The following is a 57,671-nucleotide window of genomic DNA, read 5'->3' on the forward strand; positions in this document are numbered from 1 at the left end:
GATTCGCAGGCACTGGCTCTGGCGGATGTCAGTATAGCCATGGGCAAGGGAACGGATATTGCAATGGATGTGGCTATGGTTACTCTGATGACTTCTGATTTGCTGTTGCTTCCGAAAGCATTTAACTTATCCCGGCAGACTGTGAGACTTATTCATCAGAATCTGTTTTGGGCATTTATTTATAATCTCATAGGCATTCCTATTGCTGCCGGCATACTCTTTCCATTGAATGGATTATTACTGAATCCGATGCTTGCAAGTGCTGCTATGGCATTCTCAAGTGTGAGTGTAGTATTAAATTCATTGAGTTTGGGAAGGAGGAAATGATTTTAGAGTTATAATTTATGAAGTGTGATTTATTATACTGCTTTATTGGAGTTTTAATATAGTTCATGCTTCATAAATCATAATTCTCTTTTATCTTTGTCTTTATGAAAACGATTGTAATTGATTGGAATCTTATCCCGTATGCCGAAGCCTGGCAACGGCAGACTGAATATTTTGACACCCTTGTCCGGGCCAAACAAAACGGAGAAGAGTATGAGAACTGCATAATCCTGTGTGAACATCCTCCTGTTTATACTTTGGGACGTAGCGGAAAAGAAAATAATATGCTTTTGAGTGAAGCACAGTTAGAAAAGATTGGTGCTACACTTTACCATATTGATCGCGGTGGAGATATAACTTATCATGGTCCGGGACAGTTGGTTTGCTATCCTATTCTTAATCTTGAAGAGTTTGATCTCGGATTGAAAGAATACGTACATTTACTGGAAGAAGCCGTTATTCGTGTTTGTGCTTCTTATGGCATCACTGCCGGAAGGCTGGAGAAAGCAACTGGAGTGTGGTTGGAAGGAGATACTTCCCGCGCCCGTAAGATTTGTGCGATAGGAGTGAGGAGTAGCCATTATGTCACAATGCATGGACTGGCGTTGAATGTAAATACCGATTTGCGTTATTTCAGCTATATACATCCCTGTGGGTTTATAGATAAAGGCGTTACTTCACTGCGTCAGGAACTGGGATTTGAGATCCCGATGTCCGAAGTGAAGCAACGCCTTGAACTTGAAATAAAGAGCCTGCTTACGCGATCTTGAATTCGTTATTTCAGAGCTTTAGCGATAGCCTTTTCAACCATTGGCTGCATGATTTCATATCCTTTCTTATTGGGATGTACGCCATCTTTTGACAAATCAGCAGGTAATCCATTTCTCTCATTAGCCATTGCGGAGAAGTAATCCAGATAGATAAATTTATTCTTTTCTGCATAAGCTTTAATCCATTTGTTCAGTTCAGGAATCTTCACATTAGGTTCCATACCCGGACGCCAGGGATAATCAAAAGCGGGAAGTACAGAGCAGAGGATTACTTTAATGCCATTCGCTTTGGCAAGCTGGGCCATAGATGCCAGATTATCTTCTATCATTTCAAGGGTAGAAGGGCCTGTATTTCCTGCTATATCATTTGTTCCGGCAAGTATCACTACTACCTTCGGCTGTAAGGCAATCACATCCTGACGGAAGCGAATCAACATCTGCGGAGTAGTCTGTCCGCTAATACCACGATTGATATAAGGGCGGTCTTTGAAAAACTCCGGGCAGTTGTGAAGCCATCCGATTGTAATGGAATTACCCATAAATACGACGCGTTTTTCTCCTTTTGCAGGAGCACCCAGTGCTGCGTTGTCTTTCTGGAACTGTTTTAAGTTAGCCCAATCCTGTGCGACAATGTTGCCACTCATAAGGAACAGGCTGATAAGTAAAAGATAAATTGTTTTCATTTTCTTTGTCGTTTTCATCATTGTTTTTATTTTTTCATTCTGATTACGCGTATTCCTGTCCAACTGTTGTTACGGTCGAGCAGGCGACTCAGTGCAAGTTTTTCTACTAATACTTTTCCTTTTGAAGAAGAGGCATGAAGCAGACATAGATTACCTTTTATATAAATGGCAATTCCCATATGAGCCACATCCAGTCCCGGGGTGTTTGTAGTAATGGCGATGATGTCTCCGTTTTTAATCCAGGGAAGTCCCGTTACGGGTAATGCATCTTTGGGTAACCAATGAACTTCGTGTCCTGTCAACGCTTTTTCATAACCTGCCATTTTACTGACATTGGCCGGGGAATTAGCAAGTTGTTTATACTGTTGCGGATGAGTAGACATGTACGAGAGAGATAATTTCTGTGTATATGGGCTATTGGCAGCGGTTACATCTTCCATGATTCCTTCGCGTACTCCGTTGTTTATCCAGTCGGCAATGTAGTGCAAACGTGAAGTGTATCCGTCAATCTTTCCGCCGCGATACCGGATACGTTGCAGGTTCTCTGCGAAATCACCTTCACGCATATCTTTATCCTGGGTGGGGCAGAGAGACATGGCAAGCACATATTCTACAAGAGTGGTGCAGTCTACTTCGTCGCAATTGATAATAAGATCTTCTTCGTCATCCATTTCCAGCGTGTGGGCAGAGTATGGAGTATCGATGAATGTCTGGGCATTGGTTAGCATAAGATTGGTTTCCTGTTGCGCTGCAACCGGGCCACCCAATAAACAGGTGGCCAGTAAAAATGAACTGATTGTTTTCATTATTAATATTGATAAATTAAGTTTCTGAAATCGGTTTTACGACCGAAAGGAACCAGTGTAAAGCCATATTCAACAACATTCTGTACACCGGTACGAATCAGATAAGGCTCGTGTGCAAGTGCTCCCCAGCTATTATCACCACCGACACCCATCATGCGGTAATCAATAAAGAGATCTACCATCTTTTCCGGTTTCGGATCAGTGAGATGACGGTGGTTGGTTTCGGCTGTGCGCGGGGCAGCGTTGTGCAGATCGTCTCCGCTATCAAGGGTTTCGAGTGGATAGTTTGAGGCGTTCATTTCGAAAGTACGGTCGGCTACAAGGAGCAATCCTGCACCGGATTTATTGGTAAGTGCACACCAGTAAATATCTGTGCGGTGATTGTTTTCCTGTGGGCGAATGTAGGGTTCGTACATCTTTTTGATAGGAGTGGAGTATTCACCAAAGAACTGTGAGGTACGGCGGTCGCGATAGTTTTCTTCTGGTCCGCGTCCGTAGTAAGTAAGTGTGGTGAATGTTTCCGGCATTTGCATACGCAGGCCGATACGTGGAATCATCGGAGTCTTTTCATTGGCTGCCACAAAGCGGTTATCTACCTTTATTACTCCGTTTGTGTAAATTTTGTAAATAATATCCCAAGTTGCGTCAGTTTGCGGGAATTGGTAAGTACAGGTCACTTCTCCGTTACAGGCATTGAAAGAGGCAGCCGTTATATCCTGATAACTTACTTCTTTCCATACTCCCAGTTTGCGTGGCAATCCTGCACCATAATCATTGTCAATCGGTGCACGCCAGAAGTTAGGATGTAATCCTTGTCCGTTGAGAATGTACTCTGCTCCGTTGTACTGGTAAGAGACGAGCAGTCCACTCTTCTTATTGAAAACAGCCTTGAAGTTCTTTCCTGAATAGATAACCTGTGTATCTGTTTCCTTCATGGGTGCAGCTTCTTGCTGAGCCACTTTGTCTTTGTGGAAAGTATAGATGTAGTTCTGTTCACGGGCTATTACTGTACCTGCCGGAAGGAATGGTTCCGGAGTGCGGACGGTAGCATAAAATTCGATGCGTACATCGCCGGTATTGGTTTGTGTCTGCGGGATACCTTTCAATTGTACGGTTACCGTCTCGCCCGGCGCTCCACTGACCTGGAATTTATCTGTATATATCTCATTTCCGTGATCGCGAATAATGTAGTGATAATCGTATTTATTCAGATTGGTAAAGCTGAAATCATTGCGTAAATCGACTGTTCTCTTGTCTTTGTTGAAGTTGATAAACTTGATATTCTGATACACTTTACCCATTTCCGTAGTATGCGGTTTCACAGTCCGGTCCGGATAAACAACGCCATTGATACAGAAATCTCCGTCGGAAGGAGTACCAAAGGCACCGTAATCACCACCATAGGTCCAGTATTTACGTCCGTTGGCAGTTTTCTCTGCAAAGCCTTGATCTACCCAATCCCAAATGCAACCACCTTGTAAGAGCGGATATTTCTCAATGATGTCCCAGTATTCTTGGAAATTACCCAGACTGTTTCCCATAGCATGTGCGTATTCACACAAAATGAGCGGGCGGGTATGTTTCGGATCCTTTGCGTATTTCTCGATGTCGGCAGGCCGTGTGTACATCGGACAGTAGATATCCGAATTCCATTCCAGGTGTGCCTGTTCGTATTGTACCGGACGACTATCGAGTTCTTTCAGTGCACTATAAGTCTTGTAGAAGTTAACACCGTTTCCGGCCTCATTTCCCAATGACCACACAATCACCGAAGGATGGTTTTTATCACGTTCGTACATGTTGATGGTACGGTATACGTGTGCATCCATGAATAGACGGTTGTTGGCCAAAGTACCACCTACTTCGCGATTATATCCCATTCCGTGAGATTCGATATTGGCTTCATCAATCACATAGATTCCATATTCATCACATAGTTCGTAAAAACGTTCTTGTTGTGGATAGTGGCAGGTACGGACGGTGTTTACGTTGTACTTCTTCCAGAGTTCGAAGTCTTTCAACATCAGCTCTTCAGTGACGTAATGTCCGGTGTGTTCATCGTGTTCGTGTACATTTACACCTTTTACGAGAATTGGTTTACCATTGACGCAAAGCTGATTATTTTTCATTTCCACGGTACGGAAACCTACTTTCACACTGGTTGCTTCCATTACCTTACCACCTTCGGGTTTCTTCAGGCTGATAACAAGGGTGTACAGGTAGGGAGTTTCAGCTGTCCATTGTTTGGGGGTTTTGATGATATTGTCATCAAAAATAAATTCGTTCAGGCTTTGAGAGATGCCCGGAGCAGGCATTGCCTTTACAGCATAGTCTGAAGTAGCTACCTGTTGTCCGTCTTTATCAAGAAGTTTGTAAGAGATAACATATGAAGGATAAACCGGCTTGCCACTATTGGCTATTTTAATTTTGAATTTCAGGATACCGTTTTTGTAGTCAGCATCCAACGGGCTTTCCACTTTAAAGTCTGCAATACGGAGCTGGGGTTGTGCATAGAGATAGACATCTCTCTCAAAGCCACTCAATCGCCAGAAGTCCTGGCACTCCAGATAGTTGGCATCCGAAAAGCGGTGAATTTGTACGGCAAGCACATTCTTACCAGGTTTCACCTGCTTCGTGATGTTGAACCGGGCAGGAGTTTTTGCATCTTTATTCATTCCAATGAATACTCCGTTCAGGTAGTAGAATGCTGCACCTTTGGTTCCGTCGGCACTGAGGAATATTTCTTTTCCATTCCAGTTGGCAGGGAGGTTAAAGTCACGGCGATAGGTACCTGTCGGGTTCCATTCTTCCGGTACATACGGAGGATTGGGTTTATTCCAGTAGGGAGCATAGCCCGGTGAACAAAACTCATAAGTGGTATTTACGTAGATCGGAATCCCGAAACCCTGTCGTTCCCAGTTGCCGGGAACTTCAATATCTGCCCAGTCGCTTACATTTTTCTCAGGAAGCATAAAGTCTGTAGGGCGGGTGGAAAAGCTGTCTACATAGTTGAATTTCCATTTACCATTCAGCGAGAGGCGGAAAGTACCATCTTTGCGGTTGTTTACGGTTGCATCTTTTTCGTTGGTGTACGATGTGAAAGTACTGCGGGGAGTTTCACGGTTGATACTGGTTAGTTTGGGGTCGGTTATCTGCTTGTAACGATCCCCCTGGGCTGTGGAGCTCAGGGGGAGGATTACGAAACATGCAACCATTAATAGGTTTTTCATGAAAATAGTTTTTATATCGTTACTTGAGAAATATTACTTCACTTTTATCGAAGCTTTGATAAAATAAAGAATCAACAGGGCATAAGCACCTAGAGCGAGTACCTGCGACCAGGTATTATTCAGCCAGGCATCATTCACTAAATTGATACCACCAAAACGCATCGCTGCACTTACAACACCCATTAATGCACCACCGGCAATGAAACCGGAAGCAAGTAACGTACCTTTTTCGCCACGTTCAGTGTTCAGTGAAGTGTCTTTGCTGCGGCTGGTCACATACCAGTTAATGGCTCCACCTACTACCAAAGGCACATTCAGCTCCAACGGGATAAACATACCCAATGCAAAAGCAAGAGCAGGAATCTTACAGAGTGTCAGAATGATAGCTAATACCGCACCGATGCCGTAAAGCAACCAGGGTGCACCTACACCACTCATCAGTGGTTCGATAACGGCTGCCATAGCATTTGCCTGTGGTGCAGCCAGCGCTCCGCTTGTGAAACCATATGTTTTATTCAGGATAATCATGACTCCGCCTACCGTAGCAGCCGAAACAATTGTTCCTAAGAATTTCCATGCCTCCTGTTTGGCAGGAGTACTTCCCAGCCAGTAACCAATTTTCAGGTCGGTAATGAAACCACCTGCCATGGACAAGGCTGTACATACTACACCACCCATCACCAACGCAGCTACCATACCCGAAGGACCTTTCAATCCTACAGCTACCATTACAACAGAAGCCAGAATAAGCGTCATCAGTGTCATACCCGAAACAGGGTTGGTACCAACAATTGCGATTGCATTGGCGGCCACTGTAGTAAACAGGAAAGAGATACCTGCCACCAGTACGATAGCCACTATTGTATGTACCAGATTACCCTGCATCACGTCAAAGTAGAAGAACAGGAAAATAAGAATCAGTGTGATGATAGAGCCGATAGCGATAATCTTCATAGAAAGGTCACGCTGTGTACGAATAATGTTTTTCTCAACATTCCCTTTGCCGCCCATCTCTTTGGCAGCCAACCCGACAGCACTTCTGATAATGCTCCATGATTTGATAATACCGATAACGCCAGCCATAGCAATACCACCGATACCGATACTTTTTGCGTAGTATTTGAATATCTCTTCGGGAGTCATCATACTTACGGTGTTAGTGATTTCCGGGTTCCATGCATTCAGCACGCTATCTCCCCAAAACATTGATATACCTGGTACAATAACCCACCATACTACCAGTGAACCGGCACAAATGATAGATGCATATTTTAATCCGACGATGTATCCCAGACCTAATACGGCAGCACCTGTATTTACTTTGAATACCAATTTGGCTTTCTCTGCCAGCATTTCACCGACACTGCATACACGGGTGGTAAAGTTTTCATTCCACCAGCCGAAAGTAGCTACAATGAAGTCGTACAAACCACCGATCATACCTGCCATCAATAATGGTTTGGCTTGGCTGCCTCCTTTTTCACCGGATATGAGTACCTGTGTGGTTGCTGTAGCCTCTGGGAAGGGGTATTTGCCATGCATATCACTAACAAAATATTTACGGAAAGGGATAAGAAACAAAATGCCCAATACACCACCCAACAGCGAACTGATGAATACCTGCATGAAGGTAACCGTCATCTCCGGATATTTAACTTGCAGAATGTACAAAGCGGGGAGTGTAAAGATGGCTCCGGCTACGATAACACCCGAACAAGCACCGATAGACTGGATAATCACATTTTCTCCTAATGCATTTTTGCGTTTTGCCGCGCCGGAAACACCTACCGCAATGATAGCAATAGGAATGGCAGCTTCGAATACCTGACCTACTTTCAGCCCCAGGTAGGCAGCGGCTGCCGAAAAAAGGATGGCCATGGTGATACCCCAAGTGACTGACCAGAAGTTTACTTCCGGATAATTTTTACCGGGACTCATCAGAGGGTTGTATACTTCGCCCGGTTTTAATTCTCTAAACGCATTCTCGGGCAAGCCGGTGAATTTGTCTTCTTCTTGTTTCATAGTTTCTATATAAATATTTAATGTGTTTAATTATGTATTCTGTAAATATGCATCAAAGAAAGCAAAAAAAAAGGAGAATCGAAAGATTCTCCTTACTGTTGTTGTCTATTTTTTCTCATTTAGCATCTTTTGCTGTCATATTACCTTCAATGTACAAACGCATCATTTCTGTTTTTGCATTTGTGCGAAGAGTAATTGACTTCTTGAAGTGTCCGGGGTATTTACCCGTTCCGTTGTATGTCACCTTGATTGTTCCTGTTTTTCCTGGAAGAATCGGTTCTTTTGTATAGTCGGGCACTGTACATCCGCAAGATGCTACAGCTTGATGAATAACCAAAGGAGCATCGCCGATATTGGTGAAAGTAAATACACAAGATACAACCGGATTGTTTTCTGAGAATGTTCCGAAATCATGAGTGGTTTTGTCAAACTTAATGTCGGCAGTTTGAGCAGATGCATAACTGATTCCCATTACCAACATTGCAACGAATAATGCTATTTTTTTCATATTCATTTCCTTTTTATGGTTTATGAATGACAAAGGTAGAGCTTTTTTTTAAAAATAATGCCGTATCTTTGCGAAATAGTATTAAAAAAAGACGAACAATAGCTTATGAATAGTAGAAGTATCATTTTTATAGCTTTTATTTTATTGCTGTGTGCATCTTGTGGAAAAGAAAAAGAGATGACACTTTCCGGTTTGGATGTACGGGACTTTCAGACGGAAGTAGACGGACAACTGACAAATTTGTATGTGCTTAAAAATCAGAATGGAATGGAGGTTTGCATTACAAACTATGGTGGGAGGGTAGTTTCGTTAATGGTACCGGACCGTAATGGAAAAATGGAGGACATCGTATGTGGATATCCTACTATTGCTGAGTATCTCGCTAAAAAACAGAACTTTGGTGCTACCATCGGACGATATATCGGTAGAATCATGTATTCTACTTTTACGTTGGATTCTATTACATATCATCTTGTTCCTAATACCGGAGAACATTGCGCTCACGGAGGAGATCCGGGCTTTGCTTCTAAAATATGGCAGGCAGAACAGCTGGATGAAAATGCACTGAAATTAAGTTTGTTTTCTCCGGATGGGGAGAATGGATTTCCCGGTAATTTGCAGGTACATGTTATTTTTGTGGTGACCAATGACAATGAACTGGATATTCATTACGAAGCGGAAACAGATAAACCTACTGTTATTAATCTGTCACATCACTCTTTCTTTAATATCTCCGGTGATTTCGATACGACAGTTGAAGACCAGTCTCTTTATATCAATGCGGATATGTATACTCCTTATGATTCGTTGAAATGTGTTACGGGAGAGATCTTGCCGGTAGCGGGAACACCTTTTGATTTTACCACTCCTCATTTAATTGGTGAGCGTATTAATGAAAATGTAATGCAACTGAATATAGTGAAAGGATATGATCATAATTGGGTGCTGAATACGAACGGAGATGATACGAAGCTGGCGGCTCGTCTGGTAGATGCAAAAAGCGGACGTAGTATGGAGGTTTATACTACAGAACCTGGATTGCAGGTATATACGGCAAACGGATTGCGTGGTGCAATGGTAGGAAAGAAGGGGATTGCTTATCAGAAGCGTACGGCCGTTTGTCTGGAGACGCAACATTTTACGGATAGTCCTAATAAGCCACAATTCCCGTCCACAGTACTTCGTCCCGGAGAAAAATATTACAGTCATTGTGTGTATCGTTTCGGAGTAGTAGATTAAGAGTAAAAGTCTACGTTCGTCCTGTGTTTCCATTCACCAACTATCGCCTGATGCACTTCCCCGTGCGGGAAACATAACTTTCCATGAATTTTGGCTAATAAAAAAGTGCCGGTTGCATATTAACCAAATGCAATCGGCACTTTCTGTAAATCCCATTGACACTTTTTCTGTTTGTCAATGGTTTATTTCTTCAATGCAAACCCCAACATCATTCCGTCATAGCTGTCTGCCAGTGAACTGATTGTTTTAAGAGTTGTACTACTACTTTTACTTGATATAAATGCAATCAGTTTCAGTAGTTTGTCAGAGTTGAACAGCAGGTCCATATTAGTACTTGTACAGTTTACCTTTGCATTCATATTCAGCAACTTGAAGTATCTTAGATGTACAACTTTGTCTGTCGCATCATATGAATAAGTTCCGGTCATGGTACGTTTTCCTACTGTACTTGTAAAAGTACTGTCCGCATTGAAAGTAAAGCTGACCTGTCCGTCTTTGATACCGACTTTTGCCAACTGTTCGTCCAATTTCTTTTCTGCAATGGACGCCGCTGCTGCACCACCTGCCTTCTGTAATAGGTTATCTGATTCGAATTCAATAGCCGAACCACTATATATCCAGGTTCCAGTCATATCTATCGTTTGATTACCAGTTACGGCATTTACGACTTTTTCAATGTTGTCTTTGTTAAATAAATCTTTCCATGATTGTGCTTGTACATTCGTTGTAACAAGCAATAAAGCTGACACGACTGTCAGCGATAAAACATACTTTTTCATTCTACTTTGTCTATTTTGAATTAACTTCTTTATTGATACTTTCTATATAATCCAATATTTCCGTGCGTCCCATCCGGTCTTCCGAAGAGGATACAAAATAGGGGGGAAGTTCTTCCCACTGTTTGCGAAGTTCGCGTATGTATGCGTTGATATTCATCTTTAAGCGTCCACCTTTCAATTTATCTGCTTTGGTAAATATAATGGAAAATGGTATTCCGTTTTCGCCCAACCATTCCATAAATTCCATATCTATTTTCTGTGGTTCCAGACGGGAGTCTATCAGCAGAAAGAGATTTGTCATCTGTTCACGTTCCAGGATATAGTCTTCGATGATGGTACGAATCTGTTCCTGACCTTTCATTCCGCGACGAGCATAACCGTAACCCGGAAGATCGACGATGTACCAGCTATCATTGATTAGGAAGTGATTGATAAGCATTGTTTTTCCGGGAGTAGCCGATGTCATAGCCAGCCCCTTCCGGCCAGTCAGCATATTAATAAGGCTGGATTTACCCACATTGGAGCGTCCGATGAAAGCATACTCAGGAAGGCGCCCGGCCGGACATTTCTTTACGTCCGTATTACTAATGATAAATTCAGCGTTTGATATTTCCATATTCTTTATTAATTATTTCATTTGAAGATAAAGCGTACATCCCTGCAAAAGTAAGTATTCCGTTCAACATTAGCAACTCATACCCGAACTTATATCCATACCTCTGCATTGCGAAACAATCGAGAGCATAGCATATCAATGGAGAAGCTACTGCTATAAACGGCACCCACCGATCTCGGGTGGTTCTGCGTGTAAATAGTCCGAAAGCAAACATACCCAATAACGGGCCATACGTATAGGAAGCGATGATATAGATAGCATCGATTACACTTTTATTGTTGAGTGCTTCTACCAGGCAGATGAAGAAAATGAGTATCACAGATAATATGATGTGTACTCTCCCACGTTGTTGCCGAGCTACTTCTTCTGTATCTTTATTGGTGTCAAGAAGGTCTACACATACACTGGTAGTCATTGCAGTCAGTGCGGAATCGGAATTACTGAATGCCGCTGCAATGATACCGATTGTAAAGAGTATAAGTACTGTTTGCCCCAGATATCCTTGTGTGGTAAACATCGGAAGTATATCGTCATTCACTTCCGGGAGGATAAGGCTCATTTGTCCTGCCAATATCAACAGAAGTATCCCTAAACAAAGAAACAGGAGATTCAGCGGGATAAAAGAGAACCCGTAACAATACATATTCTTTTGTGCCTCGCGCAGGTTTTTACAGGAAAGATTTTTCTGCATCATGTCTTGATCCAACCCTGTCATCACAATTACAATGAAAATGCCACTCAGGAATTGCTTGAAAAAATTCTGTCGTGACATCCAGTCATCAAATACGAATATACGGCTATGTGGGTTATTACTGATAAGCTGTATTATGCTGTTTTCTCCTAAATCCAACTTTTGTATGGTAATATAGATGATGCAGATTAATGCTGCTATCAGACAGAAGGTTTGTAAAGTGTCTGTCCAGACAATTGTTTTTATACCACTTTTATGCGTATATATCCAAACCAGTGCCACTGAACCGGCAGCAATCATCCAAAAGGGTATATCCATGCTACCGAATACATATGTATGAAGAATGAGGCAAACCAGATACATTTTGGCAGCTGTACCCAGCATACGGGACAGTAAGAAAAAGAAAGAACCTGTACGGTAAGTTCGTGGTCCGATTCGTGTGCCGAGATAACTGTAGATACTTGTCAGATTGAGCCGGTAATATAAGGGAAGTAACACGTGTGCTACCACCAGATAACCGAAGAAAAAGCCGAAAACTGTTTGCATATACGTCATGTCCATACTTCGCACCATACCAGGTACAGATACAAAGGTCACTCCCGATATGCTGGCACCGATCATCCCGAAAGAGACGATATACCATGGTGACCGATTCTCTCCCCGGAAGAATGCGGCATCCGAACCGCTTCTTTTTCCCCTTCCGGTAAGGCGGGCTATCAGTAGCAGTACTGCAAAGTAGCATATAATAGTGACAAGTATTCTCATAACGGGCGCAAAGGTACGATTTATTTTGCAATTCACGTGACGGGTTTTTTCTATCTGCAAATAATAAGTATCTTTGCACTGAATAATAGATTCAGTTAGAAATATATGAACCAACAATATCCTTCTGTACTGCTTGAAAAGGCAGTCGGAGAGTTCTCCAAACTTCCCGGAATAGGACGAAAGACTGCTATGAGACTGGTGCTTCACCTGCTGCGGCAGGACAACGCTACCGTTGAAGCTTTTGGAAACTCAATCATCACACTGAAACGCGAGGTGAAGTATTGCCATGTATGTCATAATATATCCGATACAGATACCTGCCAGATTTGCGCCAATCCCGCCCGTGATGCTTCAACAATCTGTGTGGTAGAGAATATCCGGGATGTAATGGCGGTAGAGGGAACTCAGCAATTCCGTGGATTATATCATGTGCTGGGAGGTGTTATCTCACCTATGGATGGAGTAGGACCCAGTGATCTTCAGATAGATAGCCTTGTGCAACGTGTGGCAGACGGTGGAATAAAAGAAGTTATACTTGCCTTGAGCACTACCATGGAAGGAGATACGACCAATTTTTATATCTACCGTAAGCTCGAAAGAATGGGTGTTAAGTTGAGTGTACTTGCCCGTGGTGTTTCTATAGGTGATGAGTTGGAGTATACTGATGAAGTGACACTGGGACGAAGCATTGTTAACCGGACGGTATTTACAGGAACTGTATAGGAAAAAATGAAATTGAATTATGGAAGAACTAATACGAAAAACTCTTTTGAATTTAAAAATAGAATATACCCTTTTCTGGGGGCTTCCTTTGATAGTCGTTTTACTGGGTGAATGTGATCATGAGTGGGTGGGGCTTTATGCTGATAATTTCGGAGCTTCCTATCTGGCAGAAACAATCGGAATACTGTTGGCTGCAACTTGTGTACCCTTGGCATTAAAATTATTTTCATGGGTTCTGACTAAGAAAATAGATGTAGTCTCTTTTCCGGAAGCTTTGCGCCTGTATTTCAGATGGAGTAGTGTACGTTTGTTAATTTTGGAGGTTGCGGTTATCATTAATATTTTTACATATTATCTGACTTTAAGCAATACAGGACTGCTTTGCGCGTTAATAACTTTAACAGCTTCCTTATTTTGCATTCCTGGTGAGAAGCGTTTACGTGAAGAACTACATATAAATAAGGGAGATTCTATTTAAAATCAAAGAAAGATGAGAGCATGAAACTTACTTTTTTAATACCTCCTGTACTTGACAATAAGAATCCGGCTGAACGTACTGCCGGTTGTACCCGTGTGGTTTATCTTGCACCTAATATTTATGAACTGACTGTTGTCGCTTTACTTGAAAAAGAAGGCTTTGATGATATCCATTATCGTGATTTTGTCTACAAACGTGAGTCTCGTGAGATCTTCTCCGATTTTCTGAAAAACGATACTAGTGATATATATTATATTTGGGCTGTTAATCTCTCCATTGAAAATGATTTATTGGCATTGGAACTGATTCGAAAGAATAATCCGAAAGCCTATGTTATATTTATGGGACCGGGTCCTACTTATTTCACTTCCAAATGTTTGCTGAGTGACAAAGAGATAGTTGTGCGTGGAGAGCCGGAACTAACTGTTTTGGAATTAACCAAAGCAATAGCTGATGGTGCTGACTGGACATCTATCATAGGCATCTCTTATTTGAAAGAAGAGAAAGTGAAGCACAATCCTTCCCGTCCTTTGATGAAAGAACTGGATGATTTACCTTTCCCGGCACGCCATTTTATACAGGATAGAAGATACTTTAATCCCAAATTAAAAATAGGACCTTATACGACGATGGTAACTTCCCGGAATTGTCCGTTCCATTGCATTTATTGCGTCCCTAGTTCACTCACTTTTGCCCGTGAAATAGAATATCAGAAAGAGCATGGCAAAAAGCCATTTATCTCCTTCCGTTCTATTGAAAGTATCGAGGCAGAAGTAGAACAAATAAGTAAAGAGGGGTATAAGGCGATAGGTTTCATGGATGATAATTTCATTTGGAATGAAAAACGTATGGGGGATATTTGCCGTATTATGAAGAAATATGGTATTGTATGGGGATGTCAGGCGCGCGTGGATGCTATAACGGAAGAAATTGCACGGATGCTTGGAGAATCTGGTTGTCGTTATGTAGATTTAGGCGTCGAATCATTCAATGATGAAATTCTGGCATTTATAAAGAAGGGAATTACCAGCAAGCAGATTTATACGGCTATAGGTTGGTTGAAACAATATCATGTACCTGTGAAATTGAATATCCTTATTGGAAGCAGTCCGTTGGAAACAAAAGAGACATTGCGGCATACTCTGCGTGAAGCAAAGGCTCTGAAGGTAGATCAGGTGATGTTCAACATTGTTTCTCCTTTCCCAGGTACGGAGTTTTATGCTATGGCCAAAGAAAACGGTTGGTTGGAAACCAAAGAATACGTTCCTACTGACGTACAACGTGAATCGATATTGAGATATCCTTCACTGTCGTCAAAGGATATGGAACGTATCTTGTTCTATAATAATGTCAGTTATTTCCTTTCTCCGCATTTTGTCATAACGCAGTTGAAACGGTTCTCTAGTTTGAGTGAATTTACTCATGCATTGAAGGCTTTGAAAATCAAATTGTTCGGTTAAAAAGAATGGTTCAATTATCTATTATAATTATCACCTGGAATCAGCTTTCTTATTTACGGAACTGTTTGTACTCGCTTCAACCTGTCATGCAACGGAAGGATGTTGAAGTAATTGTAGTCGATAATGGTTCGGAAGATGGTACGTGTCAGTATCTGACTGTGAATTATCCTCAAATTCATCTGCATATAAATGATTGCAATAAAGGCGTAGCTTATGCCCGGAACAGAGGCTTGGAGCTTGCACAAGGTAATAAAGTGTTATTTCTTGATAATGACACTGTAGTAAATGAAAATGCCATATCCGGAATGGAAATTTATCTGGATGAACATCCGAAAGTGGGATTGTGTGCCTGTAGGCTGATTGATAATAATAATCAGATACAAGATAGTTTTAAATCCTTTCCCGGATTATGGCTGAAGATAAAAAATGTATTAGGTATAGCTAAAACGAATGTTCCGGATTTACAAACAGTCACTTCACCTATCGAACCTGTCTATGTAATAGGTGCTTGTCAGATGATTCGCCGGGAAGTAATAGAGCGGATCGGACTGTTAGATGAAAACATCTTTTATGGCCCCGAAGATGCTGATTATTGCATGCGTATTGTGGCGGAAGGCTGGAAAGTCGTTTATCTCCCTCAATATGCAATAGTACATCATTGGCGTCGTGCTACAAATAAGAAATTATTCTCCCGTTTGGCATGGAAGCACTTCTGTGCTTTGTGTTATTTTTATGCCAAGTACAAACGTATTAATTAAAACATGAAACAACCTTTTTTAGTAAATGACCGTATTTATCTCCGTGCTGTAGAACCGGAAGATATTGATGTGATGTACGAAATGGAAAATGATCCTTTGATGTGGGATATAAGCAGTTTTACTGTGCCTTATTCCCGTTATGTATTGCGTCAGTACATTGAGGGATCTCAAAGCGATATGTTTGCTGATAAACAATTGCGTCTGATGATTATACGTCGTGAAGACAATCGTATCCTTGGAACGATTGACATAACCGACTTTGTTCCTTTGCATTCACGTGGAGCTGTAGGTATTGCAGTACATACTGATTTTCGTAGGGAGGGTTATGCTTCTGATGCACTCAACCTATTGTGCGATTATGCATTTGATTTTCTGCAAATCCATCAGCTCTATGCACATGTCGCAATAGAGAATGAAGCCAGTATGAAGTTATTTCTTTCCTGTGGTTTTGTACAATGTGGTTTGTTGAAAGACTGGATTGTAACTTCAGAGGGCTATAAAGATGCTGCATTGATGCAACGTTTCGGATAGTGTTAATCAATTAATTTAATGAAGGAACCTGTGGAAAGCGCGACCAGGTTTCATACTTGCTACCTAGCTTTCCCAGTGTATTTTTCCACATATCTTTGGCTTCTCCATTGAGCAGATAAGAGGATTCTTCTTTGGCTATCAACCACGTATTCTCTTTGATTTCTTGTATCAGTTGTTCGTATTCCCATCCCGAATACCCCAAAAAGAAACGCACTTTTCCATTGATATTGTTCCCTTGTAAAATATGCTTTTTCAATGCATCAAAATCTCCGTTCAGGTATAATCCTTTACTTACATGAAGTGCTCCGGGAATATGCGGTAGAGTGTGCAAATAGAAAAGTGTATCTGTTCCTATAGGACCGCCTTTATAAAGAGGTATATCTTCCAGATATTTGAATTCTTTGATAACATCGTTCACCAGCAAAGGGAGTTGTTTGTTCATTATCAATCCCATACTTCCCTCGTCGGTATGGTCAACGAGTAATACTACCGAACGTCCGAATGTCGCATCACACAGGAAAGGTTCTGATATCAGAATCTTTCCCCGTGAAGGCAATACATTATTAGATTGTATCTTAAATATGTCGGAATTGATATTATTCATGCGATAAATATAAATATTTATTTCGCAGGAACAAACTATCTTCTCCTTTTTTTTACTTTTGTGTGTACTTTTTATGATATAGGATGATTTTCTTTAAAAATTTTCATTCTTTCATCCAATTGTGTATATTGATGGTCTTTTATAAAAGAGGTACATGCTCGCAGACCTTCCTGATGGCTTCCGGTAGTTACAAGAGAAATAGCACTTACGCCATAATACATCAGCTCTTTAGCTAACTCTCCGCTTGTCATTCCCGGATATCCGATTGTAAAGTAGAAACCATCGGCAATGGGTTCACCCAAATCTTTATCATATACAAGATGGAAACCATGGCGAAGGAAAATTTCTTTTAGCTTCTTTGCCCGTTCCCCATAGATTTTTACTTCATCAAGGAAATTATATTCTCCTTCATTGGCTGCTTTCAGCATTGCTACCATGGCAAATTGTGCCGAATGACTGGTGCCGGATGATAGCGCATAAAGAATACGGTGGATAAATACTGTTCCGAAAGTTCCTCCACCATAACGTTTTGTGAGTCCGGGATAGTGGCGGTGATATAGTTTATCGGAAATACAACTGACACCGATACGTTGTCCTGCATAACTGAATGCTTTAGAACCGGAGATGAGCAATATATAGTTGTCTGTATAATGTGCTACTGACGGTTGATAAGGTGGCTGGAACGGAGTACTGAGATTCTGACGGAAGTCCATGGCAAAATAGGCAAGGTCCTCCAAAACAATAACGTCATATTGAGTTGCCAGTTCGCCTATGATTCTAAGTTCTTTATCATTCAGGCAAATCCAGCTTGGGTTGTTGGGATTAGAGTAGATGATTGCAGATATATTTCCTTTTTGCAAATAACTTTCCAGTTTCTCTTTTAGTTTTTCTCCACGGAAATCATATACGTCAAAGGTTTCGTATTTTTGTCCCATAACCACAAGTTGCTGTTTTTGTACAGGAAATCCCGGATCAATAAAAAGTATGGTATCTTTCTTTTCATCACACTGACTACAAGTTAGAAATGAAGCAAAAGTACCCTGCATGGATCCTGTAACAGGTACACATCCTTCTGGTTTTAAACCTACATTTATGAATGCTTTAATAAAACGTGATGCTTCCTGTTTAAGTTCCGGAAGTCCATTAATATCCGGATACAGGCTTGCTATCCCTTTTTGCAATGCTTCCACTTCTGCCTTTACGCCCACAGCTGAGGGTGGGAGACCAGGTACGCCCATTTCCATTTTAATAAATTCTATTCCTGATTCAGCTTCAGCTTTGGCTGCAATGGCTTTTACTTCGCGAATGGTTGCTTTTGAAAAGTCTGCAATCTGAAATTCTTCGATAGTTTCGTCAATCAGATGTCGTTTGATAGGTGTATCTTTCATGTCTTTATTTTTATATTATACTTCTGAGCTACAAAGATAAAGAATAAATCCATCCATGAAATATTTTTTATTGATGAGTTACTGCAAACAAAAATATTCGCATTTTTTCTTTCTAATTGTTGCAGATATAAAAAAAATGTCTACCTTTGCATCCGCAATCGAGAGAGATAGCAAGGAAATTAAAATGAAATATTGGTGCGTTAGTTCAGTTGGTTAGAATACATGCCTGTCACGCATGGGGTCACGGGTTCGAGTCCCGTACGCACCGCTCAGTTATTGTAAAGTCTTGATTTTAACAGAATCAGGGCTTTTTTTTATTCTTACCGAATAAAAAAGAGAGGAAGGACGAACTTTGATAGTAGCTAATTCGGTGTTTTTGGGAGGGATATCAAGACTTAATTTCAAATAAATCTGTATTTAATGCTTTTCTGGTAACTATCATATCATCTACTTTTATATCACTATTTATTATGAAAGGAGCTCTATAATTGTTCATTTTATAGTTTTACTCCTGTGATGGCATAAACCATAGGCAATTTATTGTTTAAATGTTTTATTCGATATTTATCCTTGTCAATTTGGATCGTATGTTTAAAACAGTTATATGGAGAATAATCATATTCTTCAAATCCTGTGAGGTGAATACCCGATCGAATAAGGCTATTAATGACTTCACTCAAGCTGTGAGTCCATGTGATAGTAGAGTATTTGATTTTAGCATTTCGGTCGGCATAACTTCCTTCCAATTGTTCGATGATTTCTGCCCCCTTAAAATAACTATAATCAATAGAGTTAAAATCGTCATCAAACATCCACACTACAGGATGGAATTCTACCATAATAAATTGTCCACCTGGTTTTAAAAAATGGGCTACAACTTTGGCCCACTCTTTCAAATCCGATAACCATCCTATTACTCCGTAACTTGTGAAAACGATGTTAAACTTATCATCCAAGACGTTTGGAAGTTCATATATGTCCGAACAAATGAATTTGGTATCAGTCTCTAACTCCTTTGCCATATTTTGAGCATAGCTAATCGCATTATCTGATAAGTCTGCACCTGTAGCTTTTGCACCCAATCGAGATAGTGAAATGGTGTCTTGACCGAAATGGCATTGCAAGTGGAGGATAGATTTATCTTTGATCTCTCCTAATAAATCAAGTTCAATATGTTTCAATGATGAATCCCCTTTCAAAAAGAGTGCATTATTGTAAAATTCACTTTTAATGTGAATGTCGGTTTTCAAGTTCCAAGCGGCTTTATTTATCTTCTTATAATCTTCCATCCTATTCCTTTAATTTTAATGTTACTATTTATAGGCAATTTATATTCCTGAATCCATCTTTATACCTTATTTTATTCTGACTTTAACGATAAGTCTCTTTCAGCTCATATTCCAGGTATATTTTGCTGTTTTAATTGGTGGTAAAGAGATAGAATAGAATGCTTTCTTAGGATAAAGATTAAGTTTATATCGCAAATATATATAATTATTGATAATCAATAGGTTATTGTGTGATATAAATATTCTGGTGCTTTATGTTTTTTTCACCGTTCTTTGATTTAGTGGTTAGTTTTTTGTTAGAAGTAGAAGCCTTTATTTAAAGTCTCAACTACTTCAAACAGCATACGATCATTTATTGTGATCGTACCGCCTAAGCTTTGGCTGATATTTTTCAATGATAAAAGTCAATCAATAAAACCCTCACCTCTTTACTTCATTTTCTGTTTTCATAACAATTGATAATTATTTCCGTTTTCATTTTTATGCAAGTTGTTGTATCTTTTAAAATTAAATTCATTCTATCTGTTTCCGATAAAATTCAATATATGGATCAATAGTATTACTTTTACTTGAAAAAATAAAAGAAAGAAATCTTGTAGAAATATAATGTAAATTCAATAAGTAAATAATAAATTGTTTATACGATTGCAATAACTTTAGAAACCGTTTTTTGTGGGTAAAAAATAGGATGATTCGATAGTATAAAAAAGCTTATTATTTCTTCTTGTTTAAGAATATTGTGATAATAAATATTATATTTGTAAATAAAATAATGAATTTGTCGATTAAAATAATTAACAATGAAAGCACTCAAACAAAACAATGTCATTACTTCTTGTTTTTATATTGGATAGATTTCGTTTTTTAATTATGCAAAATAAACAATAGTAGTAATACTTTCATAAAATAACATTTTGATTCTTTAGAGTATAATATTCTGATAGATATAATAACAGATGAAAGAAATTAAAGTAAAATCTCAAGAGAGCGACAGTATATCTTTTGAGAAAGAAATCTCCAATTTGATGCAAGAACAACTTCTGTTCACAGAAAGTATATATGTTCATTTACCAATGGGAGTTGAAATTTATGATGTGGCGGGGCTCCTTCACAGTATAAACGACTATGCATTGAAGATGTATGGTGTTGAAGACCGGAATACAGTGATAGGTGTTGTGAATCTGTTTAATAGCCCGTATGTCGATGAAGAACTAAAGGTAAGGATACAACGTGGTGAGGATATTATATTAGAGTTTGAGTATGATTTTGATCGGATAAACAGGAATGCATATTTTTCTTCCAATAACAAGAATAGTATGATTTACGAAGTTAAGGTCGTTCCCGTACGTAATAAAAAAGAAACTATCATCGGACATATACTGCTTACTAATGATGTAACTGCAAAAAAAGAAGCGGAGTTTCACACGGAGGAAAGCAAGAAAAATCTGGAAATGGCTATGGATGCCACCAATATGTCTTCGTGGGTATATGATGTATATAAAAAAACATTCAGTTCATTATATGGATCTCCTGTAGTAAAAGCTATTTCGACGTTAGAAGAATTATTAAAAATAATGCATCCGCAGGATCAGCTTCGTTTAATTCAACTCTTTGATCAACTGGAGCAGAAAGAAATTCAACATGGACAAATCACTGTACGTATTTATAATGAAGAGGAAAAACAATACCGCTATTATGAAGGTAGAATACGTTTATCCTCTGAGCATTTCGGAAAATTACTGATTATCGGTACGGAAATGGATGTGACTGAAAAGGTACGGTTGGCAAAGAAAACAGAGGAATTAATAGCAAAGCGTGAGCTTGCTATGCAGGTTAGCAATATCGTTCATTGGGATTTTGATGTGCGAACTCAGAAATTCGAGTCTTACAATGATCCTGTTAATGATTACGCCAGCGACAAACTATTGACTATTGAAGAACAGATGAATGTGATACATCCTGAAGATCGTTCTTCCGCTTATGATGCCATACAAACCATGTTATCTGGTAAAGATCTTACCGTAGAATTTTCTTGTCGTATTAAAACAAAATATGACAAAACGTGGTCATATTACAATATAATCGGAGAGCCTTTTGAGCGAGATGAAAATGGAGATATTGTACGCTATACAGGATTCAGACAAAATATTTCGAAACAACATCAATTGGATGAAGAACTTAGAGAGAGAAACTACAAAATGGAGCTCACTTTCAAGACCGTTGGAATGTCCTATTGGGATTTTGATGTAGAGAGCGGGCAATTCCGAGCGTTTAATGATCCGGTCAATGACTTTCATTCCGAAATGCCAATTTCTCCGGAAGAATATTTGAGTACCGCCCATCCGGATGATGTGGATTGTGTTCGTGAATATATAAATCGTATACTTCAGGGAATTAATAGCGACTTTAACTTGAAATATCGTTCTAAAACTAAATGGGATGATGAATGGCAAACCTTGTTAGTTACTGGAATTCCGATTGAAAGGAACAAGAAAGGGCAAGTAACTCGTTACACTGGTATTAAAATTAATAATACTAAATGGGAAAAGATGGCACAGGAATTGAAAGATCTGAAAGAAAAAGCAGAGCTTTCTGATCGTTTGAAATCAGCTTTTCTTGCCAATATGAGCCATGAGATTCGTACTCCGTTGAATGCTATTGTAGGATTTTCCGAATTGATGATAAATTGTGATGATTCTTCTGAAAAAGAAGAATATATGGAAATTATTCAATCTAATAATGAATTATTATTACGTTTGATTAATGACATTCTTGATCTCTCTAAAATAGAGTCGGGAATTATTGAACGTAAACCGGAAAAATTTAACATGAGTAAGGTTTGTAGTGAATTGTATACTATGATTCAACCCAAGGTTACAAATCCTGATGTTGAATTTTGCCTGGATGAATCCGGTCCGGAATGCTTGGTCTTCTTGGATAGAAACAGGCTCAAGCAAGTGTGGATGAACTACCTTACTAATGCTGTGAAATGTACTCAGTCCGGATATATAAAAATGGGATATTCAATTGAGGAAGAGGGGATTCGATTTTATGTTGAAGATTCCGGAAAGGGTATTCCTGTAGAATTACAGGATAGAGTTTTTGGTCGGTTCCAAAAGCTCAATGAGTTTGCACAAGGGACGGGGCTTGGACTTGCCATTTCCAGAGCCATAATAGAAGGGGCAGGAGGTAAAGTTGGATTTATTTCTCAACCAGGCAAAGGATCTACTTTCTGGGCATGGGTTCCATGTGAGATAGAAATGCCGGAAAAAGTACCCTCGGTCAATTCTCAACCGTTAGGCCAGCTGTCTGTACTGAATGAAATTAGTAAGGAAGATTTAAAAATTTTAGTTGCTGAAGATAATGATAGTAATTATTTATTAATACGACATATTCTCAAAAACTATAATCTTACGAGAGCATTGAATGGTGCAGATGCCGTCTGGAAGGCTCGGAATGAAAACTTTGATCTTATTTTTATGGATATGAAAATGCCTGTAATGGGAGGATTGGAAGCAACTCGAAGAATTCGTGAATTCAATGCTAAGGTTCCTATTATAGCACTAACAGCCAATGCTTTTGATTCTGATAAAGGTAGTGCCATTGAGGCAGGGTGTAATGTTTTCTTGGCAAAACCTTTATCTAAAAAACAATTATTGGAAATATTTTCAACAAAGTGGTAGTAGTTATATATCTTTGTTTTAACGGTTTATTACAGTAATAGCATCAGTGCATAAAGTATTAAGAATTGAATAAACATTTTCGGTTTATCATAGTCATTCCTAACAATATGACTATGAGACCGATTAACTGAATAATGCTGACGCTTTCATTCCCTAAAAGCACTCCAAAACAGAATGGCTATAAAAGGATTGACATAAGCATGAGTTTCAACTTCTGCTGCCGGACGAACTTTTAATAACCACACATAAGCTGAATAAGCAAGCAGAGAGCCAAAAGAAATCAGATAAATCAATGAAAGCCAGCTTGTAGATGTTACTTCATTGAATTTAGTAGTAACTATATCCTCGTTCATGGCGGAGCAGAACCAAAACATTACACTGGCAAAAAGCATCTGCTATGCCGAACCACCAAAAGCATTGATTCCCTCTTCATGTGAGGAACGGTATTTTGCATATAGTGTTCCTAAAGCCCAGGAAACACATCCAAAGATAAGTAATAGAACTCCACGTTCACTATGTGCATGAATTCCTTCCATGTTGAGTTGTTCTATATAAAGCTGCACAACGCCAATGAATCCGATTGTTCCTCCAATGATGATGAAGGGATTACGGAAGTTAACTCTCCACATCGGAATATCCAATAATAGAATCCATAATGCAGTGGAAGAAGCTATAATAGCTATAAGGCTACTAGTTAAATAACGTTGTGCGAGCATAACTACCGCCATATCAACAAATAGTAGTACAATGCCACTAATAGTCGAACGTTTTATCAGGCTCTTTCTGAATGTTTCTTTTATTTGGTTATTATTTGTTTAAAGCACGTTTTATTCTGTTTAGCCCGTCAATCAATGTTTGTCGGGGGCAAGCTATATTGATACGAATAAAACCATCACCTGCTTCTCCGTACAGATTGCCTTCATTTACTCGAATCTTACCTTTCTTAAGCAGTATTTTTACAATTTCTTTAGATGACAGTTTCAATACAGAGCAGTCTATCCATACCAAATAAGTACCTTCGAGCCTTATTACGGGAAACTGTGGAAGATGTTCTTTGAAATAGTTTTTCAGATAATTGTAGTTGGCAAATAAATAGTGATTAAGTTTATCCAGCCATTCCTCACTATTATTGTATGCTGCCATCAAAGCTTCAATTCCAAATGGGTTTACGTCGCATACTTCGTTTACGTTAATTGCTTTTTCTATTCTCATACGTATATTCGTGTCGGCAGAAATAATATTTGCAATCTGAAGTCCTGCCAGATTGAAGGCTTTACTTGGCGAAGTACAGGTAACAGAGTGCATTAGAAACTCTTCCGATACAGAGGCAAAAGGAGTATATGTATGTCCGGGAAAAACCAATTCGCAATGAATTTCGTCCGCTACTATCAATATATCATTTTGAAGGCAGATCTTACCAATACGTACTAACTCCTGTTTTGTCCATACTCTGCCTGCCGGATTATGTGGATTACACAATAACAGAAGTTTTGCTTTCGGATCAGTAGCTTTTTTTTCTAAATCATCAAAGTTTATCTGGTATGTTCCGTTTATATAAATGAGAGGATTGGTAACTATCTCGCATCCGTTATTACGAATGGATGAGAAAAAGCAATTGTATACCGGAGTTTGTACCAATATCTTGTCTCCGGGAGATGTCAGGGCTTTTATTATTGCAGACAGTGCCGGTACAACTCCGGTTGTATAAATAATCCAATCTCTTTCTATTGTCCAATTGTGTTTTCGTCCAAACCAATCTACAATAGAATCATAATATTCAGAGGGAACTTTTGTATAACCGAAAATACCGTGTTCTACCCGTTTTTTCAATGCATCAACCACAGCGGGAGCTGTACGGAAATCCATATCAGCTACCCACATAGGCAAAACATCCTCTTCCGTCTCTGTATCCCATTTATAAGAGTTGGTACCACGACGGGGGATTACTTCATCAAAATCGTATCTCATGCGCTAAAGCAGGTTATATTGTCCCATAGTTGTAATTCACAGTCAGCAGGTTTTTTGATGTTTTCGTCGATGATAATTTCACCGTAACTTTCTGCCATGATACTCCCGCTACGTGGATTTTTTATACTATGTACCGGACTGTTGATAGTGGCTTGTACACTGCTATACTCAAAACAGAGATCAGCGTCATCAGCCATTATACAATTTTCCATAATAAGATTATGGGCATAACAAAGTGGTTGGGTTCCTGAAATCTTACAATTTACCAGACGTAGGTTGTGAGAATGCCAACCTAAGTATTCACCATTTAGTTCAGAGTTGTACACTGTTACATTTTCAGTATTCCAGAAAGCGTCTTTCGAATTGATTACTGCATTGCGGATTTCTACATTCTTGCAATATTGGAATGAGTAATTTCCGTTTTGACTGTAATTTTTAATACGGATATTTTCACCGTACATAAACAAGTAATCGGCCTTATCTATCTGTACATTTTTTAATTCTACATTGCGGCAATACCAAAAGGTTTCGAGTGCATTGGGGAGCTGTACATTTTCCAGTTTGACCCCATCCATTTCGCGAAACATTTTCGGAGCTTCTACCACAGTGTCGGTCATATGAAGGTTTTGAGAATACCAGAGGGCGGCACGTGCCCCTTCCGTAAAGAGACAATTTTTCACGATAAAACCATTCGTATGCCAAAAAGGATATTTACCTTCGAAACGACAGTTTACAGCTATAATATTACTGCATTCTTTCAATGCTGATTCGCCGGTATGAATGGTTACATTTTCCAGTTGTAAGTCATGTGTTGCAAATAGAGGGCGTTCGCCTTCGTATTCCTTGTTTTTAATTATTTCCATATTCCAATTGTTTTTTATTTTATAATTCTATTTATAGGCATTTTGCTGACTCTTTATTCTTCAGACGGCGTCTTATTTCCGTTATGGTAATTCAAAAGTGGCAGTTACATTGCCCGAACCAAGAGCAGATGCCAGGCCCACAGGATTGTCCACACGTCCCAGACGTGTATAACTGTAAGAAGTAGAAAATGTCTTATAAAAGAGTACTACACATGAAGAACCATAAAGCATTAAATCCCCTGTTCGGATTCTACCAGGATTGGAAGATGCCGTCGGAAGGTTTTCCGGTAAGTAATAATACTTTTCATTATTATTCATTTCTGACATATTCACTGTCATTGGCAGTAATGACTTAAACGCTGTTACTGTTGGATTGTCTTCCAGAGTTATATTGAACGAGGTGGAACCAATGTTTATTTTAAGATTATTATTCATAGAATTATCATTCTCATTATTACCTGGTTTATTGGGATCATTGTTATCATCGGACTCATTAGGGTTGACAGTGGGAGAGGGCTGTACTGTATCCAGCGGGCTTGGGAAAGGGTCATCAGTACTACATGATGTGAGACTAATCAATAATGTCAGTGTCACAAGAGGAGTTATAATATAATATTTCATATCCATTTTCATCATTTCAGATATTCTTTGAAGAAAGATTCCAATTTGTCAAATGGAATAAGGTTTACCCGGTCGTAAAGATCTACGTGTCCTGCATCGGGCACGATATACAATTCTTTCGGTTCGGCAGCTTTACTATAAGCATCTTCACTGAATTCGCGTGAGTGCGCATTTTCTCCGGCAATGAAAAGCATGGGGCGAGGAGAGATAGTCTCAATGTCAGCAAACGGATAAAAATTCATGAATTTCACGTTGCTTGTCAATGTGGGATGTGTAGTAGTCAGTGATGTTGCACCTTCGGGTGTAAACTCTCCGCGTTCTGTACGATAGAATTCGTAAAACTCGCGTTCTATCGGAGAGGAGCTTTCTGTTAGTTCGTGTACTGTACCACCGGTATATTTCGTTTCCCCACCTAAGAATTCCACATAGCGTTGTTCGGCAGCTTCGGCAATGATCTGTTTTCTTTGTTCCAGTGTTAATGCATGTTTCAGGCCATTACGACTGGCTGTCCCCATGTTGTACATACTTATGGTTGCGATGGCTTTCAACCGCGGATCGATTTTAGCTGCACTGATAGCAAAACTTCCACTACCGCAAATCCCGATCACACCAATGTGTTCACGATTAACAGAAGGATGTGTACCAAGATAATCTACTGCGGCACTGAAAGATTCTGCATAAAGTTCGGGAAGGACTGCATTACGTGGTTCTCCTTCACTCTCTCCCCAGAAAGATAAGTCGATGGACAAGGTTATAAAACCACGTTCGGCCATCTTCGTTGCATAGAGGTTGGCACTCTGCTCTTTGACGGCTCCCATAGGATGCCCTACAATAATTGCCGGATATCTTTCACTTTCTTTCATGTCTTTGGGAAGAAAGAGATTGCCTGTCACTTTCATTTTGTACTGATTGAGAAAGGTTACTTTCTCAGTGCCTACCGTACTACTTTTATAGAAGTTGTCTGCGTCGGTTTGCGCAAAAGAGAGGGTAGTACTGAGCATTGTAAGGGATGTTGCTGCTAATAATAAGTTTCGTCTCATATCTCTTAGGGTTTTAATGAATAAAGAATTGATTGTCTATTTTTTATATTGCAAATGTACGGGGAAGAAAAGAGATTCTTTGTAGACAAATTACAGACATCATAACCCGAATTACAGATTGTAATATTTACATTCACTTTTTCTTATAAAACCGGATAAAAAGAGAATCTGAAGATATGGCAAGAGGGTGCCAAAAGTGAAACTCACTATCATTAAAACGCAGATTTACGCTAATTTACGCGAAGATTAAGAGCCTGTTTAAATCTGCGATAATTTGCGTAAATCTGCGTTTCTAAAGTTAGATATTGATAGCTTCCTCAGACTTTTGATACCCTCTTACTACCGTTGATATCTGATTATAGATTACATTCCTTTTGTCTTCATATCAATCACAAAACGATATTTGACATCATTCTTTTCCAAACGTTCCATGGCTTCATTTATTTGGTCAACGCTGATTAGTTCTATCTGAGCCGTGATATGGTGTTCTGCACAGAAATCAATTACTTCTTGTGTCTCGGCAATGCCACCAATGTTGGAACCGGAAAAACTTTTGCGTCCATTTACGATATTGAATGCACCGACTTCCAACGGTTGATTAGGAAGGCCAACCAATACAAGACTACCATCTACTTTCAAAAGATTCAAATACATATTAACATCGTGTCGTGCGGAAACCGTATCCAGAATCATATCAAACTTAGAGAGGTTTCCCATTTGATTCGCGTCAGTAGACAGCACGGCTTCATCCGCACCCAACTCTTTGGCTGTTTCTATTTTGGAGGGAGACGTAGTAAAAACGGTTACATGGGCTTTCATCGCTTTTGCAATCTTTATAGCCATATGGCCCAAACCACCAATACCTATGATACCTACTTTTTTCCCAGGTCCTGCTCCCCAATGTTTCAAGGGAGAATAAACGGTGATTCCTGCACATAAGATAGGAGCTGATGCTGCAAGATCAATTGTTTCAGGCAGTTTCAATACATAATTAGCATCGGCTACAATCGTTTGCGAAAAACCACCATAAGTTTGTCCTCCAAGATATTTGTCGGGAGAATTAAAAACAACCGTCCAACCTTCTTCACAATATTGTTCTTCACCGTTGTGACAATGTTCGCAGTGTCCGCAACTATCGACGATACAACCGATGCCGGCCAAATCTCCGACTTTGAATTTAGTTACATCTCTGCCTATTCCGGTAATACGTCCTACTATTTCATGTCCGGGAACAATAGGATAAGTAGTTCCACCCCAATCATTATGGATGGAGTGAAGATCAGAGTGGCAAATACCACAATACAAAATATCAATCTCCACATCATTCGGTAGAAGCGAACGACGTTGAATTTCTAAACTGTGGAGCGGAGTTTCTGCTGATTCCGTTCCATATGCTTTTACTGTTTTTGTTTCCATATTTTTATTTTAATGTAATCAATCCATACTTTGGAAGAAGATATCACTATCAAATTAGTTTTCCCATCTCATAGGCTTCGATCAAGACTGGATTGCCTTTTATCTCACCTACATGCCAGACATCGGTAGCAAGAACTTTGCCTTTTACTACCGGATTTTCCAGACAATCTATAAAGCCCATCAGATTATCGAAAACATGTTCTAAGCTGGCAAGCCCTTCTTTTCCTTCGGCAGCGGTAGCAAGGAAATAGAATTCTTTGTTTTTCATTTCGGTATAAGGCCCGCAACAACGGTCGAGCAATGTTTTCAGTTGTGCACTCATTGCATAGAAATATACGGGAGTACCAAGAACTATGACATCAGCAGCCAGCATTTTAGCAATGATTTCCGCTGCATCATCTTTCTGAGGGCATGGTTTCTTATATTGGCTGCATACACTGCATCCCATACAATAGTGGATCGTTTTATCCCGTAGAAAAACTTTTTCCGCTTCATTTCCAGCTTCTATAGCTCCACGCATGAATTCATCACAGAGTGTGTCAGAGTTGCCTCCGCGTCGCGGACTGGATGATAAAATCAGTACTTTTTTACTCATAATGATAGGTCGTTTAATTAGTTGTTTTTTTATGTTACAAAGATACACTGTTGTGAGAAGATACTTTGTAGATAAATTACGGATAATATAACCTCAATTACAGATTGTATGAGGTTTCATCACAGAGGTAGCATAGGACATAGAGTTTAAATCTTTATTGAAACGCAGATGATCACAGATTTTCGCAAAGAGAAACAAATGTATGATAAAGAACTACAGTCTTTTAATCTGCGTTCATTTGCGATCATCCGCGTTTCATCAGAGAAAATAATATCTCTGTGCTCTCCGTGTCCTCCGTGGTGAACCGTTTCATTTCTATTCAGGTATGATAACCCTGATTACAGAAGAAAATGGCTTTCAAAATCAACTTTAGCTGTTAGCATAAAAAAAAATGTACCCAAATTACAGATAGTATAACCCAAATTACAGATTTGACTAATTCCGCTGAATCAGTGTATATTTTATTTATATCTTTGCTAAAATTCAAATACTTATGTCTATGGATAATATAGTAAACTTAGAAAGTGTAGACCGGTACAACAGCATGTATGGACTCGAAACATTGCATCCGTTAGTGAGTGTTGTAGATCTTACGAAAGCAACTAAGATAGTTAACCATACCCAAATGAATTATGGGGTTTATGCACTTTTTTTAAAGCAGACCAAGAGCTGTGATCTTAAGTATGGGCGTAGATCTTATGACTATCAGGAAGGGACTATTGTTTGTTTCGCACCTGGTCAGGCTGTACGTGTAGATATGATCGAAGATGAAATCACACCGGAAGTTTATGGTATTGTTTTCCATCCCGATTTGATTCGTGGCACTTCTTTGGGAAAGAGTATAAAAAACTATACTTTCTTCTCCTATGCTGTCAATGAAGCACTTCATCTTTCAGATCAGGAAAAGGGGATTGTTATGGATTGTCTCAAGAAAATCAGCATTGAGCTGGAACATGCTATTGATAAACATAGTAAGGCTCTGATTGCAATGAATATAGAATTACTCCTCAATTATTGCATGCGGTTCTATGAACGACAGTTTATTACCCGCAGTGATGCAAATAAAGATGCTCTTACGAAATTTGAGCAACTTTTGAATGAATATTTCCTAAGTAAACTCCCCATGCAGGAAGGATTACCTTCAGTGAAATATTTTGCAGACAAAATCTGCCTTTCCTCCAACTATTTTGGAGATATGGTAAAAAAGGAAACCGGAAAAACTCCGCAAGAGCATATTCAGGATAAGGTTATTGAAATGGCAAAGGAACATATTACCGAAACGGATGAAACTGTTAGTCAGATAGCCTATACTTTAGGCTTTCAATATCCGCAGCACCTTTGTCGGTTATTTAAGAAACGCGTAGGGTGTACTCCCAATGAATACAGAACGCAACAAGGTCAAATTATTTAATATACTTCATATTATGGATGAAATTATAAAGATTGATACTATTGATCAATACAATAAGTTATACGGGTTGGAAACCATGCATCCGCTGGTCGGAATTGTAGATTTGAAAAAGGCAACCAATCGTCCGAATCATATCCGGATCAATATGGGTTTTTATTCGCTCTTCTTGAAACATACGAAGTGTGGAGATCTTAAATACGGTAAAAAACAATATGATTATCAGGAAGGAACAATTGTTAGTTTTGCGCCGGGACAGGTTATAGGTATTGAATTGAAGGAAAACGTCCAACCGTCTTCCATAGGTATTGTGTTTCATCCTGACTTAATTCGTGGTACATCTTTGGGGCAGAACATCAATAAGTACTCTTTCTTTTCTTATGAGGTAAGTGAAGCGCTTCATGTGTCTCATGCTGAACAGCAGATAATAATGGACTGCCTTAAAAATATCACGATGGAGTTAGAACGTGCAATAGATAAGCATAGCAAAACTTTGATAGCTAAAAATATAGAACTATTGCTTGACTATTGTATGCGTTTTTATGAACGGCAATTTAACACCCGCAGTGGAGTGAATAAAGACATTATTGTACAGTTTGAACATCTCCTGGATGATTATTTCTTGGAACAAAATGCAGAAAAGAATGGTTTCCCTACTGTGAAATACTTTGCAGATAAGGTTTCTCTTTCGCCTAATTATTTTGGTGATTTAATAAAAAAAGAGACAGGGAAGAGTGCCCAGCAGCACATTGTGTTCAAAATAATCAATCATGCAAAAGACCAGATACTCAATACCAATCAGCCAATTTCTCAGATTGCATATAAGTTAGGGTTTCAGTATACGCAACATTTTTCACGTCTGTTTAAAAAGAACGTCGGATGTTCACCTAATGAGTACAGGGCACAAAACGATATAGTTCTTTGATAAACTACTTAGTGTAGTCTTTGCTAAAAACAGGCTGTTTTATGAAAAAAAACATATTGAATATAGAAACTGTACATCAATGTAATTGCTGTTTAGGGTGTAAAACGCTTCATCCATTGATAAGTGTCATTGATTTGTCGAAAGCTAATTTGGAACAACGTACCCTTAAGTTTGGCTTCTATACAGTCATATTGATAGAAGGTCATGCTGAAGATTTCCTGTACGGGCGTAAATATTACGATTATTCCAATGCATCATTGATATTTCTTACTCCGGGAGAATCCTTTAAAACGGATAAAAACAAGATACTTTCTCAGAAAGGTTGGTTGCTGGCATTTCACCCGGATTTACTTTATCACACTTCGCTGGAAGCAAATATAAAGAATTACTCATTCTTTTATTATAAACCGGAGGAAGCCTTACATCTTTCTTTGCGTGAAAAGACAAAGATAATAGAATGTTTATGCAATATCGGAGAAGAATTGCAACATGCCATCGATTGTCATACTAAAACAATTATTTCGAGATATATCGAGTTGTTTTTAGACTATTGTACGCGTTACTATGAACGGCAGTTCATCACACGCAACGAACCCAATAAACTCATAATCAATAAAACCGACTTGTTATGGGATGAATATGTTCAGTCTGGCAAACTCATGAACGGCATATTGCCATCAGCTGAGTATTGTGCAAGGAACCTTCAATTATCTCCTCATTACTTTAGCGACCTGTTAAAGTTTGAGACAGGGAAAAATATATATGAGTATTTCCAGCAAAAACGTTTTGAGACATCTAAAAGAATGTTGTCCGATAAGAACAATACGACTGCCTTGGTTGCAGATAAGTTAGGTTTCTCTAATGTACAGTATTTTAGCAGTCTGTTTAAGAAGATAACCGGAGTGGCACCGAATGAATACAGAATCTCACAAAATTAATGTTGCCGGGAATCTGTATTTATTTCACCTGTAAAATGTCGCTTTGGGCATAAAATGCTTTTATGATAGTTACTTCTATCACGTTGTAATCTTATTCTGTGTATTTATAAAATGTTGTATAGATATAAAACACTCTTGGGCAGTAGCCTTTTCTTTGCATAGCGTTTCCAACGGGCACCAGCCTGTTTGAGTGCGTTTTTTTATCAGAGGTACTTTTAGCCTGAATTCCACCTTGATAGCTGCTTCCTGTAATATTTCCCAGGCAGGTTCACTTATGACATCAGTATACAGTTGTTTTACCTGACCCATTATCATTAAGGCGGCCGCAGCTTTTCCAACTACCTTGTCTGCAATATAGGCACCTTGTAGTATCCATGGAGTCTGTTTTAGTAAGTTGTATAAATCAGCAACTCCCCGTTGTTCAAAGACATAGACTTTTTGTTTGTGGCAGATAACGCATGAACATTGCTCTTCATGTAGTAATCGGATTAATGTTTCCATGTTCATAATGTACCTTGTTTTAGCTGTTCTACAAATTGATCAATGCGATGTAGTTCTCCCGGTATATTTATATTCTGCGGACAATGATGTACACATTGGTCACATCCGATACAGTGATTGGCCTGGCGCAGGCGTGGTACACTACGATCATAGCCCACTAAAAATGCACGGCGTGCTTTACGATAATTTTCCTCCTGGCTGCTTTCCGGGACATTACCCTCATTTACACACTTATTGTAATGTATCAGAATGGCCGGAATATCGAGGCCATAGGGGCAAGGCATACAATATTTACAATCATTACAGGGGATTGTAGGATATTTCAACATCAGTTGTGCCGTTTCTTCCAGAAATTCTTTATCATTTTCAGTCAATGGCACCAAAGGTGAATAGGTACGTAAATTATCCTTCAGATGCTCCATATACGTCATTCCACTTAATACCGTAAGTACTCCTTCGGGTGAACCCGCAAAGCGGAATGCCCATGAGGCAACACTGTCTGTCGGACGACGCTGTTTTAAGCGCCCTACTATGTGGTTGGGCACATTAGACAGACGCCCTCCTAATAGAGGTTCCATGATAATTGCAGGAATGTTTCGTTTGGAAACTTCGGCATATAAGTATTCAGCATCTGTATTACGGGTATTTACTTCTTTGGCATGCTTCCAATCTACATAGTTCAGCTGGATTTGTACAAAATCCCATTTTATTTCATCGTGCCGGGAAAGTAGATAATCGAATACTTCAATATCTCCATGGTATGAGAAACCGAGGTTACGGATGCGTCCCGCCTCGCGTTCCTTGATAAGAAAATCGAGCATGCCGTTATCTAAATAACGGCCTTTCAACGCTTCCATGCCTCCCATTCCAATGCCGTGTAGCAGCATATAATCCAGGTAATCTACTTGTAGCTCTTTCAGGGAATTGTGATACATCGCTATGGAAGCCTGGCGACTCCAGGTATCCGGACTGAAATTGGATAACTTCGTAGCTATAAAATAGCTGTCGCGCGGGTGCCGGCTGAGTGCAATCCCCATAGCATGTTCGGAACGTCCTCTGCAATATGCAGGCGATGTGTCGAAGTAGTTAACGCCATGTGCAATTGCATAATCGGTCAGTTCATTGACCATATCCTGATCAATCTCATCCTGAGTGTCTCTTGCACTGGTATTATTAATAGTTGGCAGGCGCATGCAGCCATATCCCAGTATGGAAACTTTATCACCTGTGGAAGGGGAGGTGCGATAGGTCATTTCGCCTGTTTGGGTGTCGCCGGGGTTTCCATTTATTGCTGCCGAGTCACTTTGGTAACTGCAACCATACATGGCAGCTGTAGTAGTTACGGCACCTGCACCTAATACTTTCAGAAACTTCCGACGGTCTATCTCCTTTTTATTTTTCTTATTCATGGCTTCTCTTTTAAACAATTCTGTGTTTTTGATGTCCTTCTACATAAATTGCACTAAACGGACGTGCCGGACAAAGGTTTTCACAAGCTCCGCAACCAATACAACGTTCTTCGTTGATTACCGGAAGTTTAGGAGATTCCGGGTCATCGGCAATACTGGCTATCATTTGTATAGCACCTGTCGGACAGTGACGGGCACAGTTTCCACAATTTACGCCATCTGTATTGACTACGCAATTTTCATATATGTATACTGCATGACCGATTTGTATTGCAGATTTCTCTGCTGTAGTAATGGGCCGTATAGCACCTGTCGGACATACTTCGGCACATTTCGTGCATTCAGGGCGGCAATAACCACGTTCATAATACATTTCCGGTTGCATCAGTGTTTCAAGCTTAGCGGAAGGACGCAGTACCTGATTGGAACAAACGGATATACAGAGCTGACAAGCCGTACAATGATTTGCGAAATTCCGGGCACTCAATGAACCTGCCGGAGTGACGGGAGTAGTACGATTGGGAATCTTCTTTTCTTCTATTATCGCGAGTCCGCCATCTACTTTTTTCTCTTGTGCTTTCAGAAGGGTAGAAGTAGCCAACAAAGAAGTGGCAGACAAGAAATTACGGCGTGCATTGTCTATCTGTTCGTCTGTTACTTTGACTATTTTTGTGCCGGCATTGAGAGGGTGTTTGTATTGAATTGCATTTTTAGGACATTTTCCGATACAGTTCATACATGCCACACACCGGCTGTAATCAATCTTGTGTTCTTTTATATTGATACATGAAGCTTTGCAATTGCGGGCACACAACTGACAATTTACGCATTTTGAAGTGTCAATTACCGGCTTCAACCATGAATATTTAGCTACGAAACCCAAAAGTGTTCCCACCGGACAAATTGTATTGCAGTAAGTACGTCCGTTTCGCCATGCCAGCAAAGCAAGAATGATAAATGCTGCAATAGCAATACCAAAAGTTGTGACACCCTTCATCCATACATCAACTGAATAAAAAGCATAACTGTCCACACGTTCTGCCCAGTAGGCCAAAAGATTGTTTCCCCATTGGTAAAGCGGTGCAAACAGATTGGAAACGATGCGTCCGTAAGTGCTATAAGGTGCCAGTAAGGTAACAATCGTACCTATACCGGCAATAATGGCAATGATAAAGACCGCCAGTACTCCATACCGTAACCACGAAAGGCCGGGGGAATAACGAAAACGATTCTTTCTGCGTTTTCCGGCTATCCACGATACCAGGTCCTGAAACACACCGAGCGGGCAGATGACTGAACAATAGATCCGCCCCAGAATGAGAGTTAATACCATTAGTGCAATGATTACTCCTATATTCAGTGCCAATAGGGCCGGTAGGAACTGTATCTTTGCCAACCATCCAAACCAGGTATGAATAGTGCCTGTAAAATCAAGAAACAGTAAAGTGATCAGAGTGAAACATACCAGGGCGGAAATGAGTCTTACTTTTCGTAACATAATTGTGTTTTTAATGATCAATTTCGTGCAGCCATTTTTCTACCTTTGTCCGAGCTGAGTTTGCGCTTCCTCCATTGATGAGAAAGCCCTTTTTTATTGTAGCTTTCTCTGCGTGTTTTACAAAATCTTTGAAGCAATTCTGTTCACCTCCACCACCATGTGTACAGAAAGGAATGACTGTCTTGCCAGAGAAATTGTAGCTTTCCAGAAAAGTCCATATAGCCATAGGAGCAGTTCCCCACCAGTTAGGGTATCCTACAAATATGACATCGTAGGTATCTATATTGTCGACTTTGGTTTTCAGTTCCGGGCGTGCGTCTGCTTCTTTTTCTTTTTTAGCTACCTCCGTACATAAGCGATATTCTTCCGGATAAGGTGTTGTTGTTTGAATTTCGAAAAGCTTTCCGTCGGTCAATTCTGCGATCTGGTTTGCAACACTACGGGTATTTCCCGACCATGAGAAATAGGCGACTAACACCTTTTTTGCTTTAAATACTTGCTGAGCTTTTACATTTGTTCCTGACATTGTTACCATAACTATAAGCATCATTAAAATGTTTCTTGTTCTCATATCTTTTATTTTTTATCTGACTGATGCAAAATTACTCTGATATGTTTGGTTAAGAAATAGATAAATTACGGATATTGTTACCAATATTACTGATTGGAAATAAAAAGATAAGATTTAACGGTGTTTTATTGAAACGCAAATAAACGCAGATTTTCGCAGATTATAATAAGACTACATTATAGTTGAGGGATGATATTCTTTACATGACTTTGCGATAATCTGCGTTTCAAAATAGTTGGGATACAGTACTTGTACTCCCAATGAGTATGAATGCGGTATCTATTTGTCTATGTTGACAACTTCACCAATCACAGGGTTGAGAACATTTAGCGAATCCGTCTCTATCATTTTTCGTACATTCATGATCGGTTCGTCCCACCGATGTTTTGCTAAAGCAAATTTAGAGTGGTGTACCGTCAGTATCTTCCGGGCTTTCAGGTCTTTGGCAACCCGGTTTAATTCTGATGGCATTGTGTGGATGTATTTCCAATCCTCATTATATTGTCCGTTTTCCAGAATTGCCAGATCTATTCCGGGATAACGATTCCCTATCTCTTCAAAATGCGTATCATACCCACCATCTCCTCCGATAAAGATCTTCTTTGACGAGGTTTCGATAAGGAAAGAACCCCAGAGTGTCTGGTTGGCAGTAAGGCCACGGCCTGAGAAGTGCCGGGCTGGCAGACAGTGTATGGATAGCCCTGCCTCATTGTCGGAAGTGGAATTTTCATACCAATCAAGTTCTATAAGCTGATCTTCTTCAAATCCCCAATATTCAAAATGCTCGCCGACTCCCAATGGGCATATTATCTTTCTGATACGATCTTTCAGTTGCATAATCGTCTGATAGTCCAAATGATCCCAATGGTCATGCGTTATCACCAGATAATCAATATCCGGCATGTCATTGGGTTGGTAGGTATAGGTAGCCGGAAATGGCTTGTTGATGAACGAAACCGGAGAGCCCATACAAAAGACCGGATCTACCAGTATTCGTTTCCCGTCGATTTGAATAAGATAGGAAGAATGTCCAAACCAGACCAGTACATCTTTGTTGTTGCTTATTCCCTGGAGATTCGTTTTGATAACCGGTATTTCTTTTTCAGGGCGTAGTCCTTCGACTTTTCTGAATAGAAAATCCAGGATGCTTCTGAAACGGCTCTTATCGGAGGTCATCATCACTGTCTCATGCAGATTCTGGAAAGCTCCGTCTTTATAATGCGGTGACTGCCTGATTCTTTCCAGCCGTTTACCCTGAGGAAGTTTGCCAAAGCTTGACTGGTTAATGAAAACAATTCCAATCAAGGCGAAAACAGCTACAATAACTAATAGTATTCCTATAAACATACGCATTCGGATTTGTTTTAATAACTTCATATTCTTATCTATTATTTCACGTTGCAAAATTACTTGGAATATACAAAAGCCCAGGTATACAAATTACGGATAGTTATACCTTAATTACGGTTGTTATCTTTAGAGCTTACTCCAATTTTCTTCAGCATTATTTGGAAACACCCGGAAGTTCCTGTATATTTGCACAAAACTAGAAATATTTTCTCAAAATGAGGCTACACAGTTTTGAAATTCGGAATTCAAAGATGAACAATGTTATTCGATTAACGGAGTCCCGGCTGGGATTTTGTTGGTTGATACATTTTGATCTTTGACATTTTGAACAACGTTCAAGATCTGTCCGGTATAAAATTCGTGCAGATCGGGAACGAAGAAAGCTATGTAGGCCTGTACTTTTCATAATTGAACCTTTTTCCTCATTCATTTTATGATTTGCGCATAACTGTCTCTTCACTGAGGCGGTCTTTCTCATGCCCGTATATTAACTTGTGCGGGGTTTCGTGTTTCTATACATTTAAAAGTCTTATATTCTTTACTCTTAATTATTATACTACTATGAATAAGAATAAATCAAACAAAACATTTACGGATAAAAGTAATAAGTATACTATACAATCGGTACATATTGAGCATCATGGGGATTCTAAAGAAATCTGCGGAACTTCCGGACGTATGTATTTGAATATCCTTTTTGGGGAAGCAGTTACTTCCTTTCATCATTTTACAGCATTCTGTTATAATAGTTTGCTAAATCTGGTAGGTGAATCCGAAGGCAGGCCGGGAGATGCAGAGTCAGATGAGAACGTCGTGAGACTGACTTTCCATCCTAAAAGAATGTGGAAGGAAGGGCATTATTTTGTACTATTATCACACAATGATGAGCCTCTTTACAGGGTTTCTTTCTCTTTAGGAGGAAAAGGAATGATCGATTGCAGCTATGAACCTATCCATAAAAACTCAGTTGACTATATGCTTGCCCGTTATTTAGGAAAGAATCCATTGTGGTATAATGAGTTACACAAGCTTCCGGGCATGACAGCTGCGCGTTATCAACTATTGGACTTATATAAACAGAGTGAATTCGGCCGGTTGCGTAAACGTCGTAAGCTGAATATTCTCCGGTATTATTCAAATTTTGTCATTACCGGAACGGGTGGAAAGAATAAGGAGATTTTCGCAAAAAATGCGGCTTTTCTACTTACCGGTTCGGAAATTTACTTTAAACAGGTGAACGCGTATACGCTGACCGAAACACATAATGCGGTTAATCCATATGAAGCGGCAACTGAACTTTTCACCCAGTGTTTTGGAAAAGTTATTTATCTGGATCATTTATTAGCATTAACCTCTCCGGGTGCTTCGAACGTGATTGGCAAGATGATTAATGCATTGCAAAAACAAGAGGGGATGTTTATACTGTCCGGCATGGACGCTGAGATCAATCAACTGTTTGAGTTAGTCCCTGAACTTGCTGCGTATTTTCCGGAAGAGAACCGTTTTAAGACAGAAAGTTTCTCTATGCATGATATACTTAATTTAATAGAGCAACAACTGGAAAACGAATCCTTTTATCTTTCGTCGGATGCACAACAGGTTTTGTACCGGAGCATGAAGACAGAATCTGATAACGGAACATTGTTATATTGGAAAGAAGATACCGTCAGTAAGTTTATCCATAAGGCTATCTATCCCCGTATGCAGGAGCGCATTCTTCTCGAAGAGAATCAACCATCCGAAGATTTATCAGAAGCCCTTATACGTATTGAAGCACAAGATATCGATACAACTTTTTTTGAAGCTCAGGCCAACTTGTTTGATGAAAGTATGAAGCAACTGAATGCTTTGGTTGGTTTAAGTAAAGTAAAGCAGAATATGGAACAGGCTTTCAAATTTGTACGTTTCAATGAAAAACGTAAACAGTTGGGGTTACCTGTTCAAGGGCCGGGGGCACATCACATGATTTTTACCGGTAATCCGGGAACGGGAAAAACAACAGTAGCCAAGATGGTAGGAAAAATATATCATGCATTGGGGCAACTGTCCAAAGGAGAGGTTATAGTGACCGGGCGTTCGCAGTTGGTAGGGCGTTTTATCGGAGAGACGGAAAAAAATATGCAGGAGATTCTGGAACGTGCACGGGGCAATGTTCTTTTCATAGACGAAGCATATACGCTTTATGATGGAGCAAGTGACCATAAGGATTTTGGATTTCGGGTATTAGAGTCCTTATTAGCCGTACTTGCATTGGAGCATGCTGATATACTGGTTATATTTGCCGGTTATGAAAAAGAGATGAAGGCGATGATGGATGCCAACCTGGGACTGTGGGGACGTTTTCCGCATCAATTTCATTTTGAAGATTACTCTGTTGACGAGTTATTACGGATAGGATATGATCTGTTGGATAAGAAAGGGTATGTGCTGACGAATGGTGCGCGGAGTGTTCTGAAAGAAACAGTGGTTCACGTCTGTGAGCATAAAGATTCTTATTTCAGTAACGCCCGCTGGATGGGGCAATTAATAACGAACGGGGTACTTCCTGCGATGGCAGAAAGAGTATTCAGAAGTACGCCTTCAGAGGATAAGGGGCTTTATCAGACTATTGAAGAAGAAGATGTGCGTTTTGCCGTAAATCGGATGAAGATCAATGAAATGCGGCTATCTCCACGTTCTGTTATCGGTTTCAGGGCCTGATGATTAAGGGTCAGTAGATTACTGATTTACGGATAAAGACAAAAGACTTTATACTATTTACCTTTTGCCTGGATAGCTTTAAAGTCTTTTGTCTTTTTTTTACGTTCCCTTTTTCTCCCCTTATTCTCTTTTTGCTAACTTTACAAGATGATAATTAGTGCAAGTCGCAGAACTGATATACCCGCCTTTTATTCAGACTGGTTTTTTAACCGGATAAAAGAAAGGTATGTGCTTGTTCCCAATCCTTATAACTCAAAAATGATAAGTAGGATTAGTCTGGATCCTGCCGTAGTAGACTGTATTGTTTTCTGGTCAAAGAATCCGGCTCCGATGCTTGAAAAGCTGGACAAACTGAAAGATTACAATTACTATTTTCAGTTTACTCTCAACCCTTATAGACCGGATATTGAGAATCATCTCCCTGCAATAAGCAAACGTATTGATACTTTTAAGCGTCTTTCGGACCGGATAGGTAAGGAGAAAGTAATCTGGCGTTATGATCCGGTTCTTACCAATGAGACATATACTCCTGGTTTTCACAAAGAGAAATTTGCTGAAATCGCATATGAGTTAAAAGAACATACAGAGAAATGTATGCTTGGTTTTATAGATCATTATCAGCATATCCGCACTGCTGTCAGCCGATTCAACATACAACCTCTACTGAAAGCGGATATTGAGGAGATGGCGGTATCCTTTAAAAAAACGGTGGATACCTGTTCTATTCAATTGGATACATGTACAGTCAAGGTAGATTTGACTCACTTGGGCATTCCGGGTGGATTGTGCATTGATAATCAATTGGTGGAAAGAATTGCAGGTTATCCTATATCCGTCCGGAAAGATAAAAATCAGCGTGATATTTGCCGGTGTGCGGAGAGTATTGACATCGGTACTTATGAGAGTTGCCTGAATGGCTGTATTTATTGTTATGCCATCAAAGGAAACTATAACACGGTGAAGTATAATTTGAACAAGCATGATAAAAATTCTCCTATGCTTGTAGGTGAATTGCAAGAAGATGATATCGTGAAAGAGCGTTTGGTTAAAAGCCTGCGCAATGATCAGTTTTCGCTGTTTTAAAGATTGAATATCATATAAACAAGAGTACGTATTTAAAGGTGTGTTAAAATAGATTTTAACATGCTGTTAAATACGTTCTCTTATACCTATAAAGTACGTACTTTATTATCGGTTGATATACAGACTTTTATCTTTTATTTTCTCTGCGCTCCTTTTGTACACAAACGGGTTGGGTAGTTTGTCTTGCAGTAAGGACATTGGTAAGTTTATTATAACCCAACGTACCGAAGGTCGTAGGGGAATGATGTTTTAGATGTACATGTAAAGCAGTACGACATGTGCATGTGGAGCGGTACGACATGTACATGTGGAGCAGTACGACATGTACATCTAAAACATCTTCCCCCGGTGAGAGCAGGAGCATTCCCCGGTAAGTAAACTAAAGAAGAACGGTGAGGATGGAAAAGAAAACCGTTATCGTCTGGGCTATCACTGCATAAATAAGTATCTTTGTTCCCCGGAATTGTAGCCATACATCAATAATCATGAAGCAAAATACCATTCATATAAAAGATCTCTCCATCGGTTATCCTGGTAAAGGAGAGGTGAAGGTTGTTGCCGAGCATATCAATGCCGGCATCAATAGTGGTGAACTAACTTGTTTGTTGGGAGCTAATGGTATCGGTAAATCTACTTTGTTACGTACTCTTTCTGCCTTTCAGCCTAAGCTTGGCGGAGAAATTTGCATTCAGGGCAAAGAGATTGAACAATACAAGGATAAAGACCTGTCTATGGCCATCAGCGTAGTGCTGACCGAAAAATGTGAAGTGCGCAATATGACTGTAACGGAGTTGGTGGGACTTGGACGTACTCCTTATACCGGTTTTTGGGGAACACTTGACGAAGATGACAAACGAATCGTAGAACGTTCTATCTCTTTAGTGAAGATAGAGAAACTTGCTGATAGAATGGTGCATACGTTAAGTGATGGTGAACGGCAGAAAGTGATGATTGCAAAAGCATTGGCACAGGAAACGCCTATTATCTTTCTGGATGAACCGACCGCTTTTCTTGATTTTCCCAGTAAGGTAGAGATGATGCAATTACTTCATCGGTTGAGCCGTCAGACGAATAAAACTATTTTTCTTTCTACACACGACCTGGAATTGGCATTGCAGATTGCCGACAAAATATGGTTGATGGATAAAATGAACGGAGTTATAATTGGTACTCCTGAAGATCTTTCACTCAATGGTAGTTTAAGTACCTTCTTTGCTCATAAGGGGATTATTTTTGATATTGAAACCGGTCTTTTCCGGGTAGATAATGAATATATTACACAACTTCGTCTTATAGGAGAAGGGCAGGGATATGCTATGGTGCGTAAAGCTTTACAACGTAACGGTATTCTTGCTGATAAAGGTGTAGAATCAGAGTTTTGTATTGAAGTCGGTGACTTGAAAAAGGAGGGGAGTTTTACTGTTTATTCTCAGAAAGGAGAAGTTTCAAAGGCAGATACTATTGAGGAATTGCTGGAAAAGATTCTGAATAATGTGGCAATATGCTAATATGCCAATGTGCCAATTGGCTGCGCTGTCTATTCTGTAGGGTATTTCACCACAGAGGACGCAGAGGGCACGGAGTTTTAAGTCTTTGATGAAACGCAGAAACGCAGATTAAAAGACTGTGTATCTTTATTTATATTTGTTTCCCTTTGCGAAAATCTGTGTTCATCTGCGTTTCAATGAATCATCGTTTGTCGTACCTCTTCGTGCGGGAAGCACTCATTGCGCAGCCAATTGGCACATTGGCACATTAGCAAATTATTCTCTCCTTTCCAATTTCATTATCGAAGGAATAAAGAACGCCAGTGTCCCAGTCAATACAATAGCAATACCGCATATTGCAAATACATTGGCAACACCGATAGCATCTGCTATAAATCCGGTAGCCATCAATCCTAAAATAGAAGGCAGTAAACTGATACTGTCAAACAACGAGAATACACGTCCCAGGAAAGAAGCTTCGATTTTGGTTTGAAGCAACGCTGTGAAGGGACCCGAATTAAATGGAATTACAAGGCCTTGTACTACAGAAAATATGGCGTAGGCAATGAATGCCGAAGGCGGTAGAATACCTGAAATAAAAATGCTTATTCCGATGATAACATAAGATACATTCATCATCACTACCTTTCGGACACGGGGATTCCATATCCCCAGCAGAATGCCCCCAAGTAGCATACCTAAACCGAAAAGAAGTTCGATCAGGCTGACTTGATAAGCTGTTCCCGAAAAGTTTTTTAACGTCATCAGAGGTAACAGGGCTACGATAGGCATTACAAAGAAAGTGATAAGCACTTCGATTACCATTACCCAACTCAATCCACGATTCCTACTAATAACGTTGAAGCCTGCCTTCATATCCCGCAATACATTATCGGCGGTATCTGTTCCTGTTTTTTCCGGATTGGGAATGAATACAAACAGCAGAGCCGTACAAGCTATGGCAGCTCCTACCACATCGAGAAGCATCACTATGCTCATGTCCGTAGCAACAATCAATGCAGCACCCAACACCGGACCACAGATATTACACACTGCTTGTATCGCCTGGTTAATACTGGCAATACGCGTAAGCTCTTTCTCCGGAGCAAGCAACGGTATGGATGATTTCATGGCAGGTGCATGGAAAGCACTACCAATGGAACGAAGCATCAGCAACAGATAAATTTGCCATATTTCGATAATATCGAGATAGAACAACAGCGCAATAACCCCGGAACAGAGAGCAACAAAGCTATCTGCCAATATCATAGTCCACTTACGGCTCCAGCGGTCTACAAATACACCGGCAAAAGGACCTAATACTACCTGAGGTAATAATGCAGCAATAGTAGCAAATGAAAGTACTTCGGCAGAACCCGTTTCAAGACTGATCCACAGTACGATAGCAAACTGAGCAATTGAACTGCTGAGAATAGAAAATAATTGCCCTGACCATATAATAATAAACTTTTTCTTCCAATTATTCATAACCTTTCTTTCGTCGTTTCTTTCTACGCATCAGGAAGTATCCCAATGCGATAATAATTAGCAATCCTGTACCTGTTGTAGCAAGGAGTGAGACATCGGAACGGCTTTGTCCGGCTTCATAAACTTCGAGACGCTTATGCACCGTATTAATAATCCCCCTTGATGTAAAAGTAGCTCCGGATACTGCATCTACTTTCTTTGCCAGTGCTTCTTGGGGCGTAAGTCCGTTCCAGGCCTTCAGTAAGCCGCCATCTATGGCTATCTGTATGTATTTCGGAGTGTCTTTGTTGGGTAGAAGCTTCACTTCTGATATTTTTCCGGAAGCATCCAATACGATCTCCAATGGGGTAGGACCGGCGAAGCCGATTACTTTGTCTGTATAGGGTTTAGATTGTAGTATGAGGGTATCACTTTTCATGTAAACATCTCTTTTATCCCTTCTTCAAGGGTATGTGGGGTATAATTGATTTCTCGTTTTGCTTTTGCAATACTCAGGCCGCTAAAACGGGGACGGGGAGTGGCTTCCTGCATTTCTTCCGTAGTGACAGGCAAAATGAGGGAACGGTCCAACCCTAATACCTCAGCTACGCGATAGGCTATATCAGCTATAGAAACGCAATCGCTTCCGCAGATATGGTAAATTCCATTACGGGGATGATGCATTAATTGTTCTACAGCATGCGAGATGTCACCTACAAAGGTAGGAGTACGCCATTGGTCGGAAACAACACGAATTGTTTCACCGCTACGTAGTTTGTTGGCTACCAGCTGTATAATATTACCATGTTGCCCGGGCAATGCTTTCCCATAAACTACGACTACGCGGACAATGGCGTAATTGCCACAATATTCGGCAACACGCTCTTCCCCTTCAAGTTTGGTGATTCCGTAGTAATTGACCGGATTAGGTTCATCTTCTTCTGTATACAACCGGTCAGTTCTGCCATCAAACACAAAATCGGTGGAAAGGTGTATAAAACGACTTCCATACTGTTCGCAGGCACGCGCCAGATGTTCTACCGCAGTGATATTGGTAGCGCGCGCCTCATTATGATGTGTTTCGCAGAAGTCTGGTACTGACAGTGCAGAAGTATTAATAACCACATCCGGACAAACCTCCTTGAAGAGTGCCCGTACTTCTGATGCATTACGTATATCCGTGCGGATAAACTGATAGCCGTCGCCACTTTGGATGTCATTGCGTAACGAACAAGCAGTAATGTTGTATATTTCGCGTGCCACGAGGTCGTTCAGTATCCGCCGGCCGGTAAAGCCGTTGGCACCAATAATCAGTATATTCATACTTTATTATTAAGGGTAATAGGGGTTTCTTCCTTGCTGTACTTCTATGCGTATTCCAAATGAACCATTGGCCGATTTCAATTCAAAAGCTCCTTTGAAAGCATTTCTTTCCCAGGGTAGTGCACTACGGTTAGGCACCCTGTATCCATCGGCATTATATTCACCGTATGTATTGATTCGCATACCGTTTTTCAGTTTGAATGATCCCATTTGCAGGTTTTGTGCAGAGCCGAAACCAAATCCGCCGAATCCGGAGAAAGAAGGGGTAAAAACGTTTGATAATCCCTGTGAATAAGTTACATCCGGATTGAGACGGAACAATTGATTAAAATCTTTGCCGGTATCGGATAGAGAAAGATCTACTTTGGGCAAATGGGGAGGCATAACACTCATCAAACCCATATCCAGCAGAAATCCGCCAAACTCCTTATAGTTCTCTTCCGGAGCACGAGGGGTACGATCATCTGACGGTAGCTCCGATTGTGCGGACACTACAGCCGTTGCCAATAGCAATGAAAAGAATAATATCAGCTTTTTCATATCCGTAGGTTATTATTGAGGCAAAGATAGAAAATATTTGCTGATTATCTATATCGGGGAATAATCTGTTGTAGAAACTTAACTTGAATAATGGGCGGTTAATCATTGAGTGCTTCTCTTACAATCGCTCTGTTTTATTTCCCTCCGATTTTAAAAACAGGATAAGCGATTGGAACTGTTTTCCATTTCATCTTCATCGGGTCGTACACCCGTTCCATGCCTCCGTGGAGTTCAAGCCAATTGGTTACCTTCAACTCCATGATTACTCCGTAGTAACTCTGTGGAGCCATAGGAGTGAGATAACCGTGTGCTGCATTGCGTTGCCCGTTGATGGAGTATTGCCCGACTGCTCTTATTTTGAGCCAATCATTAATACGATATCCGAATGAGCCGTTGAAGCCTGCATCAAACTGAGACCCATGAACGAAGGAAGGCATTGTATATTTTGTTGTATAAATCCCTCCGGTAACATCCCATCGCTCATTGAACTGATAGGTATAGGCAGCACCGACATCTATGTGAGTACCCATAGTGGGATACGTATTGTATGTACTATAGGTGCTGATGTAACTATTGGGAGTGAGTATGAAGTTGTCATATCTGTTATAGTCGCGTGCCCAGGGGTTGGAATCCTGACCAAGACGTGGTTTGGGCCAGGGAGTCCGGATAAATTCGGGGATAGTGATACGTATCGTCATGCTGTCCGCTGCCACAGGAGAGGCGTGATGTGAGTTAGGAGTAGCATCCGGTAAAATGAAACCACTGTCGTCTGTATGTACAGGTGAACGGCTTTCCGGGACGGTGGGAACCAACAACTTTATACTATCATTGGGCGCCTCGGCCTGTGAAAAAACCGTGATTGCGAAAAGAGAGAATAGAAAGCCGATGCAGATCCTTTTGTCCATAATTTCATCCTCCGTTAGTTAACGATCATTTTATAACCAATACCACGCACATTAACGATACGTATCCGTTCATCCTGTGCTAATTTATGTCTTAACTTGGTGATAAATACATGCAGACTGCGGGAATTGAAGAAGCTGTCATCTCCCCATAGCTCCAGCAAAACGTTTTGCGTATTCACAACCTGATTACGATTCTCGCACAATCGTTTTAGTATTTCCGACTCACGGTGGGAGAGCTCCTGCTTTGTACCGGCATATATAAGTGTTTGTGCTATAGAGTCAAAAATATAGTGTCCGACCTCAAAACGTGTTTCCTTGTGTGTCTCGGTAAAAGAAAAAGCCTTTCCTGCCAATGATTTGATGCGTATAATAAGTTCTTGCATACCAAAAGGCTTCTTCAGGTAATCATTTGCACCGAGTTCAAAACCTTCTACTACGTCGTTGATTGCCGACCGGGCTGTGAGAAAGAGTACTGGCGTTTGCTTGTCTGTCTGGCGGATACGACGTACCATTTCAAATCCATCCATACGAGGCATCATTACATCAGCTACCAGAACGTCCGGACGTAAATCAAAAAACAGGCGTAATCCTTCTTCACCATTGGCAGCAGTATGGATAATAAAGTCACTTTCTTCAAGCGTGTCTTTGATGATCATGGCGAGGGTGAGTTCATCCTCTACCAGTAGTACTTTGATTTTGTCCTTACTCATACTCATAATAAAACTACTCATTAATTACTAATGTAAATGTACTTCCGTGTCCCGGTTCACTCGCTACACTTACTGTACCACCGTGTTTCTCTATCATTGTCCGGACATAATAGAGCCCCAACCCATAACCTTTAACATCGTGAAGATTACCGGTAGGAACACGATAGAACTTATCAAATATATGTTTTTGCTTCTCGGAAGCTATGCCGATACCCTGGTCGGTAACAGATATTTCAACCTGTCCGTTCGCATTACGATGGCAATGCAATTTAATCAGAACCTGCCCCGGAGAATACTTCACGGCATTATCTATCAGATTGCTGATAATATTACTGAAATGAGTACGATCTGCCGTCACAGAAAGATTGGCAGGTTCTATTTCATAAGTGATGGTAATCTCTTTTTCTGCTTTCAGTTTATGAAGTTCGATCAGAGTATCTAACATTGGTTTTAACTCCAAATGTTCGGTATGCAGACGGAAAGTTTTCCGACGCTCCATGCTCATACTTAATATCTGTTCAACCAGTCCGCTGAGCCGTTGCAACTGTTCCTGGCAGATACGGAGATATTTATCGCGCTTCACTTTCTCTTCGGCCTGGTTAAAGTTGAGTAAGGCATCATTGGCAGCATAAGCTACAGAGATAGGAGTTTTTAGTTCGTGAGTGATATTATTGGTAAAATCGCTTGTAATCTCTTCCAATGATTTCTGACGCAGGATAGTACGGATGAGATACCAGAAAGAGAAAGAAAGTATGATAAAAATAATGAATGAAGTAATAAGTATACCGATCATTTGCTTTAATACGAGCAGAGTCACAGGCTCTATCCAAAGGCGATACATAAATGAGGTATGAAGATCGAATGCATAATTGTAACATTGTGCTTTCGGTCCCGGAATATAACTGCTGTCTCCGGCAATACCGAGTGTGTCGATAAAGGTCAGTGTAGAATCGATATTACTTCCGGAATGAAGAAACTCCGTCCGGTGCGGCAGAAAAATATTATTTGCTCTGAGAGAAAGGGTTAATAAACTATCATATACTTGCAAATTGGGATCCAGAAGAATATCTAAGCCGGAATGCAGTCCGCGTTGGAAGTGAGTGGCGAGTTCCAGCATGCTGTTTTTGCCATTTAATATTATATCCAGTCCGCTGTTGGAGGTTAAGGCTGCTTCTCCTTCTTCCTGGTCTGCCATCTGAGTATCCTTCTGCCCTTTTATTGAATCATCGGGAGAGTTTACAATCTTACCATTGAATAGCATTTCTGCTTTTTTATTAGAATCTCTGGCGGAACGGGTAGTGTCATTATGTACGTATATCTCCACTACTTTTGTAGAATCTTTCAAATAGGTAATGTTACTATCGCTTTGAGAAGTAAGTTTCTCGAATTTTGTACTATCCAGCTGGCTTGCATTCTGATAAGTAGTGGTACTACTGCGAACAAAAGATTTTCCCTCGTCATTATATCCGGCAGCGACAGATACCTCACCGTGTGCATCTCCATAGTTTCTCAGATTCTCTACGCGGAGCATCATCTCATTATAATCGCTCATACGCATAGATTCCACGATACTATGTTCGAGATCATCTTTCATAGTATGGTAAAGTCCCGTAAGCCAATATGCCTGATATGCAAAGATACCTATGAGCGAAACGAGTACAAGGATGGCAATATGTTTAAAAGGTAGTTTCATGCCCGATACATCTGTTTTTTTTGTATAGGCAAAGATAAGAGGAAAATATATTAATCGCACCTAATGGTAAGACTAAATAACACTTCCCTCCATTTTCATGTTATTGGTAAGGTTACTACTACCCGTGTTCCCCGATTGTATGCCGGGTCGATATATATATCCCCAGACAAGCGACTGATAATAAGCTGGCAAAGATAAAGTCCGAGCCCGTTGCCTTGAACAAAAGTATTGAGCTTTGAAAAACGTTTAAAGACTTCTTCGTATTTGTCTTTTGGAATCCCACAACCAGTATCAGATACACTGATAGAGAGCTGTTGGCGTTCAGTATCCAGCCGACAACTAAGCGTGATGCTTCCTTTTTCTGTGAATTTATTGGCATTATTCAGCAGGTGTTCTACCACAAGGGAAAGATATTTTTCGTGGGTTGGGATATGAATTGACTCCTGGAGCAGATCCAGCTGATAACTTATATCCGGTTTAGCGAACTTCATCAATAAATCCATTTCGTACTGACAGATATTATTGATATCTGTAGGGACACATGGCAGTTTCTCTTTTGATACATCAAGACTGGAAACTTCCAGCATATTGTTTATTAATGTAATCAACATTGTCGTATTACTCTGTATCTCTTTGGGGAATTCCTGACGTATCTCTTCGTCAATCTCCTCATTGAATATCAAATCAGAAAAGCCTACAATTGCATTTAAAGGAGTACGTATCTCATGGCATATAGAATTGATGAAAGCCGTTTTCATATTCTCACTTTCCATAGCTTTCTGGTTGAGTTTTTGCAAGCTGATTTTCATGTTTCTCTCTTTTCTCAGGCTATAGAACAAATACAGGCATACAACGACAACAATGACCAATATGCTGGAGAGAAATACAAGGAGGATACGTTTGTTCTTTATTTCAAGTTGCGACTTCTCATTATTAAGTTTGTTTATGTCATATTTTACCTGAAGCTCACTGAGTTGTTTAAGCATCTCATTATTTGTAAGTGAGTCTTTGGACTGATATGAGAGTTTTAGATATTCCAACGCCTCTTTATATTTGCCCATTTTCTCATAGATGCTTGATTCAGTGTTATACAACCCTGGTATATTGTTGGGTGCAATATTGGGCGCAAATTTTATGAGACTATCATTGGCCAATAGTGCCTTTTCGTAATCTGGTTTTGGCTTCTGGCTTATGTAATAGTTGCTCATAGATAAGAAATAGTTATACCGATCACTTAAACTGGTCAATTCCTTACTGAGAGCTACAATCTGCAGCCAGTATTTATGTGCCTTTTGAGGATTATCTAATACATTGTTAGTCAATATCATAGAATATGTCTGAAGCTTGCGTGTCGCAATGTTATAATAAGGACGTTGTTTATAATATGTATCATAATATTGCAGTTGGTCATGTAGAAATTCTTCAAGAATACAAGTTGCAGAGTCACGTTTATTTATTCGACCGTAAGTGTTACTCAGGCGCCAGCTCACCATGCTTTTGAACATATATTTATTATATACATCTGATATATTCCGTGATAGTTCATAAGCTGTTTTCAAATAGGGGAGAGATTCTTTGATCATTCCATTCGAGCGGAGACTACTTCCGGTAATGTATGCTTTGGCTACTTTGTTATACACATCTTGTTTATCCTGGCTGTTATCTTTCAGATAGTCTGATTCGTTATCAATAGCTTCTGCAGCTTTACCTTCATAGCATAGCGTATCAAAATAGCGCATATGAATATAAGCAGGTAACGCAGCTATTATTTCCGGAGTACCTACCTTCTTTATTAAATTTATGTAGTAAAAAACTGAATCCATTTGAGCGTTATCGGTGGCTATATAACTAAGATCGGTCAACGCATTTACCATACTTGCTTTGTCACCAGCCTGACGAGCTTCGTGATACATTTTTAATAAGTATGTTTTTTCATCAGGTGATTCAAAACATACATCCGCCAGATTTCTATAAATTTGGATTCTTTGCGATGGTTCTGTCGTATGTGTTAATTGCTGCAGCAAACTATCTTTTATATGAGTATCAACAGCATAGGCCGAGAATACTATTCTGAAACAAAAGAGAGTGGAGATTATATATCGAATCATGTTTGTTTGGGTTGTTTGTATATGCAAATTTACAATATATTCTGTATATAACTATCTTTTTACATCCATTTTTTATTTCATAAATGGCTTTTCTTTAATTTATTACTAATGACATCAAGAAATACTTTTAAGATTAACTTTAAATAGCATATCTGATAACAGTAGATAACACTACATAAGTTTCGGATAACGCAGACTAAACTGATTTTTGGCGTATTTTGCATTATCACTAAAACCAGATACAATATGAAACGAATTTATTTACTGTTTACTATGATTGGCATGGGGTTAACACACTTGTGTGCACAGTCTCAAGATAGCTTGGATACTTATATTGATAGTATTTATCACGAATTGCCTGAAGTGATGATAAAAGGCGAACGTCCCATTGTAAAAGCCACACAAGGCAAGTTGGTATATGACATACCACGGCTCATTAATGATTTGCCTGTCGATAATGCCTATGATGCAGTCAAGGAACTTCCGGGAGTTGCAGAAATGAACGGTAGTATCACACTTGCCGGACAGAGTGTTACTGTAGTCATAGATGGTAAAGTGACTACTATGAGTACCGAACAGCTGAATGCGTTGCTAAAGAGTATTCCTTCAAGCCGTATTGAGAAAGCTGAAGTGATGTACTCCGCCCCGGCACGCTATCAGGTTCGTGGAGCCATGATAAATATTTGTCTGAAACAAGGGGGAGGAAATGCTCCTTCTTTTCAGGGAGAACTTTTTAGCGATTACAGACAGAAACATTATGAAGTATTGACCGAGCGTGCAAGCCTCCTTTATTCCGGAAATAAATTCTCTGCTGACTTTCTTTACTCTTACGGACATGGACGCAACTATTTTTTAACGGACAAGGAGGCTTTGCATACGCTGTCGGATGGTAATATATACCCTATGAATACACATGAGATACAGCGTAGCCGGCACAATACACATAGCATTCGTCTTGGTGCGGATTACATGATTGCTAATGAACATCAATTGAACTTTGTTTATAATGGTACGTTCACTAATGGGCATAACCGGACTACAGTAGAAGGAGCACAAACATCTAATACGCAAACACGTAGTACGGATCAACTCCATAATGGACGTGTGGATTATCGTACTCCATTTGGCTTGAAGGCAAGTGCAGAATTTACATTCTATGAGTCTCCTTCTACCCAATTGTTACATAGTCGTTTAAATGATGACGAACTTGATTTTCTGAGCGATGATTGTCAACGTATTAATCGTTGGAAGTTTTTCCTTTCTGAGGAACAAGATCTGGGTAAAGGTTGGGGAATCAATTACGGAGCGGTTTATACTACCAGCATAGATCATAGTTATCAGTATTATTATAATCCTGAAAGTGGTGAATTGTTGCCTGGGAACAACAACATGAAATCGCGCCGCCGTGAACAGACCTTGAACTTCTATGCCGGATTTAATAAAAGTTTCGGTGATAAATTATCACTGGATGTTTCGCTGGCTACCGAACAGTTTCATACACCTGTCTGGAATGAATGGAATTTTTATCCGACTCTGAATCTCAACTATGTTCCATCTGCCGGAAATATCTGGCAACTTTCTTTTAGCAGTGATAAAAATTATCCGGATTATTGGGCTACACAAGATGCTATTTCCTATTTAGGAGGCGGATATTCTGAGATTCATGGCAATCCGTCCTTGAAGCCGGATATTGATTACCAGGCACAACTCACATATGTTTTGAAAAGTAAGTATATGTTTACTGCCTGGTACAGCCAAACGAAGGATTACTCAACCCAAACACTGTATCAATCTCCTGATCGCTTGTTGGAAATCTATAAGTATTTAAATTTCGATAAGAAGCAACAGATAGGACTACAGGCGGTTATCCCTTTTAAAGTGAAAGAGTGGTTAAGCTCTCGCATTACTCTGATCGGAGTATATGACCGACAGAAAGACAGTGATTTCTGGGATATTCCTTTTGACCGTAAGATTTGTTATGGTATGGCTCTTATGAACAATACGTTTACACTTTCCGGTAAGCCGGATATTAAAGTTATCATCAGTGGTATGGTACGTAGTAAAGCAATACAAGGTATTTATGATTTACCGGCATCCGGCAATGTAGATGCAGCTATGAGATATACGTTTGCAAAAGGAAAAGCTTTGCTCACTTTACGCTGTAATGATATCTTTGAAACCGGACAAATTTCGCCACGTATCCACTTTGCTACACAGAATGTAACGAATAACTATTCCTGCTTCCGTGAATTCGGTGTTTCATTTACATATAAGTTTGGCGGCTATAAGGAGAAACAGCGGGAGGCAGTAGATACTTCACGATTTAAGTGATTTTTCTCTGCTTATTCCAACTTTTGTATGGAGTTAATTGTTAATTTTGCAATCTTAAATGCGAAACTAATAATTACCCGATATGAAATCAGATATAGAAATAGCCCGTGGAACGGAACTAAAGAAAATAAAGCAGGTTGCTGAAAGTATTGGCATCCCGCGTGACGAAGTGGAAAACTATGGTCGTTACATTGCAAAAATCCCCGAGCAATTGATAGACGAAGAAAAAGTAAAACAGAGTAATCTGATACTGGTAACTGCCATTACTGCCACTAAAGCCGGAATTGGTAAGACAACTGTTTCTATCGGTCTGGCTCTGGGGCTTAATAAAATAGGCAAGAAAGCGATTGTAGCTTTGCGTGAACCGTCTTTAGGTCCTTGTTTTGGCATGAAAGGTGGTGCAGCGGGAGGAGGATATGCCCAGGTACTTCCTATGGATAAGATAAACCTGCATTTCACAGGTGATTTCCATGCCATCACTTCGGCACATAATATGATCTCTGCTTTATTGGATAACTTTCTGTATCAGAACCAATCCAATGGCTTTGGACTAAAAGAAATCCTTTGGCGTCGGGTGCTCGATGTAAATGATCGCTCTTTGCGTAACATTGTTACCGGACTGGGGGCGAAGACAGATGGCATCACTATGCAATCGGGTTTCGACATTACTCCTGCTTCAGAGATTATGGCTATTCTTTGCCTGGCAAGCGATATGGAAGACCTTCGCCGCCGCATTGAGAATATACTGCTTGGTTTTACCTACGATGATAAGCCATTCACGGTAAAAGATCTTGGTGTGGCTGGTGCAATCACCGTTTTACTAAAAGATGCCATTCATCCCAATTTGGTGCAGACAACAGAGAATACAGCAGCTTTTGTACACGGTGGTCCGTTTGCTAATATTGCGCATGGTTGTAATTCTATCCTGGCAACTAAGATGGCTATGACTTTTGGTGATTATGTAATCACAGAGGCCGGTTTTGGAGCTGATCTTGGTGCAGAGAAATTCTACAATATAAAATGTCGGAAGAGTGGTGTACAGCCTCGACTGACTATTATTGTCGCCACAGCACAGGGATTGAAAATGCATGGTGGTGTTAGTCTTGACCGCATTAAAGATCCCAATATGGAAGGTTTGAAAGAAGGACTTCGTAACCTCGATAAACATGTCCGTAACCTTCGTGCTTTCGGCCAGACGGTAATTGTTGCATTCAATAAGTTTGCTAGTGATACGGATGAGGAGATGGAGTTACTTCGTCGTCATTGCGAAGAATTAGGAGTGGGCTTTGCCATTAATAATGCGTTTAGTGAAGGAGGAGAGGGAGCTGTAGATCTGGCTAATCTCGTTGTGGAAACTGTTGAGAAGAAACCATCCGCACCCTTACAATTCACTTATAAAGATGAGGATAGCGTAGAACAGAAGATAGAGAAAGTGGCCACTGGTATCTATGGCGCAAGCGTGATTACATACGGCACGATAGCCCGTAAGAAAATCAAACTTGCCGAAACGATGGGGATCACTCATTATCCGGTGTGTATTGCTAAAACGCAATATTCATTCTCTGCCGATCCGAAGATATATGGCGCAGTAAACAACTTTGAGTTCCACATTAAAGATATTGTAATAAATAACGGAGCAGAAATGATTGTTGCCATTGCTGGTGAGATCATGCGTATGCCGGGACTTCCCAAAGAGCCGCAAGCCAAACATATAGACATTATTGATGGCGAAATAGACGGGCTGAGCTGATGAATAATGTGCCAAATATGATATATCAATGTGCCAATTGTGCTACGCTGTACCGATATAGCGTAGCACAATTGGCACATTATTAAAAATTGAGTAGCTACTATGGGTTTAGTAACTACTCAATTTCTGTTTTTTTTGGAAAGAATGTGGAGATTCTTCTTTCGTAAAGAAATCCATTGTTAAATGTAACTTTTCCGTATAGAAACACCACACTCTTGGGTATATATAGAGTCCAGTGTGTTATTTCTTGATTTTTTCTAACACACTGTAAGATTGCAATTCGTTTTTCTTGTTATATTGTTCGGAGCGGACAATACCGATATTGGGAGCATACCATTCGTATCCGTAACCCTCTATCTTTCCTTTCGGTGTCCAGATGTCTATGTCATATTTAATTTTCGTACAATAAAAAGGACCTGCGGGAGTATTTACACTTTCTGTAGCAACAAACCGACGATCAGAGAGAGTTACTTCTGCACGATTGTTTTTGTTCCCTTTTTGATACAAGCGTATGGTAGCATCGTCAAATTCATCATCATCGTCCGGATTTGTCGGATCAGACATAGCATCCGGATAATTCATCAGATCGCCGATCATGTATACATCTGTATTCATCATATCCATTGCAGCAGGGAAAGTGGTGGCACCGTTCATACTCATAGAGAAATCTCCGTCGTTACAGCGTGCTACCATTTGCCCGGAGTTGATAAGTTTACCAGCAGCATTGGAGAAGGTGTAACTGGCTATTGCTTCTGTACCGGATGGATAATCATAGACCTGGTCTACACGATAAACGAGGATGTTGGAGAGCTTCCCGTTAGCTGTATAGCAATTGCGAGTTACTTGTTGTCCCTCCTGGTTGGGGAAGAAGAAGGTACAGCTCTCCTGAGCTACGGCGCTGGTTGCAATTAGCATAACGCCCATTAATAATAGATTTTTCAGCTTCATAATTAAGTATAGGTTTATTATCTTTTCTCGTTTTTATGTAGTAAGAACGCCATTTGGCACAAAAGGTTCACAAAGAAGAAAAAAAAAACGTGTATCATCTGTGAAGAAGATACACGGGTATAAGTCTAAATTATTAATTTATGTGTTCCGGTCTTTAATAAGCAAAGATCGGA

The 57,671-nt window shown here is 39.9% G+C and carries 51 protein-coding genes and 1 tRNA gene (2 of these 52 cut by a window edge); 18 read left to right on the top strand and 34 right to left on the bottom strand.

Annotated elements, in window-relative coordinates:
• Positions 1-327: the final stretch of a heavy metal translocating P-type ATPase gene (locus tag QX565_RS05755; protein WP_221649998.1), read on the top strand. It extends 1,890 nt beyond the left edge of the window; only the last 327 of its 2,217 coding nucleotides appear in the window; the start codon falls outside the window, past its left edge; its stop codon occupies positions 325-327.
• A gap of 104 nt (positions 328-431) precedes the next feature.
• Positions 432-1,097 (top strand): lipoyl(octanoyl) transferase LipB, encoded by a 666-nt coding sequence (lipB, locus tag QX565_RS05760; RefSeq protein ID WP_221649997.1) that lies wholly within the window; start codon positions 432-434, stop codon positions 1,095-1,097.
• A 5-nt stretch (positions 1,098-1,102) separates the two neighbouring features.
• On the opposite strand, the gene QX565_RS05765 is transcribed toward lipB, so the two are convergent.
• From QX565_RS05765 to QX565_RS05785, 5 genes are all read right to left on the bottom strand, one after another.
• Positions 1,103-1,798 carry an SGNH/GDSL hydrolase family protein gene (locus tag QX565_RS05765; RefSeq protein ID WP_289291914.1) on the bottom strand — a complete coding sequence of 232 codons (696 nt, stop codon included), beginning with the start codon at positions 1,796-1,798 and terminating at the stop codon, positions 1,103-1,105.
• Positions 1,799-1,806: 8 nt separating this feature from the next.
• Positions 1,807-2,586 (bottom strand): N-acetylmuramoyl-L-alanine amidase-like domain-containing protein, encoded by a 780-nt coding sequence (locus QX565_RS05770; protein WP_221649996.1) that lies wholly within the window; start codon positions 2,584-2,586, stop codon positions 1,807-1,809.
• A 2-nt stretch (positions 2,587-2,588) separates the two neighbouring features.
• Complete coding sequence (locus QX565_RS05775) at positions 2,589-5,816, bottom strand: glycoside hydrolase family 2 TIM barrel-domain containing protein (RefSeq protein WP_289291816.1); 3,228 nt, start codon at positions 5,814-5,816, stop codon at positions 2,589-2,591.
• Positions 5,817-5,849: 33 nt separating this feature from the next.
• Positions 5,850-7,838 carry an OPT family oligopeptide transporter gene (locus QX565_RS05780; RefSeq protein WP_221649994.1) on the bottom strand — a complete coding sequence of 663 codons (1,989 nt, stop codon included), beginning with the start codon at positions 7,836-7,838 and terminating at the stop codon, positions 5,850-5,852.
• A 115-nt stretch (positions 7,839-7,953) separates the two neighbouring features.
• Positions 7,954-8,346 carry a DUF1573 domain-containing protein gene (locus tag QX565_RS05785; protein ID WP_221649993.1) on the bottom strand — a complete coding sequence of 131 codons (393 nt, stop codon included), beginning with the start codon at positions 8,344-8,346 and terminating at the stop codon, positions 7,954-7,956.
• Positions 8,347-8,451: 105 nt separating this feature from the next.
• Here QX565_RS05785 and QX565_RS05790 point away from each other — a divergent pair, with 105 nt between their 5' ends.
• Complete coding sequence (locus QX565_RS05790) at positions 8,452-9,585, top strand: aldose epimerase family protein (RefSeq protein ID WP_221649992.1); 1,134 nt, start codon at positions 8,452-8,454, stop codon at positions 9,583-9,585.
• Between the two features lie 182 nt (positions 9,586-9,767).
• Here the strand turns inward: QX565_RS05790 and QX565_RS05795 are convergent, their stop codons facing one another.
• From QX565_RS05795 to QX565_RS05805, 3 genes are read right to left on the bottom strand one after another with little or no spacing between them, the layout of a single operon-like run.
• A complete protein-coding gene (locus tag QX565_RS05795; RefSeq protein WP_289291819.1) occupies positions 9,768-10,364 on the bottom strand; it encodes a DUF4923 family protein in 597 nt (198 codons plus the stop codon).
• 10 nt (positions 10,365-10,374) lie between these two features.
• Entirely contained in the window at positions 10,375-10,980 is a 606-nt protein-coding gene (gene yihA, locus QX565_RS05800) for a ribosome biogenesis GTP-binding protein YihA/YsxC (protein ID WP_221649990.1), read from the bottom strand.
• Positions 10,961-12,436, bottom strand: coding sequence for a sodium:solute symporter (locus QX565_RS05805; protein WP_289291820.1), 1,476 nt, complete (start codon positions 12,434-12,436; stop codon positions 10,961-10,963). The genes yihA and QX565_RS05805 overlap by 20 nt, the downstream gene beginning before the upstream one ends.
• A gap of 105 nt (positions 12,437-12,541) precedes the next feature.
• Between QX565_RS05805 and recR the strand changes: the two genes are divergently transcribed.
• From recR to QX565_RS05830, 5 genes are read left to right on the top strand one after another with little or no spacing between them, the layout of a single operon-like run.
• Positions 12,542-13,159 carry a recombination mediator RecR gene (recR, locus tag QX565_RS05810; protein WP_251236019.1) on the top strand — a complete coding sequence of 206 codons (618 nt, stop codon included), beginning with the start codon at positions 12,542-12,544 and terminating at the stop codon, positions 13,157-13,159.
• Between the two features lie 19 nt (positions 13,160-13,178).
• Positions 13,179-13,637, top strand: coding sequence for a hypothetical protein (locus QX565_RS05815; protein ID WP_289291823.1), 459 nt, complete (start codon positions 13,179-13,181; stop codon positions 13,635-13,637).
• Positions 13,638-13,657: 20 nt separating this feature from the next.
• A complete protein-coding gene (locus QX565_RS05820) occupies positions 13,658-15,097 on the top strand; it encodes a B12-binding domain-containing radical SAM protein (protein WP_289291824.1) in 1,440 nt (479 codons plus the stop codon).
• A 5-nt stretch (positions 15,098-15,102) separates the two neighbouring features.
• Positions 15,103-15,855 (top strand): glycosyltransferase family 2 protein, encoded by a 753-nt coding sequence (locus tag QX565_RS05825; RefSeq protein WP_289291826.1) that lies wholly within the window; start codon positions 15,103-15,105, stop codon positions 15,853-15,855.
• A 3-nt stretch (positions 15,856-15,858) separates the two neighbouring features.
• Entirely contained in the window at positions 15,859-16,386 is a 528-nt protein-coding gene (locus QX565_RS05830) for a GNAT family N-acetyltransferase (RefSeq protein WP_221649986.1), read from the top strand.
• Positions 16,387-16,396: 10 nt separating this feature from the next.
• Here the strand turns inward: QX565_RS05830 and QX565_RS05835 are convergent, their stop codons facing one another.
• Entirely contained in the window at positions 16,397-16,990 is a 594-nt protein-coding gene (locus tag QX565_RS05835) for a YqgE/AlgH family protein (RefSeq protein ID WP_221649985.1), read from the bottom strand.
• 71 nt (positions 16,991-17,061) lie between these two features.
• The gene (locus QX565_RS05840; RefSeq protein WP_289291828.1) at positions 17,062-18,378 is read right to left on the bottom strand and encodes an aminotransferase class I/II-fold pyridoxal phosphate-dependent enzyme; all 1,317 of its coding nucleotides are present in this window, start codon (positions 18,376-18,378) and stop codon (positions 17,062-17,064) included.
• A 194-nt stretch (positions 18,379-18,572) separates the two neighbouring features.
• On the opposite strand from QX565_RS05840, the gene QX565_RS05845 reads away from it, so the two are divergent.
• A tRNA-Asp gene (locus QX565_RS05845) sits at positions 18,573-18,646 on the top strand.
• Between the two features lie 229 nt (positions 18,647-18,875).
• Here the strand turns inward: QX565_RS05845 and QX565_RS05850 are convergent.
• Positions 18,876-19,667 carry a class I SAM-dependent methyltransferase gene (locus QX565_RS05850; RefSeq protein WP_289291830.1) on the bottom strand — a complete coding sequence of 264 codons (792 nt, stop codon included), beginning with the start codon at positions 19,665-19,667 and terminating at the stop codon, positions 18,876-18,878.
• A 956-nt stretch (positions 19,668-20,623) separates the two neighbouring features.
• Between QX565_RS05850 and QX565_RS05855 the strand changes: the two genes are divergently transcribed.
• A complete protein-coding gene (locus tag QX565_RS05855; RefSeq protein WP_289291831.1) occupies positions 20,624-23,350 on the top strand; it encodes a hybrid sensor histidine kinase/response regulator in 2,727 nt (908 codons plus the stop codon).
• A gap of 146 nt (positions 23,351-23,496) precedes the next feature.
• On the opposite strand, the gene QX565_RS05860 is transcribed toward QX565_RS05855, so the two are convergent.
• The 8 genes from QX565_RS05860 to QX565_RS05895 form a co-directional block, all read right to left on the bottom strand.
• Complete coding sequence (locus tag QX565_RS05860; protein WP_289291832.1) at positions 23,497-23,703, bottom strand: EamA family transporter; 207 nt, start codon at positions 23,701-23,703, stop codon at positions 23,497-23,499.
• 42 nt (positions 23,704-23,745) lie between these two features.
• Positions 23,746-24,078 (bottom strand): hypothetical protein, encoded by a 333-nt coding sequence (locus QX565_RS05865; protein WP_289291834.1) that lies wholly within the window; start codon positions 24,076-24,078, stop codon positions 23,746-23,748.
• Positions 24,079-24,157: 79 nt separating this feature from the next.
• Positions 24,158-25,318 (bottom strand): MalY/PatB family protein, encoded by a 1,161-nt coding sequence (locus tag QX565_RS05870; RefSeq protein WP_289291836.1) that lies wholly within the window; start codon positions 25,316-25,318, stop codon positions 24,158-24,160.
• A complete protein-coding gene (locus QX565_RS05875; RefSeq protein WP_289291838.1) occupies positions 25,315-26,181 on the bottom strand; it encodes a DUF3737 family protein in 867 nt (288 codons plus the stop codon). The genes QX565_RS05870 and QX565_RS05875 overlap by 4 nt, the downstream gene beginning before the upstream one ends.
• Positions 26,182-26,262: 81 nt before the next feature.
• Complete coding sequence (locus tag QX565_RS05880) at positions 26,263-26,817, bottom strand: cyclophilin-like fold protein (protein ID WP_289291841.1); 555 nt, start codon at positions 26,815-26,817, stop codon at positions 26,263-26,265.
• Entirely contained in the window at positions 26,814-27,842 is a 1,029-nt protein-coding gene (locus QX565_RS05885) for an alpha/beta hydrolase (protein WP_289291842.1), read from the bottom strand. Before QX565_RS05885 ends, QX565_RS05880 begins: the two co-directional genes overlap by 4 nt.
• 363 nt (positions 27,843-28,205) lie before the next feature.
• Positions 28,206-29,258 carry an NAD(P)-dependent alcohol dehydrogenase gene (locus QX565_RS05890; RefSeq protein WP_221649977.1) on the bottom strand — a complete coding sequence of 351 codons (1,053 nt, stop codon included), beginning with the start codon at positions 29,256-29,258 and terminating at the stop codon, positions 28,206-28,208.
• A 49-nt stretch (positions 29,259-29,307) separates the two neighbouring features.
• The gene (locus tag QX565_RS05895; protein WP_002560384.1) at positions 29,308-29,853 is read right to left on the bottom strand and encodes a flavodoxin family protein; all 546 of its coding nucleotides are present in this window, start codon (positions 29,851-29,853) and stop codon (positions 29,308-29,310) included.
• Between the two features lie 499 nt (positions 29,854-30,352).
• On the opposite strand from QX565_RS05895, the gene QX565_RS05900 reads away from it, so the two are divergent.
• From QX565_RS05900 to QX565_RS05910, 3 genes are read left to right on the top strand one after another with little or no spacing between them, the layout of a single operon-like run.
• Positions 30,353-31,264: a helix-turn-helix domain-containing protein gene (locus QX565_RS05900; protein ID WP_025866413.1), complete on the top strand. Its 912-nt coding sequence runs from the start codon at positions 30,353-30,355 to the stop codon at positions 31,262-31,264.
• A gap of 13 nt (positions 31,265-31,277) precedes the next feature.
• A complete protein-coding gene (locus QX565_RS05905; RefSeq protein WP_289291847.1) occupies positions 31,278-32,186 on the top strand; it encodes a helix-turn-helix domain-containing protein in 909 nt (302 codons plus the stop codon).
• 41 nt (positions 32,187-32,227) lie between these two features.
• Positions 32,228-33,124, top strand: coding sequence for a helix-turn-helix domain-containing protein (locus QX565_RS05910; protein WP_289291849.1), 897 nt, complete (start codon positions 32,228-32,230; stop codon positions 33,122-33,124).
• A gap of 78 nt (positions 33,125-33,202) precedes the next feature.
• Here the strand turns inward: QX565_RS05910 and QX565_RS05915 are convergent, their stop codons facing one another.
• The 5 genes from QX565_RS05915 to QX565_RS05935 form a co-directional block, all read right to left on the bottom strand.
• Complete coding sequence (locus QX565_RS05915) at positions 33,203-33,625, bottom strand: DUF1893 domain-containing protein (RefSeq protein WP_289291850.1); 423 nt, start codon at positions 33,623-33,625, stop codon at positions 33,203-33,205.
• A gap of 2 nt (positions 33,626-33,627) precedes the next feature.
• Positions 33,628-35,034 carry an aldo/keto reductase gene (locus QX565_RS05920; RefSeq protein ID WP_289291852.1) on the bottom strand — a complete coding sequence of 469 codons (1,407 nt, stop codon included), beginning with the start codon at positions 35,032-35,034 and terminating at the stop codon, positions 33,628-33,630.
• 10 nt (positions 35,035-35,044) lie between these two features.
• Entirely contained in the window at positions 35,045-36,532 is a 1,488-nt protein-coding gene (locus QX565_RS05925; RefSeq protein WP_289291854.1) for a 4Fe-4S binding protein, read from the bottom strand.
• A gap of 10 nt (positions 36,533-36,542) precedes the next feature.
• Positions 36,543-37,103 carry a flavodoxin gene (locus QX565_RS05930; RefSeq protein ID WP_289291855.1) on the bottom strand — a complete coding sequence of 187 codons (561 nt, stop codon included), beginning with the start codon at positions 37,101-37,103 and terminating at the stop codon, positions 36,543-36,545.
• Between the two features lie 279 nt (positions 37,104-37,382).
• Positions 37,383-38,480, bottom strand: coding sequence for an MBL fold metallo-hydrolase (locus QX565_RS05935; protein WP_321028730.1), 1,098 nt, complete (start codon positions 38,478-38,480; stop codon positions 37,383-37,385).
• A gap of 534 nt (positions 38,481-39,014) precedes the next feature.
• Here QX565_RS05935 and QX565_RS05940 point away from each other — a divergent pair.
• The 3 genes from QX565_RS05940 to QX565_RS05950 all read left to right on the top strand — a co-directional run bounded on the left by QX565_RS05940 (position 39,015) and on the right by QX565_RS05950 (position 43,744).
• Positions 39,015-41,153 carry an AAA family ATPase gene (locus QX565_RS05940; RefSeq protein ID WP_289291856.1) on the top strand — a complete coding sequence of 713 codons (2,139 nt, stop codon included), beginning with the start codon at positions 39,015-39,017 and terminating at the stop codon, positions 41,151-41,153.
• A gap of 147 nt (positions 41,154-41,300) precedes the next feature.
• Entirely contained in the window at positions 41,301-42,236 is a 936-nt protein-coding gene (locus QX565_RS05945; RefSeq protein ID WP_289291858.1) for a DUF1848 domain-containing protein, read from the top strand.
• 485 nt (positions 42,237-42,721) lie between these two features.
• Positions 42,722-43,744, top strand: a complete 1,023-nt coding sequence (locus QX565_RS05950) for an ABC transporter ATP-binding protein (RefSeq protein WP_289291860.1) — start codon at positions 42,722-42,724, stop codon at positions 43,742-43,744.
• 255 nt (positions 43,745-43,999) lie between these two features.
• Here QX565_RS05950 and QX565_RS05955 read toward each other — a convergent pair whose 3' ends face one another.
• The 8 genes from QX565_RS05955 to QX565_RS05990 form a co-directional block, all read right to left on the bottom strand.
• Positions 44,000-45,211, bottom strand: coding sequence for an MFS transporter (locus QX565_RS05955; RefSeq protein WP_289291862.1), 1,212 nt, complete (start codon positions 45,209-45,211; stop codon positions 44,000-44,002).
• Positions 45,204-45,629: an FMN-binding protein gene (locus QX565_RS05960; protein WP_289291864.1), complete on the bottom strand. Its 426-nt coding sequence runs from the start codon at positions 45,627-45,629 to the stop codon at positions 45,204-45,206. Before QX565_RS05960 ends, QX565_RS05955 begins: the two co-directional genes overlap by 8 nt.
• Entirely contained in the window at positions 45,626-46,513 is an 888-nt protein-coding gene (rfbD, locus tag QX565_RS05965; protein ID WP_221651074.1) for a dTDP-4-dehydrorhamnose reductase, read from the bottom strand. Before rfbD ends, QX565_RS05960 begins: the two co-directional genes overlap by 4 nt.
• Before the next feature lie 9 nt (positions 46,514-46,522).
• Entirely contained in the window at positions 46,523-47,053 is a 531-nt protein-coding gene (locus tag QX565_RS05970) for an occludin (protein ID WP_251237062.1), read from the bottom strand.
• 134 nt (positions 47,054-47,187) lie between these two features.
• Positions 47,188-47,958 (bottom strand): TonB-dependent receptor, encoded by a 771-nt coding sequence (locus QX565_RS05975; RefSeq protein ID WP_289291870.1) that lies wholly within the window; start codon positions 47,956-47,958, stop codon positions 47,188-47,190.
• A gap of 14 nt (positions 47,959-47,972) precedes the next feature.
• Positions 47,973-48,668 (bottom strand): response regulator transcription factor, encoded by a 696-nt coding sequence (locus QX565_RS05980; RefSeq protein WP_221651077.1) that lies wholly within the window; start codon positions 48,666-48,668, stop codon positions 47,973-47,975.
• A 13-nt stretch (positions 48,669-48,681) separates the two neighbouring features.
• Positions 48,682-50,361 carry a sensor histidine kinase gene (locus QX565_RS05985; protein ID WP_221651078.1) on the bottom strand — a complete coding sequence of 560 codons (1,680 nt, stop codon included), beginning with the start codon at positions 50,359-50,361 and terminating at the stop codon, positions 48,682-48,684.
• A gap of 95 nt (positions 50,362-50,456) precedes the next feature.
• Entirely contained in the window at positions 50,457-52,469 is a 2,013-nt protein-coding gene (locus QX565_RS05990; RefSeq protein ID WP_321028729.1) for an ATP-binding protein, read from the bottom strand.
• A 246-nt stretch (positions 52,470-52,715) separates the two neighbouring features.
• Between QX565_RS05990 and QX565_RS05995 the strand changes: the two genes are divergently transcribed.
• Together QX565_RS05995 and QX565_RS06000 are read left to right on the top strand one after the other, a co-directional pair.
• Entirely contained in the window at positions 52,716-54,800 is a 2,085-nt protein-coding gene (locus tag QX565_RS05995) for an outer membrane beta-barrel family protein (protein WP_414429683.1), read from the top strand.
• Between the two features lie 82 nt (positions 54,801-54,882).
• Entirely contained in the window at positions 54,883-56,550 is a 1,668-nt protein-coding gene (locus QX565_RS06000; protein WP_289291875.1) for a formate--tetrahydrofolate ligase, read from the top strand.
• A 240-nt stretch (positions 56,551-56,790) separates the two neighbouring features.
• Here QX565_RS06000 and QX565_RS06005 read toward each other — a convergent pair whose 3' ends face one another.
• Together QX565_RS06005 and glyA are read right to left on the bottom strand one after the other, a co-directional pair.
• Positions 56,791-57,498, bottom strand: a complete 708-nt coding sequence (locus tag QX565_RS06005; protein WP_221651087.1) for a TapB family protein — start codon at positions 57,496-57,498, stop codon at positions 56,791-56,793.
• A gap of 154 nt (positions 57,499-57,652) precedes the next feature.
• Positions 57,653-57,671: the 3' portion of a serine hydroxymethyltransferase gene (gene glyA / locus QX565_RS06010; RefSeq protein ID WP_221651088.1), read on the bottom strand. It continues 1,262 nt past the right edge of the window; the window shows 19 of its 1,281 coding nt (coding positions 1,263-1,281); its start codon lies off the right edge, out of view; it ends in the stop codon at positions 57,653-57,655.

This window comes from Bacteroides sp. 41_26, assembly GCF_949740115.1.
GTDB classification, from domain to species: Bacteria; Bacteroidota; Bacteroidia; order Bacteroidales; family Bacteroidaceae; genus Bacteroides; species Bacteroides nordii.

Bases quoted from the DNA above. Each gene is read 5' to 3' on its own strand.
- QX565_RS05870 (WP_289291836.1), bottom strand. From the start codon at position 25,318: ATGAGATACGATTTTGATGAAGTAATCCCCCGTCGTGGTACCAACTCT.
- QX565_RS05990 (WP_321028729.1), bottom strand. From the start codon at position 52,469: ATGATTCGATATATAATCTCCACTCTCTTTTGTTTCAGAATAGTATTC.
- QX565_RS05825 (WP_289291826.1), top strand. From the start codon at position 15,103: ATGGTTCAATTATCTATTATAATTATCACCTGGAATCAGCTTTCTTAT.
- QX565_RS05865 (WP_289291834.1), bottom strand. From the start codon at position 24,078: ATGGCGGTAGTTATGCTCGCACAACGTTATTTAACTAGTAGCCTTATA.
- QX565_RS05940 (WP_289291856.1), top strand. From the start codon at position 39,015: ATGAATAAGAATAAATCAAACAAAACATTTACGGATAAAAGTAATAAG.
- QX565_RS05995 (WP_414429683.1), top strand. From the start codon at position 52,716: ATGAAACGAATTTATTTACTGTTTACTATGATTGGCATGGGGTTAACA.
- QX565_RS05780 (WP_221649994.1), bottom strand. From the start codon at position 7,838: ATGAAACAAGAAGAAGACAAATTCACCGGCTTGCCCGAGAATGCGTTT.
- lipB (WP_221649997.1), top strand. From the start codon at position 432: ATGAAAACGATTGTAATTGATTGGAATCTTATCCCGTATGCCGAAGCC.
- QX565_RS05980 (WP_221651077.1), bottom strand. From the start codon at position 48,668: ATGAGTAAGGACAAAATCAAAGTACTACTGGTAGAGGATGAACTCACC.
- QX565_RS05830 (WP_221649986.1), top strand. From the start codon at position 15,859: ATGAAACAACCTTTTTTAGTAAATGACCGTATTTATCTCCGTGCTGTA.
- QX565_RS05910 (WP_289291849.1), top strand. From the start codon at position 32,228: ATGAAAAAAAACATATTGAATATAGAAACTGTACATCAATGTAATTGC.
- yihA (WP_221649990.1), bottom strand. From the start codon at position 10,980: ATGGAAATATCAAACGCTGAATTTATCATTAGTAATACGGACGTAAAG.
- QX565_RS05955 (WP_289291862.1), bottom strand. From the start codon at position 45,211: ATGAATAATTGGAAGAAAAAGTTTATTATTATATGGTCAGGGCAATTA.
- QX565_RS05775 (WP_289291816.1), bottom strand. From the start codon at position 5,816: ATGAAAAACCTATTAATGGTTGCATGTTTCGTAATCCTCCCCCTGAGC.
- QX565_RS05935 (WP_321028730.1), bottom strand. From the start codon at position 38,480: ATGAAGTTATTAAAACAAATCCGAATGCGTATGTTTATAGGAATACTA.
- QX565_RS05815 (WP_289291823.1), top strand. From the start codon at position 13,179: ATGGAAGAACTAATACGAAAAACTCTTTTGAATTTAAAAATAGAATAT.
- QX565_RS05850 (WP_289291830.1), bottom strand. From the start codon at position 19,667: ATGGAAGATTATAAGAAGATAAATAAAGCCGCTTGGAACTTGAAAACC.
- QX565_RS05795 (WP_289291819.1), bottom strand. From the start codon at position 10,364: ATGAAAAAGTATGTTTTATCGCTGACAGTCGTGTCAGCTTTATTGCTT.
- QX565_RS05900 (WP_025866413.1), top strand. From the start codon at position 30,353: ATGGATAATATAGTAAACTTAGAAAGTGTAGACCGGTACAACAGCATG.
- QX565_RS05905 (WP_289291847.1), top strand. From the start codon at position 31,278: ATGGATGAAATTATAAAGATTGATACTATTGATCAATACAATAAGTTA.
- QX565_RS05770 (WP_221649996.1), bottom strand. From the start codon at position 2,586: ATGAAAACAATCAGTTCATTTTTACTGGCCACCTGTTTATTGGGTGGC.
- QX565_RS05880 (WP_289291841.1), bottom strand. From the start codon at position 26,817: ATGATGAAAATGGATATGAAATATTATATTATAACTCCTCTTGTGACA.
- QX565_RS05945 (WP_289291858.1), top strand. From the start codon at position 41,301: ATGATAATTAGTGCAAGTCGCAGAACTGATATACCCGCCTTTTATTCA.
- QX565_RS05975 (WP_289291870.1), bottom strand. From the start codon at position 47,958: ATGGACAAAAGGATCTGCATCGGCTTTCTATTCTCTCTTTTCGCAATC.
- QX565_RS05950 (WP_289291860.1), top strand. From the start codon at position 42,722: ATGAAGCAAAATACCATTCATATAAAAGATCTCTCCATCGGTTATCCT.
- QX565_RS05920 (WP_289291852.1), bottom strand. From the start codon at position 35,034: ATGAATAAGAAAAATAAAAAGGAGATAGACCGTCGGAAGTTTCTGAAA.
- recR (WP_251236019.1), top strand. From the start codon at position 12,542: ATGAACCAACAATATCCTTCTGTACTGCTTGAAAAGGCAGTCGGAGAG.
- QX565_RS06000 (WP_289291875.1), top strand. From the start codon at position 54,883: ATGAAATCAGATATAGAAATAGCCCGTGGAACGGAACTAAAGAAAATA.
- QX565_RS05890 (WP_221649977.1), bottom strand. From the start codon at position 29,258: ATGGAAACAAAAACAGTAAAAGCATATGGAACGGAATCAGCAGAAACT.
- QX565_RS05790 (WP_221649992.1), top strand. From the start codon at position 8,452: ATGAATAGTAGAAGTATCATTTTTATAGCTTTTATTTTATTGCTGTGT.
- QX565_RS05805 (WP_289291820.1), bottom strand. From the start codon at position 12,436: ATGAGAATACTTGTCACTATTATATGCTACTTTGCAGTACTGCTACTG.
- QX565_RS05960 (WP_289291864.1), bottom strand. From the start codon at position 45,629: ATGAAAAGTGATACCCTCATACTACAATCTAAACCCTATACAGACAAA.
- QX565_RS05875 (WP_289291838.1), bottom strand. From the start codon at position 26,181: ATGGAAATAATTAAAAACAAGGAATACGAAGGCGAACGCCCTCTATTT.
- QX565_RS05860 (WP_289291832.1), bottom strand. From the start codon at position 23,703: ATGAACGAGGATATAGTTACTACTAAATTCAATGAAGTAACATCTACA.
- QX565_RS05885 (WP_289291842.1), bottom strand. From the start codon at position 27,842: ATGAGACGAAACTTATTATTAGCAGCAACATCCCTTACAATGCTCAGT.
- QX565_RS05895 (WP_002560384.1), bottom strand. From the start codon at position 29,853: ATGAGTAAAAAAGTACTGATTTTATCATCCAGTCCGCGACGCGGAGGC.
- rfbD (WP_221651074.1), bottom strand. From the start codon at position 46,513: ATGAATATACTGATTATTGGTGCCAACGGCTTTACCGGCCGGCGGATA.
- QX565_RS05785 (WP_221649993.1), bottom strand. From the start codon at position 8,346: ATGAAAAAAATAGCATTATTCGTTGCAATGTTGGTAATGGGAATCAGT.
- QX565_RS05985 (WP_221651078.1), bottom strand. From the start codon at position 50,361: ATGAAACTACCTTTTAAACATATTGCCATCCTTGTACTCGTTTCGCTC.
- QX565_RS05855 (WP_289291831.1), top strand. From the start codon at position 20,624: ATGAAAGAAATTAAAGTAAAATCTCAAGAGAGCGACAGTATATCTTTT.
- QX565_RS05925 (WP_289291854.1), bottom strand. From the start codon at position 36,532: ATGTTACGAAAAGTAAGACTCATTTCCGCCCTGGTATGTTTCACTCTG.
- QX565_RS05970 (WP_251237062.1), bottom strand. From the start codon at position 47,053: ATGAAAAAGCTGATATTATTCTTTTCATTGCTATTGGCAACGGCTGTA.
- QX565_RS05835 (WP_221649985.1), bottom strand. From the start codon at position 16,990: ATGAATAATATCAATTCCGACATATTTAAGATACAATCTAATAATGTA.
- QX565_RS05915 (WP_289291850.1), bottom strand. From the start codon at position 33,625: ATGGAAACATTAATCCGATTACTACATGAAGAGCAATGTTCATGCGTT.
- QX565_RS05840 (WP_289291828.1), bottom strand. From the start codon at position 18,378: ATGAAAGATACACCTATCAAACGACATCTGATTGACGAAACTATCGAA.
- QX565_RS05820 (WP_289291824.1), top strand. From the start codon at position 13,658: ATGAAACTTACTTTTTTAATACCTCCTGTACTTGACAATAAGAATCCG.
- QX565_RS06005 (WP_221651087.1), bottom strand. From the start codon at position 57,498: ATGAAGCTGAAAAATCTATTATTAATGGGCGTTATGCTAATTGCAACC.
- QX565_RS05930 (WP_289291855.1), bottom strand. From the start codon at position 37,103: ATGAGAACAAGAAACATTTTAATGATGCTTATAGTTATGGTAACAATG.
- QX565_RS05765 (WP_289291914.1), bottom strand. From the start codon at position 1,798: ATGAAAACGACAAAGAAAATGAAAACAATTTATCTTTTACTTATCAGC.